The organism is Mucilaginibacter sp. OK098 (genome assembly GCF_900142915.1).
In the GTDB taxonomy this organism is placed as follows: domain Bacteria; phylum Bacteroidota; class Bacteroidia; order Sphingobacteriales; family Sphingobacteriaceae; genus Mucilaginibacter.
In genome coordinates, this window is sequence record NZ_FRCM01000002.1 from 692,057 (window position 1) to 749,727 (window position 57,671).

Here is a 57,671-nt window from a genome sequence, read left to right on the forward strand (position 1 = left end):
CAAAATGGAACTTATAAAAACCCCCGAAATTAAAACCCTGGCAACCGGCCTGGGATTTGGCGAATCGCCACGCTGGTACAATGGCCGTTTATGGTTTTCCAACTGGGTAGTGCAGGATGTTGTTGCCATGAACCCGGATGGCGAGATGAAAGTAATTACCAAAATGCCATCATTTCCATTCAGCATTGATTGGCTTCCCGATGGACGTTTCTTGATTATCTCGGGGCGTGAACGGCTGCTTATGCGCATGGAGCCTAATGGTTCGTTGGTTACTCATGCCGACTTAACTGCTCTTTCAGGCGGCTGCAATGAAATTGTAGTTGATGGCAGGGGAAATATCTATGTTAACGGAAGTGGCCTTAACCCGGCTCCCGGTGAACAATTCGCTCCCGGGATCATCGCCCTTATTACACCTGATGGCACAGTAAAGCAAGTGGCAGAAGGTATTGCCTTCCCCAATGGCATGGCTATAACGCCTGATAATTTAACACTGATAATTGCTGAATCGCATGGAAGAAAGCTTACCGCTTTTGATATTGAAGCTGATGGCTCGCTCTCAGAAAGGAGAGTATGGGCCAATTTGGGTGAAGGCACACCTGATGGTATTTGTATTGACGCTGAAGGCGCCGTGTGGTATGCAGACGTACCCAATAAACGTTGCGTGCGCGTACTTGAGGGTGGGGAAGTATTGCAAACTGTTAATGTTGACAGGGGTTGCTTTGCCTGTATGCTTGGTGGCAAACACAGGAAAACGCTTTACATATTAGCAGCAGAATGGCGTGGCTTTGAAAAAATGACCGATGACTCAAGAACAGGCCAGGTACTGAGTATTGAGGTAGCTGTACAGGGTGCTGGCTGGCCGTATTAAAAAGGCGCTTATAATAAATATGCGGAACAGTAAAATCAACCGGAATTAGTAATTTTAGTTGGTTAATTTCTTTACACGTATGAATAACAGGCATCAGTGGCGGTTTAATGTCAGCCAGAGGCTAATGGAACCGGGCACCAAAGCCTTTTTGGAATTTGTTCGTAAAATATTAATACCATTACCCGGTGTTACAGAAAAGATGTGCTACAATACACCGGCATTTTATGTAAATAAGAAAATATTTTGCAGGTTGCGGGAAGATTGCGAAACTTTTGTTGTACAAAGCATTGAGCGCGATAAATGGATGGAAGCCGCTCCGCTTATTTTTTACATTACCGACCATTATCTGAATACGGATTATATACTTGTTGATCTGAAAACTGTATCGCCGGATGATCTTAAAAGCCTGTTATTAACTGCATGGCGTAACCGTGCGCCAAAGAAGCTGTTAGAGGGATATGAACGGTTGACCCAATAGAATTGCAAGCAATCTGTTATGGTTGAAATTAACAAAACTGCATCTGTTTTGCTATTGTGCTAAGTCTTTAATTTGTCTTGAGTAATAATTCAAGATAAATTAAGATGGAAATTATACCGTTAAGCCCTCAGGAAGTACAACAATTAAGAGCCGAAACCAAAGGAACAACTCAAAAGATCCACTTTAATAATGCAGGCGCTTCCCTGCCGCCGGATGTGGTGGTTGAAACTGTTGTGAGTTATTTAAATGAAGAGGCAATTTGCGGCGGATATGAAACCGAATATAAGTATAAGGAGAAACTGGAAGATACATACACCCAAATTGCCCGCCTGATAAACGCTGATAAGAATGAAATAGCTATTGCAGAAAATGCAAGCATGGCCTGGCACCTGGCATTTAACGGGATCGACTTCAAAAAAGGCGATGTTGTTATTACTTCAGAAATGGAGTATGTAACCAACTTAATAGGGTTCTTAAATGCGCAAAAAACACATGGTATAGAATTAAGGGTGATTCCTAATGACGACCAGGGCAATTTCTCACTCCCAGCTTTGGAGGAAGCTATTTCACATCAAACCAAATTGATAGCAATTACACAAATTCCTTCAACTGCAGGTAACATGATCCCGGTTATTGAAATAGGTAAAATAGCCCGCAGGCATAATATTTTATACCTGGTAGATGCCTGCCAAAGCGCAGGGCAGATACCGATAGATGTAAAAGAAATTGACTGTGATATGCTATCAGTAACCGGACGTAAGTATTTACGTGCGCCAAGGGGAACAGGCTTTTTATATGTAAGAAAAGAAGTACAGGATAAATTGAAGCTTATTTTTATGGATGGCTTTTCCGCTCCTTCGGTTAGTCAAAGTGATTACAAAGTAAGGAACGATGCCCGGCGATTTGAGCTTTATGAAAAAAACCGTGCCCTTACACTAGGGCTGGGTAAAGCCGTTGAGTATGCTTTAAATATTGGGATTGAAAGGATCTGGCAGCGGGTTCAGTATTTAGCCGGTATGCTACGCCTCGAGCTTGAAGGCATTGACGGAATAACCGTTCATGATAATGGAGACCAAAAATGCGGCATTGTAACCTTTTCGGTGAATGGAATGGATAGCGTTTTGGTGAAAAACGAGCTTGCCGCAAATCAAATTAATGTATCTGTTGGCAAAGCTATCTCAACCCTTATCTATATGAATAAAAATCAGCTCAGCAGTATTGTGAGAGCCTCCGTTCATTATTACAATACCGAAGAAGAAATAAAGGAAATGTGTACTGTTCTAATAGCCATAACATTAAAAATTAAATAACTTTTCAGGAAACATGCAGCTCTTAAACTGAGCTAAAAACAAGTTTCATCAAGTAATTATCTCAACTCATGTAAAATATTATAGCAGGGAATTAATATTATCTTTTTTCGTGATGTACTTCAATAATCACTAAAAAAAGAAATATGAAAAACCACTTTAACCACGGGGAAGAACATACCCCTGATGCCAATGGCGATGGCATTGATCGCAGAGGGTTCTTAGAGTGCATGGCATGGGCCGGCACTGGCGTACTTTGGATGATGTCGGGCGGCATCTTAAAATCATACGGCATGAGCCAGATGATTGATAAAACAACAGGAGGCCTGAGAAAAGGGCTTGTAGTCCCAAAATCCGATTTCAGTTTTGTCCAGATCAGCGATAGTCATATTGGCTTTAATAAAGCTGCCAATCCTGATGTGGTTGGAACATTGCAGGCTACCATTGAAAAAATTAATGCGATGCCGGCTAAACCTTCATTTGTATTACATACCGGAGATTTATCCCACCTGGCGCAGGCTGATGAGTTTGATACGCTTGAACAATCATTAAAAAGTGTAAAGACTGAAAAAATATTTTATGTACCAGGAGAGCATGATGTGACCGATAACGGCAAACTTTACCTGGAGCGTTATGGAAAAGGTACTAAAGGAGATGGTTGGTACAGCTTTGATTCAAACGGAGTGCATTTTGTTGGGTTAGTAAATGTAACTAATCATGTTGACGGTGGCCTGGGCTACTTAGGCCCTGATCAGATCAAATGGCTGGAAGGGGATTTGAAAGGACTTACCTCAAGTACCCCTATTGTAGTATTTGCACATATCCCAATGTGGGCCATTTATCCGCAATGGGGATGGGGAACAGAGGATAGTGCCCAGGCTTTGGCTTTGCTGAAACGCTTTGGTTCGGTATCTGTACTTAATGGTCATATTCATCAAACCATTCAAAAGGTTGAAGGGAATATTACTTTCCATACAGCTAATTCAACCGCCTTCCCGCAACCCGCGCCGGGGGCAGCACCATCACCGGGCCCAATGAAGGTTCCGGCTGAGAAACTTCGCACACTATTGGGTTTAACCAGTGTGAATTACCAGGAACATAACCATACCCTGGCAATTACAGATACACCATTAATAAACGCCGGATAATACATCGGGATAAAATAAGTACACAATATAGGGTGATTGGTTGTGGGGTCGTGGAGCTGCGGTAATCCATAGTTCCACATTTTTCAATCACCTGTAAAAAAGATAAAAGCGTGAAAAAAACAATATTATTTATTCTGATCACCCTGTCAGGCCTAACTGTGATGGCGCAATATAAACCGGTTGATGAAAAATCAACCGTGCAATTTACCATCGGCAATTTTGGCTTTGATGTGAAGGGATCTTTTACCGGGATCCAGGGGATGATCAACTTTGATGCCCAGGCACCTGCCAGCAGCAGCATGGACATAACAATAGATGCCGGCACAATAAATACCGATAATAGCCTGAGGGATAAACACCTTAAAGACGATAGCTATTTTGATATTAAAAACTATCCGAATATTCATTTTACATCTGCCAGAATTACTGCTTCCGGCAAAACAGGCAATTACACTGTTAATGGAAAACTTACTATTAAAGGTAAATCAAAAGATATTTCCATTCCGTTCACTGCCGTACCGGCCAATAATGAATTTCAGTTTAAAGGATCATTTAAAATAAACAGGAAAGATTTTGGAATTGGCGGAACAAGCACCATATCAAACGAGCTGGAAGTGACCTTAAATATACACGCAGTTAAATCCTGAATAAACTATGCGAATAAACAAAAAGCTGGGTATTATTATTACCCTTGGGGCAATGGTAAGTATTTGTGCGGCTGCCGCTTCTTCAAAACAAGCTACTGTACAGTATGTTAATTTAAAAGTATTACCTAAAAACATCAGCACAAAAGATCTCCAGGGAATTATGGTAGATGACTTTCAGGATGGGCTTGGTGTTACGTGTAGTTTTTGCCATGCCAATGCAAAGGATGGCCACGGCTTGGATTTTGCCAGTGACGCCAAACCCGAGAAGGAAATTGCCAGGGTTATGATGCGTATGACCCTTAAGATCAATAAAAAATACTTTAAACAAAAACACCCGGTAATAGGTAGTGACGCGCTTACAGTTAGCTGTAATACCTGCCACAAAGGCGAGGCTTTCCCTGAAGGCGGCCCGGAACAGAAATAGTTGTATTTTTATCATATAATTTCAAATTGATCTTGAGACGAAACACCATCATATATCATCTCTTATTTTGGCTGCTGGCTTATATTTTCTGGGTCTTTGTTTTCAGAAACAACACCCTGGTACTTACCCGTGCCATAACAATTCAATTTTGTTATTTAATATTTATAGCAGCCAATTACTACTTTAATACGCTGTATAATATTCCCTACTTACTCAATAAAAAGCAATATGTAAAATTCGGGGTCTTGTTTATCCTGGCAATTACCTTAACTGCCATAATAAGAATACCTGTTTCAATGGCAGTAACTATTTACCTGTTTAAGGTATCGGGGACTCATTTTGATTATCTGAGCATATTTAATAATTCGTTTGTTAATATCCTGTTTTGGGTAGTTTTCATCCTGGCTGGCAAAATGATTGCAGATAAGATCAGTTCTGAAATTTATATTGAGAAAATTGAGAAAGAAAAAGCTACCAATGAACTTAATTTTTTAAGGGCGCAATTTAATCCGCACTTTTTATTTAATTCCATTAACTCTATTTACGGGCATATTGACAAAACGAATAAGCCGGCAAGGGAAATGCTTCTTAAATTTTCTGAAATGCTTCGTTACCAGCTATATGAGTGTAATGTTGAACAGATTGAACTGGACAGGGAGCTCAATTACATCAAAAATTATATCGACCTTCAAAAAAGCAGGATTGATGACCGGATCAGGGTGTCATTTTGTGATGATAAAATAAGTGGAAATTTAAAAATAGCTCCGTTATTATTGATCACTTTTATAGAAAATGCTTTCAAATATGTGGGGTTTAATGATGGCAGGGATAATTTTATTGATATTAAATTAAATCACCAGAATGGACACCTCGTTTTTAAAATACTTAATACAAAGGATGTTTATATCAACCAGGCCGAAAAGGCTTCTGGTTTAGGGATCACCAATGTGCAAAGGAGGCTGGAGCTTTTGTATCCGGATAAACACGAGTTAAAGATTGATGAACGTGATGAAAGTTATGAGATCACATTAACATTGTTTGATGTATGAAACTGAAATGCCTGATCATTGATGATGAGCCTATTGCCCGTAAACTATTACAGGAATATATAGAGGAAACTGACTTTTTGGAATTAGCCGGCACTGCTGTAAATCCGGTAAAAGCCGTAGGGCTGATCAATAGCCTAAAAGTTGACCTGATCTTCCTGGATATCAATATGCCCAAAATGAATGGCATTGAATTTTTACGGTCGGTACCTAATTTGCCAATGGTGATCATGACCACTGCTTATGGCCAGTACGCGCTTGACGGTTTTGAGCTGGCCGTAATTGATTACCTGGTTAAACCCTTTTCTTTAGAACGTTTTTTAAAAGCATCACAAAAAGCACTCGAACTAAAATCATTAAAAGAAAATAAATCAATAGCCGAAAAAGTTGATGCTGATCATTTTTATATAAAATGCGACAGAAAAATTGAAAGGGTAATATATGATGAATTGATTTATGTAGAAGCAATGGCTAATTATGTGATCATTTATACAATGGGCGCTAAGCTGATTGCTTACTTAACCATTAAAGGGATCTTGGAGAAACTACCTGCCGAAAAATTCATACAGGTTCACAAAAGTTATATTGTTAATGTACAGCGAATTAATGCTATTGAAGGTAATACGCTTCACCTGGGCGATATAAAAATAACGATGGGACTAAGCTTTGCTAACGCGGTTATGGAGCGCGTTTTAAAAGACAAGTTTATCAGGAGGTAAATGTTAAACTTATAATTTATATATCGCCTTTTGATTAACAGTTAAACAATATGGCAAGCCCCGATCACCCCCAATTTTATTTGCAGACTTTATTTAAATGGAACTAACAAATGCTTTTTCCAGCTGGGCAATATATCCCAGGAACCTGCTTTCTGATTGCAGGTACCTCTCAAGCAATATTAATTGATTTTGCGTCCTTACCAGGTTATGCTCTGCATATTGGGTATGATAATAAACATCTCCATTCAAATAGTCGGCTAAAAAGCGGATAGCCTGCATGTAAATCATGAACTTGCCCGAATAGATAAACAGGTCTTTTTCTGTAGCCGTTAAAGCGCTGCCCATTTCTTCCATATAACCTTTGTACACGGCTATAAAATAGTCGTCATTTATTTGCACCTTACTTAAATCCCGCTCTTCTTCATTAGCAGGCGAGAGATAGGTACGCATCATGTCGCCAACATCGCTAATAAAATAACCAGGCATTACGGTGTCAAGATCAATTACACACAGGCCGCAGTTGTTATCATCAAATAATATATTATTGATCTTGGTATCGTGGTGGATAACCCTCATAGGGATCTGCTTGCCCTTTACCAATTGTTCATAGATCAGTGCAATATCAATATTAGCTTCAACCTGCAAAATTTCGGTCGCGGCATCGTTTAACCTTCCTTTATCGGCATTAGCCAAAGCAGTTTTAAATTGCTCAACCCGGAGGGTTAGGTTATGAAAATCAGTCAGCGTGTACCTTAATTGTGTTAGGTCAAAATCCTTTAACAGCCGGGTGAATTTGCCAAATTGTTTAGCTGCTTCATAAGCCTGCTTATCCTGTTCAATAAAATCAACCGTATGCGAGTTTTTAATAAATGGCGATAACCTGTAATAATTCCCCTCATCTTCCACCAAATTCTCTCCGTTTACTGTTGGTAATGGTGCTGCAAAAAGATACTCAGGAGCGGTTTGCTTCAGATAATTTTCTAACTGAACCAGGTTATTGGCAATATCCTGCGGTGTTTTAAATACATTTTTATTAATTCGTTGTAATATGTATTGCTGGCTTGTGCCCGAAATTTTCCAGGTGTAATTAATTAAACCAGAACCAAAAGGTACTACATGGTAATTATTGGGCTTTAAACCAAAAGCGTTTAGGATATTATCCATCATAAGGAATTACAAAAGCTCAAATTTAATCAATAGCTAACTTATAATTATGCGCAAACGTTTGTCCGTTTTTATTTCCCTTTTATATCTGCCGCACCGCGGTTTTCAATCAGCTGCGATTCTATAATAATTTTGTAATAGGCGGTTTGCTCGGCAACCCCCTGGTGCTTTTGCGCAAGCAGGTCAAGTAATATATCAGCAGCTTTCTGGCCTTGCAGGTATGGGAATTGTTCAACCGAAGCTGAGGGGATACTTTCCATATAATTAATGAGGGGTAAATTGGCGTAGCTTACAAATTCAAGATCCTGGTTTATTCTTAATTTCAAATCGGTGGCATGTTTAATAGCAAAAAGCGCCACATAATCATTAAAAGTTACAACTGCCGTAGGCTTTCTTTTGCTGGCCAGCAGTTCATTTAATGCCTGTTGGGTTCCTGCCTCTGTTAAATCACACGTTACAATTAGTGAGGGATCAAACTTCAACCGGTTTTTTATCATTGCTTTAATATAGCCTTCCTTTCTTTCTCCGCTGGCAAACAAAGTGCCGGGGCCATTGATCATTCCAATAGAACGGTGACCTTTTTTTAACAGGTAGCTTACCGCTTCAATGGTACCTATTTCCATATTACAGGCTACGTAATGAATGTTTTGCATAGCCGGGATCCTGTCGAAAAAAACGATAGGGATATTGTATTGCTTAAGATTTTCAAAATGCTGATAGGAGGAGGTGTTTTTACTTACAGAAACCAAAAGCCCGTCAACCCGGTGATTTTTCATTTTTTCGACCAGCTGTTTTTCCTTTTGCTCGTCATCATGCGATTGAGCCAGCAAAACGGTGTAATTTCTTTTATATGCGCTATCCTCTATAGCGCTAATGGCTGATGAAAAAAAGGATTCGGAAAGCTCGGGTAATATTACGCCAATGGTAAGCGTACGGCCCTGCTGTAAAAAAATAGCGGTTTGATTAGGTTCGTAATTAAGTTCACCAGCCAGTTTCTTTACTTTTTGCCGGGTAGTGAGCCCAATGCTGGGATGATCATGCAATGCCCTGGAAACCGTTGATACAGATATATTTAATAACTGTGCAATTTCCTTTATAGTAGCCGGCTTTGATCGCATTTACAAATGTGTTTAATTGTGAATTTAAAGTTAATATAAATTTAAGTATTAAGTTTAATCAAACGTTTGTGTACAGTTTATATTGGCGAACCATTTGTCGTAAAACAGAAATCAATCAAACGTTTGCGTTGTCAAAAATAATATATCGTGCGTCATAATCTCTAAATTCAAAAAATATATAGCAGCATAAACCTGTTATCAACCCGTTGAGAATAAAAATATGAATAATACAAAACCTGCTTTAAAGCATTGGGGCACTATAGAAGGCCAGGATATTTACCTTTATCATTTGCAAAATGCAAACGGTATTGGGGTTGATATCACCAATTTTGGAGCAAGCGTAACGGCAATTACAACTCCTGATAAGGAAGGTAATTTCACCGATATTGCTTTTGGGTATGATAATTTACAAGGTTATATTAACGATAACCATTATATAGGTGCAATTGTTGGCCGTTATGCAAACCGCATAGCCGGTGGTTTGGTTGAGCTGGATGGTAAATTTCATCAGCTAACAGTTAAGCCAGGAGGGTACCATCATCATGGCGGAGCGATTGGCTTTAATAAAAAGGTATGGAAACCGACCTTTATTATGAATAATGGTTCCCCTTCAGTAAAAATGGAATATTTAAGCCCGGATGGCGAGGAAGGCTTCCCGGGGAATTTACTGGTAACTGTAACTTATACTTTGAATGATCAAGATCAACTGATTGTTGATCTTTCAGCAAAGACAGATAAAACCACCTTGCTCAACTTAACGCAGCATACTTATTTTAACCTGGCCGGGCACGCAAGCGGCAACATACTTGAACATGAGCTTATGATGCCCTTAAACAGCTATTTACCGGTAACTAAAAGCCAGGTTCCGCATGGCGAAATTGCACCCGTAAATGGAACTCCTTTTGATTTTAAAACGCCAAAAGCTATTGGTAAAGATATTGATGCAGGCGATGAGCAATTGATCTTAAGCGATGGGTATGACCATAGCTGGGTAATTAAAGGTGAAAACTCTGACGAATTAACCCTGGCAGCACAGGTAACGGAGGCAGGCAGTGGCCGGGTTTTAACAGTGTATACTACTGAGCCAGCCGTTCACTTGTATCCCGGTAATGCATTGGATGGAGCTGTTGGTAAAGATGGTGCCATATACACACGAAGAAGCGGCTTTTGCCTTGAAACACAGCAATATCCCGATTCGCCCAATCAGCCTCATTTTCCAAATACGGTTTTACGGGAAGGTGAGATATTTAAAAGCAAAACAATTTTTGAATTTGGTATAAGTAAATAAATGGCATTAGTTATCAAACGTTTGCATAGGCTTAATTACACAAGAATGGTATTTTTTAGGATAGTATTCATAAATTCATCATTATAAATTACTTAAATAAACTTTTAAACTTTTAAAAAGATGAATAAAACAGTACAAACCACATCAGGAAGTACCCAGCCGGCTAAAGGCATCAGCCCTATTTATATTATTGGCGCTTTGTTTTTTGTTTTTGGCTTTGTTACCTGGCTAAACTCAGTGTTAATACTTTATTTAAAAATTGCTTGCCAGCTTAATAATTTTGAATCGTACCTGGTGGTGTTTGCCTTTTACATTGCTTACCTGGTTATGGGTGTACCGGCATCGCGGGTATTAGCCAAAACGGGTTTTAAAAACGGCATGGCGGTCGGCTTGCTTATTATGGCCGTTGGCGCGCTGATCTTTATCCCCGCTGCCTTAACCCGGATGTACCCGCTTTTTTTAACCGGCCTATTTGTGCTGGGTACAGGGCTTACCATACTTCAAACAGCATCAAACCCCTATATAACTATTTTAGGGCCCATTGAAAGCGCAGCCAAGCGCATCAGTATAATGGGGATCTTTAATAAGATAGCAGGCGCTATTGCGCCAATTATACTGGGCGCACTTATATTAACAGATGCAGATGGAATAAAAGCACGACTGCTAACCATGACGCCCGCCCAAAAAGAAATTGAGCTTAACATGCTTAGCCACAGGGTTATTTTACCTTACATAGTTATATTAATTGTGCTGGTGTTGCTGGCAGTATTTGTTTATTACTCAACCCTGCCCGAAGTTGATGCGAAAAAGGATGACGATACTATTACACCGGCTGAAAGCCAGCAGACCAGCATCTTCCAGTTTCCGCATTTACTGGTTGGCGTACTGGCCTTGTTTGTATACGTAGGTGTTGAAGTTATGGCCGGAGATTCCGTTATCAGTTACGCATCAAGCCAGGGCATTCCTTTAACTATAGCAAAATATTTTACCACCTGCACGTTGTTTTGCATGATAGCCGGTTACATTGTAGGCATTATATGTATCCCCAAATACTTTACACAGGAGAAGGCATTGAAGGTATCGGCCTTTATTGGCATAGTATGTTCTTTTGGGGCAATTTTTACTTCAGGCTATGCCTCTGTATCATTTGTATCATTACTGGGTATTGCCAATGCATTAATGTGGCCAGCCTTATGGCCGCTTGCTATAAACGGGTTAGGCAAGTTTACAAAGATCGGCTCGTCATTGCTGATCATGGGAATCGCGGGTGGCGCGGTTATTCCTTTATTGTACGGATTTATTGTTGATAAGCTAACTACAGGCGGGCAGCTAAAGAACATAGCCGCTACCGAAGGCTACTGGATCCTGGTGCCGTGTTATATAATAATAGTATACTTCGCTATTGCGGGGCACAAACTGAAACCAAAAACTATCTAAAACTAATAACTAATATGGAAAGAAGAGAATTTATAAGAGCAGGCGCAATTGCCGCAGCAGGGTTTACAATTTTACCATCGGGCAGCCTTTTTGCTAAATCAGGTGGAAAAGTACGGTTAGGCTATATTGGCGTGGGCGCCCGCGGCATGAGCCATATAGCAGAAGGCTTATTACGCGATGATGTGGAAATTGTAGCTATTTGCGATATCCAGGAAAGATCATTAAAAAGATGCCGCGAGTATATCGCCAAAAAAGGCAAACCTGCAGCTGTTGAATATACTGGCGGCCTTGATGCATATAAAAAACTTCTCGACAGAAAAGATATTGATGCTGTAATTATTGCCACACCATGGCAGTTTCACCACCCACAGTCTATTGATGCCATGAAGGCAGGTAAATATGTAGGTTGTGAGGTTATAGCCGGTTTAACAGTTGACGAGCATTGGGATATTGTGCATACATCTGAAAAAACAGGCATCCCTTATATGACTTTGGAGAATGTTTGTTACCGCCGTGATGTAATGGCGGCATTAAACATGTCAAGACAGGGCTTATTTGGCGAATTATTACATGTTGAGGGTGGCTATCAGCATAACCTGCGCGGTGTTTTATTTAACGGACCGGATGGCGTTACATTCGGACCAGATGCAACAAGCGAGGCACAATGGCGCACCCAGTTTAATATTGACAGGGATGGCGACTTATATCCAACTCATGGCGCCGGCCCTTGCATGCACTATATTGATATTAACGCAGGAAACCGCTTTACCAGCTTATCATCATTCAGCTCAAAGGCAAAGGGCCTTGCTGCTTATGTAGAAGAAAAAGCACCCGGAAATAAAAATGCAAAGATCAATTACAAAGAGGGTGATATAGTACAAACCATGATAAACTGTGCCAATGGCGAAACCGTACTGTTAACCCATGACACTCATTTGCCCCGCCCCTATTCATTAGGGTTCAGGGTTCAGGGTACAAAAGGGCTTTGGATGGATGTTAATCAAAGCATTTATATTGACCATAAATCAAAAGAGGATGATAGCTGGGACCCGGCACAACAATGGTTTGAAAAGTACGACCACCCGCTTTGGAAAAAATATGAAAAGTTTGCCGAAGGTGCAGGTCACGGTGGTATGGACTGGTTTGTTTTTAACGCCTTTGTTGAATCGGTTAAACAAAAGAAACAAACACCTATTGATGTTTATGATTCCATGACAATGAGCGTGATAGCTCCCCTGTCTACAAAATCAATAAAAGAAGGTAATGCCGTACAGGAGTTTCCAGATTTTACAAAAGGCAAATGGAAAGAGCGTAAAAATACATTCGCGCTTGATGACAGCGGGTTTTAAATAAGAACTTTGGTTTAGTTGATTGAGTTACCCAGGTAACAACACCCGGAGGGGGAGCCCTCCGGGATTTTTTTTACTGTTATCTTTATAGTGATCTGTAAATTACAAATCACATATAATAGATTCCGCCATTACCCTAATGAGTTTCCGATGAAGAGAATAATTGCAATAGCTGCCCTTTTACTATTTAGCAACGGCTTATTTGCACAACCAACAAAGCACGATCTGCATTTTAAAAAACTGGCCAACCGCTGGGATGAAGCAATTCCGTTAGGCAATGGTATGCTGGGCGCCCTTGTTTGGCAAAGATCAGATCATTTACGCTTTTCGCTCGATAGAGCTGATTTGTGGGACATGCGCCCAATGAAAGGACTTCACCGGCCTGAATTTAACTACCAATGGGTAATTGACCAGGTAAATAAAAAAGATTATGCACCGGTTCAGAAATATTTTGATGAACCATATGATCACGAACCTGCGCCTTCAAAAATTCCGGGCGGGGCACTGGAGTTTGATACAAAAAGCTGGGGCAGCGTAACTTCAGTTAACTTGCATTTGCCTAACGCATTATGCGAAGTTAAATGGGCAAATGGCATAATACTAAAAACATTTGTAAGTGCAACCACTCCGGTTGGCTGGTTCAGGTTTGAAAATATGAAAACCGACCTCATTCCTCAATTAATAGCGCCCAAATACCAGGGCGAAGTAAAAATATCCGGAGATCCTGTTGGTGGGGATGATCTGTCGAGGCTAGGCTATTCGCAGGGAACAATTAAACAGCAAGGCAACAGCATTACTTATACGCAAAAAGGCTGGGGTGGTTTTACCTATCAAATTAATGTAAGCTGGCACAAAACAAATGCAACTACTATTGAGGGCACCTGGAGCATTTCGTCACAATATCCCGGTAAAAAAATTACTATTGCAGCAAGTGTTATTTCACAAAATGCCTTAAAACATAACTATGCAGATGCTTTCAATTCGCATAAAGCATGGTGGGAGAACTTCTGGAGCAAATCTGCCATTCATGTTCCGGATACATTGCTAGAGAAGCAATGGTATATGGAACAATACAAATTTGGCTCTGCATCAAGACCGGGTGCACCGCCTATCTCTCTGCAGGCTGTATGGACGGCCGATAACGGCCGCCTGCCGCCATGGAAAGGCGATTTTCATCATGACCTAAACACCCAGCTAAGCTATTGGCCCAGCTACAGCGGCAATCACCTTGACCTGGGGATGCCATACCTTGATCATCTGGATGCCAACAAAGCCAATTATGAGCGCTATACTAAAATGTATTTTGGCAAACCCGGCTTAGCTGTTCCCGGTGTTACCACTTTAGATGGCACTGAAATGGGCGGCTGGATCCAATACTCGCTATCCCCTACCGTATCATCGTGGCTGGCGCAGCATTATTATTTGCAATGGCGATACAGTATGAATAAAACCTTTTTACGCAACAGGGCTTATCCGTGGGTAAAAGCAACTGCAACATTTTTAGAAAGCATAACAGTGATAGATGAAAAAGGTCATCGCAAATTGCAGATTAGCTCAAGTCCTGAGATAAACGACAATGATCTTACCGCCTGGTTTCATCAGAATACCAACTATGATCTGTCGCTGATGAAATTCACTTTTAAAGCTGCAACCGAGTTGGCTGCTGAATTAGGGTTAAAGGATGAAGCGGCACATTGGCATAAGATCTCATCTGAGTTTGGTGATTTTGCAGTTAGCCCGGCCAATGAATTGATGTTCTCCCCCACCATGACCTATAATCAGTCGCACCGGCATTTCTCGCACATGATGAGCATCTATCCATTGGGGTTAATAAAATGGGAAGATGGCGCCCGATCTCAATCTATCATGAAAAACTCTATTCATTTACTGGATAGTATAGGACCTGCTTATTGGTGCGGTTATTCATACTCATGGCTGGCCAGCATGAAAGCACGGGCAAAAGATGGCGAAGGTGCGGCAAAAGCTCTTGATATTTTTGCAAAAGCGTTTTGCTCTGTAAACAGTTTCCATTTAAATGGCGATCAAACAAAATCAGGTTACTCAAAATTCACCTATCGTCCGTTTACGCTGGAAGGCAATTTTGCATTTGCATCCGGTCTGCAGGAAATGCTGTTGCAAAGCTATGCCGGGTTTATTGAAATAATGCCGGCTGTACCTGTTGAGTGGAAAGATATTGCATTTGAAAAGCTCCGGGCCGAAGGCGCTTTCCTGGTGAGCGTAAAGAAAACCGGGGGACAGGTTGAAGAAGTTAAAATTGTTTCGGAAAAAGGCGGGAGCACAAAATTAAAGCTGCCTTTTAAAACCTGGTTCGCAGCAACTAGAAAAGATGTGACTATAAGCAATGTTAATGAGGGTTTTATAAATTTAACCTTTAAACCCGGAGCTACGCTGGTTTTAAAAAACGGGTATGAATAGAGATAAAAGAGTCAGGAATTAAGAGCCAGGAATCAAGAGAAAAAAATTAAAAGCCTTCTTAAGCATGCAGACACCAAAAAAAATTAACCGCCGGAATTTTATAAGGAACACAGGTATGGTTACCGCCGGACTGCTGGTTTCACGCATCCCTGCCATTGCTGGCCCGTTCGCCTGGAATAAACCCGGTAACGGAAAAATATCTTCGGATAATACCTTGAATCCTGATTTGGTTAAGTCGCTGTATAACAGAGGAGCTGTTACAACGTACCTAAAAAGCAAAAACGAGTTGCAATATATTGGTATGCCGGTAGGCGGTATTAATTGCGGCACAGTGTATTTGGGGGGTGATGGACGTTTATGGCTTTGGGATATTTTTAACAAAAACCAGGAAGGAATTGAGCCCAAAGTTGTTGAATGGAATAAAACCGTTCAGGACATGGGTAAAAAAGTACGTTCGCGCGATGGGGCTTGTTATATCCAGCCATCAAAAGACATTCGCCCAATTGAACAAGGCTTTGCTATAAAAGTTAAATATCAGGGAGCTGCTATAGTTAAACGATTTCACTATGACGATTGGGAGGAGATCAAATTTGAAGCAACTTACCCTATAGCTATAGTTAGATATATTGATGCAAAATTGCCGTTGGAAATTAAGCTAACCGCATTCTCCCCGTTTATTCCTTTGGATGAAGACAATTCGAATATTCCCGCTACAATTCAGTCTTTTGAAATAAAAAACACAGGGAATGAGCCTGTTGAAATAGCAATAGTGGGCTGGCTTGAAAATGCCGTAAATAAATTCTCGGCGACTGCTAATGGCGATGGAAAAAGGATAAACACGGTCATCAACCAAAAAGATCAGGTGTCGGTGTTCGCTACATTTACACCGGAGGATAAAGCAAAATATGCGGATGCGGGTGATACCGGATCCATGTGTTTGTCATTCATCGGGGAAAATGCTAAAGGTATCTGCTCTTTTCAACTTCCTTTTTCCGACACATCTTTTATCTCAACAGATGGTGGTGAAACTGCTGTAAATGCAAGTGAAAAATTAATAGCGGGCGTAGTTTCATCACAAAAGTTATTATCCGGAGAAACAATAAAAAAAGACTTTGTAATCAGCTGGCACTTTCCCAATGTTGGCAAAAGGATTGATATACCCGATGCCAGAACAGGGCATTATTATTTGAATAAGTTTTCAGATGCCCGGGCTGTTGCTGATTATGTAGCTCAACATTTTTCACACTTAACATCCCAAACAAAATTATGGAATAGCACATGGTATGACTCGAGCTTGCCATGGTGGTTCCAGGAACGAACTTTTTTAAATATTTCGGCACTGGCTACTACTACTTCTCATCGTTTTAAAACCGGGCGTTCATGGGCATGGGAAGGCGTTGGGGCTTGTGAAGGAAATTGTACGCATGTATGGCAATATGCCCAGGCTATTGGCAGGATCTTCCCGGGCATTGAACGGGATAACCGCCAGCGGGTGGATCTGGGGATCTCGTTACAGGAAGACGGCGGGATCTGGTTCAGGGGAGAGTATGATAAACGGCCTGCTATTGACGGACAGGCAGGCAGAGTTTTAGGCTGCCTGCGCGAACACCAGATGAGCGCTGATAATACATTTTTGAAAAACAACTGGATAAATATAAAAAAGGCTACCCAATTCATCATCAATCAGGATAAGAATAGTGATGGCATGACGGATACCCCGATGGAAAACACATTGGATGCGGTGTGGGATGGGGAAATTGCCTGGATAGTGGGACTGTGTATTGCCGCTGTAAAAGCCGGAGGTGTGATGGCGGAAGAAATGAACGATACCATTTTTGCTGCCAGGTGTAAAGAATATGTAGCAAAGGGAATTAAAAATATGGATGAACTTTTATTCAATGGTGAATATTACATCCATCGCCCCGACGCCATAAAAGGCAGGAAAGGGATCGGCTCGTATAACACCTGCCATATAGACCAGGTATTGGGCCAAAGCTGGGCATGGCAGGTAGGAATCGGCCGGATTAATAACAAAGAAAAAACGCTGACAGCATTAAGATCGCTCTGGAAGCACAACTTTATGAAAGATGTAGGCCCTTTTGAAGAGCAGCATTCCGGCTGGCGCCCTTATGCTTTACCCGGTGAAAGTGGGATGGTAATGAATACCAATCCCAAAAACGAACCCCATCCTTTTGGTGAATCAGACACATGGCAGATTGGCTATTTTTATGAATGTATGACGGGTTTTGAACACCAGGTGGCAAGCCACCTGATGGCCGAGGGAATGACAGACGAATCTTTAATATTAACAAGAGCCGTTCATGACAGGTATAACGCATTTAAAAGAAACCCGTTTAATGAAATTGAATGCAGTGATCATTACGGGCGGGCAATGGCCAGCTATGGTACATTTATTACAGCCTGTGGCTTTGAATACCACGGACCAAAGGGGTTTATCCGCTTTGCACCAAAGTGGGGTAAAGAAAACTTTAAAGCACCGTTTACCACAGCATTGGGCTGGGGTACCTATTCGCAAAAGAAAACCAGGAGCAAACAGGTGCATCTTTTTGAATTAAAATATGGCTCGTTGCAATTACAGAAAATCAGCCTGGAAAAAATGGATCCAAAAGAAATAAAGAGCATTTCAGTAATAATGGATGGACAAAAAATCCCCGCTGATTTCACCCTGGAGGATGCGACTATTTTAATAACCTTGCTAAAACCGGTAAGTATCCAAGCCAATAAATCCCTGGTTGTTTCAATTTAATCGTTACAAATAAGCTTCTATATTCAATTACCAGGCTTACCTGGTAATTGAAACTCTTCTGTACTCCTGCGCCGCCTGCTAAGTATGCGGCATTTTTCTATGACATAAATTTCTGCAAACCCAACGCAGGGTCCTCTCCGAGAGACCCTGCGAGGACGAGAACTCATCTGTACTGTCAAAGTATCGGACTTTTGCTGTATAAAAAAACCACAAAAATACACTAACCCATTTTGCAGGCTCTATAAGCTCCCTTTTCAATGGCTTTTTAATTTATTAACAAACGTTTGCGTCATCTTTATTCACACATCAATCAAAATCCACTTTAATGACAATCTACATAATAGCAAAATACTCATTATTAGTAATTTAAGTTATAAAAAAATGATTTTTTTGTAATTATAAAGCAAACGTTTGCGTTAAGTTAAAGGCCTTAATAATTAGGCATTCCTTTAACACCTTCCTACCTTGAGATCGGATTAGCAGTTGCTGATTTATGTTATTCACCTCATTATTCAACCAAATTTATACACTATGAACAAATTTTACAAAAGACAAGTGTTGTTAACCAGCTTGTTGTTAATGTTCTCAATAATGGCTTTAGCCCAGGTAAGGGTTACAGGCGTTGTTAAGGATACAGACGGGCAACCAATGCCCGCGGTTACCGTTACAATAAAAGGCACCACCGATGCCGTAAGTACTTCGGTCGACGGTAAATTTAGCATTAACGCCCCCACCAATGGCGTTTTAGCATTTTCATTTATTGGCTACACCACAAAAGAGGTGGGCATTAATGGTAAAACCAGTTTTGATGTTGTGTTAGCATCGGCATTAAAAACCTTAAACGAAGTTGTGGTTGTAGGCTATACCTCTAAACAGGTATCGCAATTATCAAGTTCGGTATCGGTTATCAGCGGTGATAAGCTGCGCGATGTAACCTCTAATGATGTGGCAAGCTTACTGCAGGGTAAGGCCGCGGGCGTATTGGTCTCTACCGGATCAGGCGATCCCACGTCCGCTTCGAGTATCCTCATCCGCGGAGCTAGCAGTATCAATGCCAGCACCAGCCCGTTAATTGTTGTTGATGGTAACATAGGCGGCACGTATAATGCTTCGGATGTTGAGTCGGTAACTGTATTAAAAGATGCTGCTGCAACAGGCTTATATGGCTCAAGAGCTGCAAACGGAGTTATTATTATTACCACCAAGATGGGTAAAGCTGGTCAAACAAAAATTGAGATGAGCTCAGTTGTCGGATTCAACACCAAAACAACGGGCAATTTTCATTTGATGAATTCGCAGCAACTGTATGATTATCAAAAAACATTTGAAACCGTTCTTCCAACCGATTTAAATAACAATACAAATTGGTTCAACCTGGCGTTCAGAAGAGGCCTTACGCAAAATCATACCCTATCTGTATCAGGAGGATCTGATAAAACGCAATATTATATATCAGGGAATTATTATAACGAGCAGGGAACTTTAATTGACAACAATAACAAAAATTACAACTTCCGTACAAATGTTATCACCAAATTAAATGACAAGTTAAAGCTTAGTGTTTTGTTAAATACTATATATGCACAGCAAACTTATCCTACCGATAATTTACTGTACGACGCTTATTTGAACGTGCCTTATGATCCTGCTTTTAATGCAGATGGCACCCCAACAGATGGCCGTAGCTATCCGGGCTGGCAGGGCCGGGATTTTGAAAACCCATTGCAGGGTTTACAATATAATTTTTCGAACCAAAGGAGCCTTAACACAAGCGGCGACCTGAACCTGGATTATACCATAACCAAACATTTAAGCTTTGCAACCTATAACAGGATAACTTTATACAATGATAAGTATACATCATATAGTGATGCCCGTACTAAAGCAGGCGGCGCAAACTCTGGTGAACTATACATCCAGGATGATTATAGCAGCCGGATCCTTACTTCAAACAGGTTAAAGTATGATAACAGCTTTGGCCAGCATAACCTTACTTTACTTGCGGTAGGCGAAGCAGAAAAGAACCATTTTGATGATGCGCTGTCAAACGGAAAAGGACTACCTGCGGGGCATACTGCGATGTCAACTGCTACTGATATCATCAGCAACCCAAGCGGGGGAACGGATGATTTCAATTTTAGCAAATACCTGGGTCAGGCAGATTACAATTATGCCGGAAAATATTTTTTTGTGGGCTCATTTGTACGTGAGCACTCGTCACGTTTTGGAACTAATAACCCAAGCGGAAACTTTTTTCAGGCAGGTGCTTCATGGATCTTAACCAAAGAAGCTTTTATGGATAATATTAAGCCGATAAGCTTTTTAAAATTACGTGCAAGTTATGGTACAACCGGAAATGCTGAAATAGGTAATTATGCTGCTTCGGGCTTATATTCAATTGATCAGTCTGCAAGCTATGGCGGTGTAGCCGGTGCATACCCCTCACAAAAGGCCAATCCTAACCTTACCTGGGAAAAGATGAAAACAGCCAACATAGGCCTTGATTTCGGATTATTTAAAAGGATAGATGTAAGTGTGGATGTTTATCAGAAAACATCAAGCGCTTTATTATTCCATGTGCCACTACCGGCAACAGCTGGTTACTCCTTTATATTTGAGAACATTGGTTCGGTACGGAATCGCGGACTTGAAGTTAACGTAACCTCAAAAAACCTGATAGGTGATTTTAAATGGGAAACTAATTTTAACATTGCATTTAACCGCAATAAGGTACTATCGCTTAATGCCGGAGAAACTGTTGCCTCTCCGAGCGCATCACAACCAGTTGCGGTTGGCCATGATATAGGCGACTGGTATATGCCTATCTGGGCGGGGGTTAACCCGGCAAATGGCCAGCCCCAATGGGAAAGGTTGGTTACTGACGCCAATGGCAATACCACAAAGCAGCTAACAAGTATTTATTCTCAGGCATCGGCATCAAAACAATATACAGGAACCTCTGCTTCGCCAAAGTTTACAGGTGGCATAACCAATACATTCTCTTATAAAGGCTTTTCTTTAAGCACATTCTTCAATTTTGTTTACGGAAACCAGGTGTATAATGACAGCCGCGCTTATTTTGATAGCGATGGATTGTATGACAGTTATAATGCAATGATACCGGCCAGCGGATGGACACGCTGGGAAAAGCCAGGCGACATAGCTACTGAACCCCAGTCTGTTAAAGGTGGTAATCATAATTCAAACCAGCAATCAACACGTTATCTTGAAAACGGCAGCTATCTGCGCCTGCGTAATGCAACACTAGGCTATCAATTACCTCATCAATGGATCAGCAGCTTAAAAATAAGAAGTGCCCGGATCTTTATAAGCGGCGATAATTTGGTAACGTTTACCAAATTTACTGGAGTTGACCCTGAAGTTGATTTTAGCCCGCCTTTGGACAGCAGTGGAAACAGGGTAGCTGGAGGGGGATCAAGCTTCAAGTACCCTATCAGCAGGAAATTATTGTTAGGTATAAACGTTGGATTTTAAATAAAGAACGATGAAAAAGATAAGATATATAAAAATATTAATTACTATAGGCATTATAACAACACTGTTTAATGCATGTAAAAAAGTTGAGCCTTCAACTGCAATTGATGAAAAAGTGGCATTATCAAATGCGGCTGATATAGCAACAGCAACAATAGGAACCTATGCCGTATTAAGAAACCCTGCATATGTAAGAAGCGGGCATTTTTTGATGGAATACCCGGGCGATAACATTGCACAGGGGCAGCCATCATCTGATGATCTCTCCAGGTGTTACAGGTATACGCAAATACCAACCGGCGGCCACGCAACTAATTTCTGGGTTCAGGGCTATCACCTTATTGCAGGCGCCAATAAAGTAATTGCAGCCATACCTGATAATGCATCGGCTGATCTAAAACAACTAAAGGGCGAAAACATTTACCTGCGGGCAATGGTTGAGTTTAACCTGGTCAGAATTTTTGGCCGCCCGTATACCCAGGGTAACGGCAATAATCCCGGCGTTCCATTGTTAAGTGAAAATAGTACAGACTACTTTCCGGCGAGAAGTTCAGTAAAAGATGTATATGGCGCTGTTATTGCTGATCTTTTAAAAGCCGCCGACATGATGACTGTTGCAAAAAGCGATATTTTTGCATCAAAAGAGGTAGCATACGCCTTACTGTCACGTGTTTATTTGTACATGAATGATAATGCCAACGCTATTAAATATGCCGACCTGGTAATTAACTCGGGCCGCTATACTTTATTACAGGGTGGTGCATATTCAGGATACTTTAGCGGAGTACCGGAAGATAATACGGAAACCATTTTCTGTATCAGGTATACAAAAACGCAGGATGAGGGATTCAGCGCTATCGGGTCCATGTATTACAGCGGCCTTGGCCCCGATGGTACAAGCCCTATAACCACTCCGGGAGGACAGGGAAATACCGGCTGGGGTGAAATATATGCTTCAAAAACATATGTAGAGGATCTTGATAAAAACCCAGCCGATCTTCGGCATAGCTTTATAGCTCCATATACCATTGATGGTGTTTTGCAGATGAATAAAAAGCTTACACCAAATACGCCAATGTATTACATTACAAAATATAGTTTCCAGGAAGGGATCGTAACATTGAGCTCGCCTGTTTACCTGCGCTTGGCCGAAATGTATTTAAACAAGGCTGAGGCTAATGCAAAGCTTGGAAACAGTCAGCTGGCGCTTGATGATGTTAATACTATCCGCACTCGTGCCGGAATACCAACACTTACCCTTAGCGATGTTGGTGCAGGCAATGTGCTTGGTGCTGTGCTTGAAGAGCGAAGGTTAGAATTTGCATTTGAAGGGCAACGTTCATATGACCTGTTCAGGAATAATTTACCTTTGGTAAGAAATTACCCGGGTACACATTCACTTAACAATGTTCCAAACACAAACATTATGCAAACTGTTTTACCTACAGACCCAAGGGTTATATTTTATATTCCGCAATCAGAAATAGATATTAATCCAAAGCTTACCCAAAACCCATAAACAACTACATATGAATAAGCCGTCTCATAGTAACTATGAGGCGGCTTTTTTATTTATGATGATTAGGGATCCGGATTCGCTTTTTTTTAAAAACATCAAATACAATACACTAAGCCGTTTTTTAATAATTATAATCCCTTTCTTTAATAGTTTTTAGTTCACGAACAAACGTTTGCGTGACATTTATTCCACCGTCAACCAAAATCCATATTAACCCTATCTATACAAAGTATTAATATACTTATTTACAGCTATTTAAATTATAAAAATCGTTATTTTTAATAACTGTCAAACAAACGTTTGCGCTGAGTTAAGGGCACTAATAATTAGGCATTCATTTAACACCTTCCTACCTTGAGATCGAATTAGCAGCCAGCTAGTTTACGTTATTCACCAATTCACAAACCAAATTAATACACTATGAGCAGTTTTTACAAAAAACAGGCGTTGTTAACCAGCTTGTTGTTAATGTTCTCAATAATAGCCTTTGCCCAGGTAAGGGTTACAGGCGTTGTTAAGGACACGGAGGGTCAAGTAATACCCGCGGTTACTGTTGCTATAAAAGGCACAACAAATGCAGTAAGCACTGCAAACGATGGTAAATTTGCCATTAATGCCCCTGTAGATGGCGTTTTAACATTTTCATTTATTGGCTATGTTACAAAAAGCGTAAGCATTAATGGTAAAACCAATTTAGAGGTAACATTATCAGTATCATCCAAAACCTTAGAAGAGGTAGTGGTGGTTGCCTATGGCACCCAGAAAAAAGTAAACCTAACGGGTTCTGTAAACACAGTTAACACAAAAGAGTTAATAAACCGGCCGGTTACCTCATTAACCAATGCATTACAAGGTATAGTACCGGGGGTAACCATTATTTCGCGGCCGGGAGATGTCGGAAATGATGTTGGAGGTGTTAACATCCGGGGGCGCGGGAACCTGGGGAGTTCTGGCCCGCTGTACATAATTGACGGGGTACCGGAAGGAGCTTCCGATTTTGCACTTATCAATTCAAACGATGTAGAAAGCATATCATTTTTAAAAGATGCTTCCGCATCAGCAATGTATGGATCACGTGCTGCTTATGGCGTTATTCTCGTAACTACCAAAAAAGGTAAAGAAGGGAAAACGACCATTAATTATAACGCGTACTATGCTTCCCAAAAAGCAACAGTATTGCCAAGCTGGCTCAGATCTTATGATTATGCTACCTTACTTAATGAAGCCACAACCAACGCCGGGGGAACGCCGGTATTTGATTCTACAGCGCTCCAAAAAATAAAAGACCATTCAGATCCGGACCATTACCCGGACAATAATTGGTATAGCCTTACTTTAAGAAAATCGGCCCCGATGACCGAGCATGAACTGAATATCTCAGGGGGAAACACAACCAGGTATTTTTTGAGCGGGTCGTATTTTGATCAAAACTCATTGCTGCCCAATAAGGCATTACAACGCTATTCTTTCAGGTCAAATATCGAATCGCAGGTTAGCGATCATTTCAAAGTTGGCTCTAATATTTCTTTTGTCCGCAGCGACGTAAATAACCAGGATGGAACCATAAATTTTACTACCCTTAACAGGGAAACTCCATTATTGGTAAATAAACAAAGCAACGGAGAGTGGGGAAGCATTAACGGAGGTAAGATTGACCCCATAACCGCTGGTAATACTGTGCGTACGCTGCAGGAAGGCGGAAGAAGTTCAAGTTCAGCCGGTAGGTTTATAGGATCGGTTAATGGTGATTATACCCCAATTAAAGGGTTGAATATAAACGGCCTTGTATCTTATAATACTTATAACGGCCCTAATACTGACCCTAATGTTAATAATGGGATGAGCTCACATTTTACAAGTAGTATTGACCCGCTCCTTAATTTTAATACCGGCGCCCCGATAAGCGGCACGGGTGTTACGCCAAATCAGTTGGATGAAGCATGGGAAACCACCAACAATTTGCTGACCCAGTTTACCGCCAGTTATGAAAAAAAAATCGGCAAACACTATTTTAAGATATTTGCGGGTACGTCATACGAGGCGAATAAAGACAGAGTAATTGAAGTAATACGCAAAAACTTCCCTACTAATGACCTGGATGCCATAAATGCCGGTTCTGCTGTTCCGGAGAATACAACCAGCACAGGAAATATCCAGCAATATGCGCTTGAATCGGCATTTAGCAGGTTAAACTATTCCTATAACAACAAGTATTTATTGGAAGCCAATATGCGGGTGGATGGCGCTTCGCAGTTTGCTCCCGGCCATCGCACGGGATATTTTCCATCTGTTTCAGGTGGATGGCGTGTATCACAGGAAGACTTTATGAAAAGCATCACCTGGATCTCTGAATTAAAGTTAAGAGCCTCATGGGGTAAACTGGGAAACATCAAAAACGTAGGCGATTATGATTTTTATGATGGTTTAAATACAGGTACAGCAGCTATCCTGGACCAAAGTAAACAGGATGGCGTATGGCCCGGAAAGCTTGCAAATCCTTTACTTTCCTGGGAAAAAATTAATGCAACCAATATTGGTTTGGATGCCGGCTTGTTTAATAACAGCCTAAATTTACAGGTAGATGTTTTTAACAGGATGACGAATGGCATATTGGTAACCCAAACATCATTGCCTGATGAAGCCGGCCTGACCTCTTCAAACAGCCCTTCAGTTAATTTAGCCCGGGTACAAAATAAAGGGATTGAACTATCATTAAACTACAATAATCACATTGGCGACTTAAAGTTTTCTGTTGGTGGTAACCTTACCAGGATCTGGAATAAAATAGTAAGCATGGGTCTGGCAGGCGGCCTGGGCACTTCAACTACCGGAAATTACTATGTCAACATGGTTGGCCAGGCAATTGGTTCTTTTTATATGTATAAGTCTGATGGCTTGTTTACAAGCAATGCAGAAGTTGCCCAAAGTGCCAAACAATATACCGGTACCCAAGCCGGGGATATAAAATATGTAGATGAAAATCACGATGGTAAAATTGATGCCAATGACCGTGTAGTTGTTGGAAACGATGTGCCCAACTTTACGTATGGCCTCAATGTAAATGCGAGTTATAAAAATTTCGACTTTTCAGTAATAGGGCAAGGTATTAGCGGTGTGAAAGTTTACCTGGAAGACGAAGCATCACAGGCATTTTTTAACGGAGCTGGTGTAAAAGCATATGTTCTGGACCGCTGGACCCCGGCAAACCCTAATGCAAATGCGCCATACCCCCGCCTGTTGACATCTCAAAATAATTCGCAAAATTTAGTACAGTCAGACTATTGGCTGTTTAATGCAGATTATTTCAGGGTTAAATCTTTAACATTAGGTTACACCATCCCTAAAAGCTCATTAGAAAAAATCGGTGTCCGCGGCCTTAGAGTTTATTTGTCAAGCAATAACCCGTTCACTATAAGAGGCGATAAAAGATTAAAAGATTTTGATCCGGAGGCACCTTCGGCCCGCGCTTCCTATCCGCAATTAAAATCATACTCAATCGGCGTAAACCTTACCCTTTAATAACAGCTATTTAATAAAAGTCTTATGAAAAAAATATTTTATACATCGATCATTATTTTTGCAATTGCTGCATTCAGCAGTTGTAAAAAAGCGCTTGTTCTTACCCCCAATGATCAATTAGCAAGTGCGACCTTCTGGAAAACAGAACACGAAGCAAGTTTGGCCCTTACCGGCTGCTATACCTATTTTAGCACTAACGATAATACATACACAGGTTATTATTATGCCTATAATGACGGCGCATCTGATAATGCTATGGCTCAATATCCATGGGAAAGCAATGCTACTTTAATAAGCGCGGGTAATATCAGTCCCACTTTTGACCAGGGCTATAACGCCCGTTATCAATATATCAGAAGATATAATTACTTTTTAGATAATATAGCTAAAACCCCGATGGATGCTGCCTTAGAAAAGCGGTTTATTGCTGAAGCAAGGGCTTTAAGGGCGTTTACTTACTTTGAGCTTGCAGAAACATTTGGCCCTGTTGTTTTATTAACGAAGAGCTATACTGATCCTTTAACAACAGCTGTTGCACCCACCCCTGAGGCAGATGTAATTACTTTTGTTATATCAGAACTACAAAGTGCCGCAGCTGATCTGCCTGCAAGTTATGCAGGGGGTACTGATAATGAAACCGGCAGGATAACTTCCGGAGCGGCATTGTCAATACTGGCAAGAGTGCAACTGCAATATAGTAAATGGGCCGATGCTGCAGCAACTGCGCAAAAGGTTATGGGCATGGGTTATGCCTTATACAGAAAAACAACTTTAACCGCTGCTGATACCCAGGATGATTATTCAACCTTTGTTACTTTTGCGGACGATAATGACAAACAAAAATTTTATAAAGGAATGGCCAGTTATGAGCAGCAGTTTTGGCAGGCTAATGAGAGCAGTAGCAAAGAGGTGATCCTTGCATCGCAAAACATAAGCAATTCATCATACGCTTATGGCAATGGGCTAAGAACCCTATTTCCACCTGCTGACCTTGGTGGCTGGAGCTCTATAACACCAACGCAGGAATTGGTTGATGCTTATTGGGACAGGGGCGGTAATACCTTTACACCACCAACAGCAACAGCAAGAGCTGCAAATTACAATAACGGCAATCCCAATGCTGCCTATCTTACTGAATTTAAAAACAGGGACACCCGCTTATATGCCAGTATTTTATTCCCTAAAAGTCCTTGGGGAGCGTTTAACAGCGGCTACACTTTTTCATGGGGTAAGGGTGGAAGCAATAATAGCAAAACGGGCTATAATTTCAGGAAGTTGGTTGACCCGGTCTATACAACAGCTGATTGGGATGGAGCTCAGGATTTTCCTATTATCAGGTATGCGGAAATATTATTGACCTATGCCGAAGCTAAAAATGAACTGAGCGGGCCAGATCCAAGCATTTTTGCAGCGCTTAATGATATTCGTGACCGTGCCGGGATGCCTGCTGTTTCGCAGACAACCTATAGCACACAGCTTAGTTTACGCGGTTTAATACAAAATGAACGCCGTATTGAGTTGGCAGCCGAAGGGCAGCGCCTCTTTGATATAAGGCGATGGAACATTGCAAAAGATGTTATGAAAAGCACTTATGATCTTACTAACACTATTGTACAGGCACGCGTTTGGGATCCAAAATTTGTTTTGATGCCTTACCCACAAACCGCAGTTGACCATAATCCTAATTTGAAATCGGCACAAACAGCCAAAGGATATTAAGACAGCGTCAATCGCCCCAATTATCAGCCGTTTACTGCTAATAATTGATGTAGACTTTCCTGACAAGTATAGTAACGGAAAGTATTGCTGAGAAAACCATTTCAGGTATGAGATCTGAGATTTAGTTGATTACCTGCATCCCGGCCATGCCGGGATGCTAAATTTGTTACATCCTTTATCAATAACGTTAATTATCTTAACCACTTGCCGTTGGGCTAAATGGTTAAGATTTTTAAACATTATTGAAATAAATAATGATATGAAGAAACTTTTTGCAGTTATTGTTTATCTCACCTGTTGTTGTTCTGCACATGCCCAGCAATTGGCCCGCAGCAGCAATTTTAACAACAACTGGGAAATGTTCAGGATTGATTCTTTAGCTAAATTTAAGAGTACGCTTGTAATTAGGAACAGTACTTCCTTTTCATCTCAATTTAATCAGGAAACTATTAAAAAAAAGGATATACATGCAGACAGTATAATCCTTAATGAGCTAAAAGAAGCTACAAATGGCTTTGAAACTGAATATCCTAAAATTAGATCTTTAAAATGGGATAGGATCTCTTTGCCGCATCCTGTAAGATATGAGGAGGAATTAAACCCCGGAGTTAATCAATTTACAGGTATTTGTTATTACAGAAAAGCATTCATAATTCCTGCCCAATATAAAGGCAGACACTTGTCTCTGCGTTTTGAAGGGGCAATGCAAACCGCATCAGTTTGGATAAACGGGAGGTTTGTATCACAACACCAGGGTGGATATTTACCGTTTACAATCCCACTTAATGATTATGTAAATTATAATGATAAAAATGAAATTATTGTACGTTTGGATAACAGGGACAATATTAACTTACCTCCGGGAAAACCTCTGGCCAAATTAGGTTTTTTATATTGGAGTGGAATTTACCGGGATGTATATTTAATTGCAACTGACCCACTTTATATTACGGATCCAATTGATGCCCATACAATTGCAGGTGGTGGTGTTTTTGCCAGGTCTGAAAATATATCTTCAAAAAGCGCAGATGTGATAATTAAGACACAGGTTAAAAACTCAGCGTCTAATAAAACATCTTCCATAGTTATAAAACAAACTCTTTTCAATTCAAGAAGCAAGTCTCAATTATATTCAAACACCTCTGAATTTGAAATGACCGGTAATAGTGTTAAGGAACTGGAGCAGAAAATCACTGTGCCAACACCTGACCTTTGGTCTCCTGATCAGCCAAATCTTTACGTACTTAAAACAGAAATATGGAGCAATGGTAATTTGGTTGATAATTTTTCGCAGAAAATCGGTATCAGGAAGCTGTTTTACAGTAGGTCTGAAGGATTTAAACTGAACGATAAACCGCTTCGGATTGTTGGGACCAACAGGCACCAGGATTACCCGTTTATCGGTAATGCATTATCTGATGCGGCGCAATACCGCGATCTGAAAAGAATAAAAGAAGCCGGCATTAATTTCATAAGGCTGTCACATTATCCACAGGATCCGTCTGTGTATAATGTTTGCGATTCATTAGGAATAATGCTGGGTAATCCGATCCCAGGCTGGCAGTTTTTCAATAACAATGACATTTTTAAGGACAGGGTTTTCTCAGATATTAGGGAGATGATAAGAAGAGACAGGAACCACCCTTCTGTTATTATGTGGGAAGTAAGTTTAAACGAAACTTATCCATCAGATAGCTTTAGAATCAAGTCTTCAGAAATTGCCCATGAAGAATATCCCGGTGATAACTTTTTTACCTGCGGCGATACATATGCTGCAAAACATACCCAATGGGACGTACCTTTTAATAACTGGATTGACCCATTTGGAAGACCACAGGACGTACAGCCTGAAAGCCCCGGTTTTGTAAGGGAGTATGGTGATTATGAATTTGGCGGATCATCATCAACCACAAGAGTAAACAGGAGTAACGGGGAAAAGGCACTGCTGCAAAGTGCGTGGAATTTTCAATGGGAGCATAATCTTTTAAGAAGTTCCGCTTATTATCCCTGGACAATCGGGGATGCTACCTGGGCATTTTTTGATGGATTTGAGTCATTTAGTAAAACCACTTCAGATTGGGGAATGATGGATGTGTACCGCTTACCGAAATTCAGCTATTACTTTTTTAAAAGCCAGCTAGACCCCGGTGAAGCTGCATTTGGCGCAGAGAACAAACCAATGATTTACATTGCCAACTGGTGGACACCCGTTAGTAAACCCGAAAACGTAATTGTTTATGCTAATTGCGATGAGGTAGCATTATATGTAAATGGGAAACTCATAAAAAAACAACACCCGGATTCCGGACCGGATACAGATTACGGCGACTTTGAAAAAGGTGGAAGGCCTTTTGACGGCGGTAATTGCACCAATCTAACTCACCCTCCTTTTACTTTTAAAAACATAAATTGGGAAAGCGGGGATGTAAAGGCTATCGGCTTTATTAAGGGTAAAAAAGTAACTGAGCAGATAGTTAAAACTCCTTTGGTAAAAACCCAGCTCAAATTAATTGCAGACACACAAGGAGAGCAACTACACGCTGATGGTGCAGACGCAATTTTTGTGCATGCGCAAGTAACAGACAAAAATGGTACAATTATGTGTTTGGATAATGAAACAAAAGTTCATTTTGTAATTAGTGGCAACGGTAAAATCATAGGGCCAGATACAGTAACGGTAAGAGGCGGTATTGCTTCGATTTTAGTGCGGGGCACCAACAATGCCGGCCTAATTACCATAAATGCGACATCAGAAAAATTAAAAGAAGCAGCGTTGAAAATATTATCAAAGTGAAAGCATAAAACCAGCTATTTTTAACATACCAGTTAAAAAGCAGCAAGGTTGAATTCATGTAAGTTTTTATTAAAAAGTATGCTATTGAATTAAAAAACAAAAATTGTGAAAAAGGAGGCTTTGTTATTTTTGTTATTGTTTTACAACATTGGATTATTTGCTCAAACAAAAAATCAATCTATACAGGTATGGACTCCAGATAATGGTAATGGCACTTTTACCAATCCTATAATGTGGGGGGATTGGCCAGATCCTGATATTATCCGTGTAGATGACACATTTTATTTCATCTCCACCAGTATGCATTATGTACCGGCTTGCCCTATTGCCACATCTAAAGATCTTGTGAATTGGAAAATGACAGGATATGCCGTTTCCCGGTATGACGAGGATCCCCGTTATGATATGAAGGGTGGAAATATGTATTTAAGCGGCTCCTGGGCATCAACCCTACGCTATCAGAATGGCATTTTTTATGCAGGATTTTGCACACCCGACATGGATGATAAAAAAGGGCATTTTTCTATCTGCATTGCTAAAAACATTGAAGGCCCCTGGACAAGAACCATATTTAAAGAATATCTGTATGATCCCGGTTTGTTTTTTGATGATGATGGAAAGGTGTACGTAGCACATGGGCAGCAAAAACTTTATATTACTGAGCTTAATAGCGATGCAAAGTCGGTAAAAGTTCCTAAAAAAGAAATCTACAACAACCCTGCATATCCATATCTTGAGGGGTCGCACTTATACAAAATTAATGGAAAATATTACCTGCTGGGCTCTACAGGTGGCACAAAAGGCAGGCAAGTTTGCCTTCGGTCAGATAATATTTACGGGCCATACGAATCGAAGGTGGTTATTAATGATGATCATACCTATCCTGGCAATGGATTACACCAGGGTGGCATGGTGCAATTAAAAGATAACTCCTGGTGGTTTATTATTATGCAAGATCGTGGCCCCATTGGTCGCGTGCCTAACCTGGAACCTGTTACATGGGTAGATGGCTGGCCAATGATAGGAAAAAATGGCAAAGGAGTGGATACTGATAAAAAGCCAAATATTGGCGCCGTTTACCCAATCGCAGTTCCCGCTACATCTGATGAATTTAATTCTCCCAAATTAGGGTTACAGTGGCAATGGAACCATAATCCTGATCCGGAAAAATGGTCGCTTACAGAACACAAAGGGTACTTGCGGTTAAAATCCGGTAAAGCCCCGAAACTGGCCGATGCCCGAAATACACTTACCCAGCGAGTGCAAGGTCCTTATTCAAATGGTGCCGTTGAAATAAATGTCAGCGGTATGAAAGATGGTGATGTTGCCGGATTTGGCGTTTTTCAGTTTCCTTATGCTTTTGTAGCTGTTCAACAAAAAGGAAAGGAGAGAAAAATTGTAATGATGAACAATGACAGCACCGTTACTTCCTTAAATCTTACAGGTAACAGGGTTTGGTTTAAAGCCTCCGTTACCCATATAGGCTTTATCGCATCATTTGCTTATAGCACCGATGGAAAAAACTATCATCCCATAGGTAATGAACTAAAAATGGGGCTGGGATTAGATTGGACAGCAAATCGTTTCGCATTATTTAACTATAGCACCAACGAAACCGGGGTTGGTGGCTATGCCGATTTCAACTGGTTTCACTTTGCCACAATAAATAGTTCCGAAGAAAAAAACAATTAACAGTATTAATAACCAATACCTTTTATAGTAAACATCTTAAATACATTATAATGAGAAAAATATTCCTTTCTTTCCTGCTGATTGCTTTTTGTGCCCTGCAGGGCATTTGCCAGTCAAAACACACATTTGCCATAACTGATGGTGCTTTTCAGTATGATGGAAAGCCTGTTCAGATCCATTCGGGCGAGATGCATTTTGCCCGCATCCCCAAAGAATACTGGCGGCAGCGTTTACAAATGCTGCGGGCTATGGGGATGAACACCGTAGCCACCTATGTATTTTGGAATCATCATGAAACCAGCCCGGGTGTATGGGATTTTAAAACCGGCAACCGCGATATCCGCGAGTTTATAAAAATAGCACAGCAGGAAGGTTTGATGGTTATATTAAGACCCGGCCCCTACGCCTGTGCCGAATGGGAATTTGGCGGCTATCCCTGGTGGCTGCAAAAGGATAAGGACATGGTGATCCGCAGTAAGAATCAAAAATTCCTTGATTCATGCAAAACGTACATCACCCAATTGGTTAACCAGGTTAAGGATCTGCAAATTACCCATGGCGGCCCTATTATTATGGTACAGGCTGAAAATGAGTTTGGATCATACGTTGCCCAGCGCAAGGATGTACCGTTGGCTGATCATAAAATTTACAGCGCTGCAATAAAAGATATGCTCTTAAATGCAGGTGTTGATGTTCCCCTGTTTACATCTGATGGCGACTGGCTTTTTGAAGGTGGCACTATAAAAGGAGCAATGCCTACAGCGAATGGCGAAACAGATACCAAGAATTTGAAGAAACTGGTAAATCAGTACAATAACGGTAAAGGTCCTTACATGGCAGCAGAATATTATCCTGGCTGGCTTGATCATTGGGGCGAAAAATTTGAAAAAGTACCTGAAGCTTCAGTAGTTAAAGAACTGGAAACTTTTTTAAAGGATACCGTTTCATTCAATATTTACATGGCCCATGGTGGCACCAACTTTGGTTTTACAAGCGGCGCCAATTATGATAAGGAACATAAAATTCAGCCTGATATTACCAGCTATGACTATGATGCGCCAATAAGCGAAGCCGGTTGGGCAACATCAAAATTTATGGCGATCCGTAATTTAATGAAGAAATATGTTACATATTCTGTACCCGAGGTACCTGCACAAATTCCGGTGATCCAGCTCTCTCCCATCAAATTAACAAAAACAGCCGACCTGCTGGAGATAGCTAAAAAACAGGAGCCGGTAGTAAGCGATACCCCGCAAACTTTTGAAAGCCTTAACCAAGGCCATGGTTATGTTTTATACAGCCGTAAGTTTACGCAGCCTATAAGCGGCACATTGCATTTGGAAGGTTTAAGAGATTATGCAACCATTTATGTAAACGGCGAAAAGGTGGGGGAGCTTAACAGGCAGGGGAATAACTTTACCTGCGCAATTGAGATCCCGTTTAATGCCCGCCTGGATATTTTGGTTGAGAACCTTGGCCGCATTAATTATGGCGGTGAAATTATTCATAACCTTAAAGGCATTATCAGCCCGGTTAAAATTGATGACCACGAAATAACCGGTAACTGGCAAATGTATAAGCTACCAATGGATAAAGTTCCTGCTTTACAGGCAGGTACTAATACCGTTGGTCACCCTACACTTTACCAGGGAACTTTTAATGTGAACAATACCGGCGATACCTTTTTGGATATGAAAAATTGGGGCAAGGGTATTGTTTTTGTAAATGGAATTAACATTGGCCGTTATTGGAAAATAGGCCCGCAGCAAACGCTTTATTTACCCGGCTGCTGGTTAAAAAAGGGGATTAACAGCATTGTTGTTTTAGATCAGTTGAATGCGGTAAAGCAAACGGAGATTACTTCAGTAACTACTCCGGTTTTGGATGCTGCCGTAGGGAAGTAGTATTGATAATTGTTTAACAAAAAAGGTGATTGGATACCCCAATCACCTTTTTTTGTTGTAGACAACCATCATCGTCTGTTCAACATTGTCAGATTTACGAAGTTTTAAAAACTTCGTAAATCTTTATATACTTCAAAATGACAAGGTTTACCTGTTCATCAAATTCACAACCTGGCTTGCCACAGTGCTTAGGTAGTCTGTTTTAATGTGCACCACCCCTTCCCTATCATTCTTATCGAAATAATAACCGGTTTTAGCGCTATCAAACTGTTGCTTGCTGCTGCAAACTTTAAGCTTTTTACCATTCAGACTAATGGTTTTAGGGTTTTCATTTTGATGGATCACTAATAAATAAACCCTTGTTTTATTTTTTCCTTTAAAGTCGCCTTGTGCGGCATTAATTTTAACCGCTACGTTTTTAGTAGTTGCATCAACCTCAATTAATGTCTTTGCAAATGCACCGGTTTTATACTGACGGGTTAAACCATCATCTTCATATAAATTGAAGGCTGATTTTTTAAATGGATAAACAGCAATGGTTAGGCTATCCGTTTTCTTTTCGCCATCATAGTTCATTTGCGGGTACATAGGTATAATAGCCCCTGCTTTTACAAACAACGGAAGTTTATCTAACGATGCCGGATAATTATTTAACCAGGTATTACCTGCAAGTTCTTTACCATTCCAGTAATCATACCAATTGCCTTTTGGCAGGTAAATACTATCGCGTTTGCTTTCGCTTTTATAAACGGGGGCAACAAGCAACCACTCACCGTTCATAAACTGGTATTGCGTTTTTTTGTCCCAGGTTACCGGGTCTTTAGGATATTCAAGCACCATGGCGCGGCTGGCGGGAACACCTGTTTCGTGAGATTGCTCACAATAAGTGTACATATATGGTGTTAACCGCATTTTAAGCTGCAGGTATTTCCGGTTGATGGAAGTATAGGGTTCGCCGTATATGTAAGGCTGCTTATCCTTTTTTGCCCAGCCGCTCATTACCATTAATACTGGGGTAAAACATTTCCATTGCAGGTCCCTTGTATAAGTAGAGTCGCTGCCGCCAAAAATACCATCAACATCCCCGGTGGCAGCATTAAAGCCTGATAAACCTGAGCCAATAACCGTTGGAATATGAAAGCGGATATATTCCCAGTTCCCTTTCTGATCGCCAGACCAAACCGTTGAGTAACGCTGTGTACCTGCCCAACCCATTACGCTCCAGATAAAACCACGGGCATCGCTGTTGTTTTCAATCCCTTCATACGCCGCTTTACATCCATCCAAAGCATACTTATAACCGGGACCTACCCAGGCAACGTCCAGTTTAGCTACCCGCGATCCATACTGACCAACTTCTTTGGCTATCTTCTCAACCCCATTCTCTGTCCATAAACCAGTGTAAAAGCCGCGCTTGTGCAACTCTTTAATGGTAGAATCAAGCTTAGTATAACCGCAGCCATAACCGTCATTGGGCAGGATCCAGCCGCGGGGCATATTGTTTGCAACGTATTTATCTGCCACCAGCTTTATAACATCGGGGGTAGTTCCGTTAATACCGCTGCCTGCATAGTTTTTGGTAGCATCACCCTTAACACCGCGATTGTAACAATTGGCATCGCCCATGCTCAGTGCCCAGCGTGGCATCAGGAACGGACGGCCGGTTATTTGGGTATAGCCATTTAAAACCTGCTTTAGCGACGGGCCATAAAAGTAAAAACAATCAAAACGGTTTTCGTTATGTGAGAAGGCTAACTGCTGTTTAAACGAGTAAACACCCGCATCAAAAGTATTGCGGAAAGCGCCATAGCCGGCTGTCGACATATAAAATGGCGCAGGATTGGCCCTTCCCCCATCATCCCAGCCACCGCCTTTTTCAATCAGGATATTCTTATCGCGGTGCGAGAAATAGCCGTTTTGCATCCCGCAGCCATAAAAATATTCATTGGGCTGGCGTTTCATAGTTTGTTTGGTATGCGCACCAAATGATAAAGGTTCAGCCTCCTCCCAAATCTGGCGGGTATCCGTAACATCGTACATGGCAAAGCGTAAAGGCGCTTTATATACCCGCACCACACAGGTCTTGCTTTTTATTTGATAATAACTGCCTTTATCGGTTGAATTTACCACGGGATTTTTTACCGCATAGCTCACCACAATATCATTACCGGCAGGGTTTGTAAACTCCCCGTCAGGTGTCATCCAGATCCTGAAAATATCATCCTTATAAAAAATAAGTTTAAAGGCCGACAGTCCGGCTGAGATGTTAAACTCGTTCTTGTTAGCTTTAAAAGCCGTTAAGTTTCCAACCTTTGATTCCTTAGCATCTATTTTTATTGAAAGCTTATTGTTCGATTGATTTTCATCTGCGTCATAATCTAACCTGAATTTTAAATTATGTGCAGGCCGGGTAGTTAAATCAGTTGCAGGTAATTTAACAATGATCTCTTCACCGGGAGCGATTCCCTTTTCGTTTGCCGGTACATCAACATCAATATCCTTTTTGCCATCAATATTACAGGTTAATTTAAATGCCGATTTGATTGTTTCAATACCGCTGTTTTTAACGGTTACTGCCAACACATCCGCTTTCGTAAAAGTATTATCCTCTTCATTATGCGATTGTAGCCGACCTATTGCCAAATCCTTTTTATAACCTTCGGCCAATGCAATATCATCAATCATCCAATACCAGCTGTAATAGCCTTTCCAATAAAAACGGACATAAACTTTTGGCTGATTGGCTGCTATTTTGGTAATGTTAAGCTCCTGGTTAATAGGCGTAAACATATCTGTTGCTGCAGGGGCGTTGTTCATCACATTAAAATCAGTCCATTTTTCGCCATCGGTGCTTATGCCTACGAATAAACCGGCGCCCGGGGCCGCAGCTTCATTGTTATAACGGAAAGTTTGCTGAAAACGCAGGATGACAGATGATTTTCCGGAGCAATCAATACTACTTGTTTGCATCCAGGTGTCAGGGTGCCAGCCCTTTTTTATCCATGTTGGCTGATCTTCATCAACAAAATACCCTGCCTGGAACTGTAAGTGATACCCCCGGCTTTTTGATGCTATAGGCGGCGCCTGTTGCTGGTATTGATACGAGCCTGGATAAGGCTGATTGGTAACCAGCCACTCCAGGCTTTGCTTGCTGTTATCAACGTTTTTCCAGCCTTCGGGCAATTTACCGGCTTTAAAGTTTTCTGACCAGAATACTTTTGGATCGGGCACAGCCTTTTGGCCAAATGCCTGCAATAAACACAATACCGCAGTTGCAGATAAAAGTATTTTTTTGAATGATTTACTCATAATGTAATATTTTTTGCCCTGATTTATTATTGGCAATACAGGAAGCTTTCAACGGCTTAACCTGTGTTAAAATAATTGGCAGATGAAAATTACCACTTTAATAAGTAACCGGCTAAAAATAAGGAACTAAACACCGCGCAAACGTTTGCAATAGCTATTCACCCTCCGCACCACCTGCTGCTTTTGATTCCAGGTAAAATGCTCCTTTGGTGGCTATCTGCACATTAGCAGGTAAATCCGTTAAGGGTTTTATCTGCACATAACCCAGTTCTGTTGCCCCGGCTGTAACTTCTGCTTTCTTAAATGTTACTTTGTTATTGCTGTTAGCCACTACTTCAAAAATGTAATACTTGCCTTCCGACCTTATGATGGCATCGACAGGTACGGCAGGGGTCATTTTACTGCCGGTACTTATTAAAGCCGTTACATACATGCCGGGGATCAGGTTTTTTTGCTCTTTGTTGTTGATTACAGCATGAACAATTACCCCCTTGCTTTCATTTTCAAAAGATTTATTAACGCCGTTAATAGTGCCGCTAATAACCTGGTTATCCTGGTTGGTTAGCTGGAAGCTTACTTTCTGACCAACCTTAACCCGCATCAGGTCTTTTTCAAAAACAGTAAGGTCGCAATGGATCTTTGAGTTATCCACTACCTCCATTATAGAAGTGCCGGGCTGTACAAATGCACCGGTATTAGCTGAGATCTGACCAATCGTGCCATTAATAGGTGATAGCACCGGAAACTGACTAACTATATTTCCATTTGAAATTTTACCCGGCGAAATACCCAACTGTTTTAACTGGCTTTCATAAGCAGCAATCCGCGAACTTTCGGCGTTAAAGGTTGCCTGTGCCGATTGAAATGATTTCCCAGTTCCCGCACCTGCGGCTTTGAGTTGCGTTTGCCGCTCGTACTCGGCCTGCACATAGGTAAAATTACTTTTTGCGGCGAGGTAGTCCTGCTGCAATTTAATCAGGTCCTGGTTTTTGATAGTTGCCAGGATCTGTCCGCGTTTTACCTGCTGACCTTCGAGCACGCTGATGTTACCGATAATACCACCTGATAGAATACTCACATCCGCTTTATTCTGCGGCGGAACAGCTAATTGGCCATTCGCTTTCACTACGGCATCCAGGTTTTTTTGCTCTATTGGGCCAATAGTAATGCCTACCGTTTTCATTTGTTCGGCACTGAGTTCCAACCTTTGTGATTTTTCTTTTCCGGTGGTTTCTTTGGTGACAGCATTATCTCCTGTTTTTTCCGAACCACCTGAACACGAAGCAAACAGCGTTGCAGTAAGTGCTAGTATTGTTATTAATAATTTATAGGGTATGGTTTTCATGTTATTCTCCTCTTAAAAATTGCAATTGAATGGCTGATTGATTTAAGCGGCTTACCGCTTCTACATAAGCTAATTTGGTTTGCACGGCGGCAGATACATTCTGAATATATTCGATGTAGCCGATCTCGCCCAGGTTAAAAGATATCTGCGCTATCCTTAATTGCTCATCCGCTTGTTTTAAACCTCCGGCTGTATAATACTGAACCGATTGATTGAACTTTTGATACTGCTGCAATTCCTGTTCGTATTGCAGGCGCACCTGGCTTTGGGTATGCAGGTAATTGGTTTGGGCTATCCGGCTTGATAGCTTCTCCGCTTTTACCCTTGCCCGGTTGGCATTATTAAAAACAGGTAATGCAAGCCCAACCTGGATCCCTGCAATTCGAGTACCGGGCGAATATCCTCTATCAATACTTGCAGGATTGAAACCGGAGACGACCAATTGCTGATTATACCCTAATGTAAGGTCAGGCATCCCTTTTGATTTTTCTACTGCGATGCGGGCGTTGGCTACTTCTATGTTTTGCTGTTCCGCATTAACCTGTGGATTATTGCCTGTGTTTAGCGAATCTGTAGCGATGCTTAACGCCAGGGGCAATTTCTGTTCAGCAATAATTATCGGTTCACTGGTATTAAGCAATTGTTTTAATGCCAGTTCATTGCTTGTTAAATCAGCTTGTACACTGATCTTAAGCGCCTGCACTTCCTGGTATTTGTTCCGTGCACTGATCAATTCAAGGTTGGACGTTTCGCCTGTTTTGAACCTTACTTCGGCCTTTTTCACAAAGCCATTATAAATACTGCCCTGGTAATTAAGGATTCGTAAAGTTTCGCGGTTAAGCAGGTAAGCATAATAAGCGTTCCGAACATCTTTTACAATTACCGCGCGGGTTATATTTCCCGTTCTTTCAGCCAATATGGTTTGCTGGTTGAACAGCTTCAATTGATTTTTGTACAAGCCGGGCCAGGCTATGTTCTGGGTAATCCCGATGGCATTATCCATATTGCCGCCGCTGGTTGGGTCCTGCGTCAGCATCACCTCTGTTTTTGGAAGATCAAATGCCGATTTTTGTAAGGCTCTGGATTGTTCAATCGTAAGGCTTGCTGATCGCATCTGCAGGTTATTCCGTAATGCTTTTGCAATGGCGCTATCCAATGTTAATGATTCGCTTTTTTGGGCATTAGCGGGCGTTGTTTTAAAAAGCACACTGCCACCAATAACTATTAAAACCAATAAGGTTTTAGGCACCTTAATATTTATGGCTTCCTTCCGGTTAAACAATAGGTACAGGCAGGGCAATACAAACAGGGTTAGGAATGTGGCCGTAATTAAACCGCCTATTACCACGGTAGCCAGCGGCCTTTGCACTTCTGCTCCAGCGCTTGCCGACAAGGCCATTGGCAGAAAGCCAAGCGAGGCTACCGAAGCAGTCATCAATACCGGCCGGAGCCTGGTTTTTGTACCCTGCAATACGCGGTCGTAAATATTATCAATACCCTCATCCTTAAGCTGGTTAAAATAACCTATCAGCACAATGCCGTTGAGCACGGCAACGCCAAATAAGGCAATAAAACCCACCCCTGCCGAGATACTGAAAGGCATTCCCCGCAGCATCAGCGCTGCAATCCCACCCATTGATGCCAGCGGAACAGCGGTAAAGATCAGCAGGCTTTGCTTAACAGAGCGGAAAGTTACATACAGCAAAATGAGGATAAACAGCAACGCCGCCGGAACAGCGATAGATAGCCTTGCCTTTGCCGCCTGCAGGTTTTGGAACTGGCCGCCGTAAGTTAAATAATAGCCCGCCGGCATCTTTAGACCGGCATTTAGTTTGGCTTTGATCTCATTAACTGTTGTTTCCACATCGCGGTCTTTTACGTTGAAACCTACATAGATCCGCCGCTTGCCATCCTCACGGGATACTTGTGCAGGGGCATCTTTAAAGGCTATATCTGCTACCTGGCTAAGCGGTACTTTATTGCCTGATGGTAAAGGGATCAGTAAATTCTCAACCCCCGAAATATTTTCACGCAGGTTCCGGTTTAACCTTACCACCATATCAAATCTTTTTTCGCCTTCAAATACAACCCCGGCTACACTACCTGCAAAAGCAGTTTTCAGGATCATATTCACATCACTGATATTTAAACCATATTGCGCCGCTTTATCACGGTTATAGGCAACCTGTATTTGTGGTAATCCGCTTACTTTTTCAATATAGGGTTCGCTTACGCCTTTTACATGGGCAATTAGTTTGGCTATTTTACCAGCCTGGGTAGCCAAAACATCCAGGTCATCGCCATATATTTTAATGGCTACATCCTGCCTTATCCCTGTCATCAACTCGTTAAACCGCATTTGCATAGGCTGCGAAATTTCAACATTGATCCCCGGGATAACTTCCAGTGCTTCTTCTATCTTAGCCATCATTTCCTCACGGGTTTTTGCCGACTTCCATTCGGCTTTGGGTTTCATAGCCAGCATCATATCGCCCTTTTCCATCGGCATAGGATCGGTAGGAATTTCCGAGCTGCCGATCCGGGTAACAGCCTGTTTGATCTCGGGAAACTGATCTTTCAGGATCTTCTCGGCTTTGCTAAAGGTCTTTACCACTTCTGTAAGCGATGTACCCTGCATCATGGATATTTCAACGGTAAGGTCACCTTCTTCCAGTGTTGGGATGAATTCTCCCCCCATCCGGCTAAATGCCCAAATCGAAATTCCGAAAAGGACAAACACGATGATTACCGTAATAATTTTAGCTTTTAAAACTGCGATTAATGCCCGCTGGTAGATCCTTTGCAGAAATTCGATGATCCGGTCGGAGATATTCCGTTTATGCGAGGTTTGCTTACTTAAAAACAAAGCGCTTGCCATGGGTACATAAGTTAGCGACAGGATAAAAGCACCCAATATGGCGAAGGCTACGGTTTGCGCCATTGGCCTGAACATTTTACCCTCAATGCCTACCAGCGACAACAGCGGCAGATAAACAATCAGGATAATGATCTGTCCAAACGCGGCAGACTTCATAAGTTTACCTGCACTGTCTCTTACTTCCGTATCCATTTGTCCGGCTGTTAGTTTGGGAATGCCCTCCTGTTTATAGCGGCCCGTGGTAATATGGTGCACCACGCTTTCTACTATAATTACTGCGCCATCTACAATCAATCCAAAATCTATTGCACCCAAACTCATCAGGTTGCCCGAGACCCCGAACAGCCGCATCATAGAAAAAGCGAACAACATGGCCAAAGGGATTACCGATGCCACTACCAAACCGGCGCGAAGGTTCCCTAATAACAGAACCAATACAAAAATCACGATGAGCGCACCTTCCAGTAAATTGCGTTTTACCGTTCCTATCGCCCGGCCAACCAATTCTGTACGGTCAATAAATGGCTCTATCACCACTCCTTCGGGCAGCGATTTTTGTACCTGCACCATCCGGTCTTTTACATTTTGAATCACCTGGCTAAAGTTTTCACCTTTCAGCATCAGGGCCACCCCGGCAACAACCTCGCCTTCGCCATTGCGGGTTACCGCGCCATATCGTGTTGCGCTGCCAAACTGAACGGTTGCAATATCGCGCATCAATATGGGTGAGCCTTTGGTGTTTTTCACCACAATCTTCCGGATGTCATCCAGGTTTTGCACCTGTCCCAACCCCCTTATAAAATAAGCCTTACTTTGCTGCTCAATGTAGGAACCTCCTGTATTTTCATTGTTCTTTTGCAGGGCCTCATAAATTTCGGGGATAGTTAAACCCAATGAATTAAGCTTATCATTATCAAGCGCTATCTCATACTGTTTAACATAACCGCCCCAGCCGCTTACTTCGGCAACACCAACTGTTCCGGCTAATTGGGTTCGTACCAGCCAATCCTGGATGGTACGCAATTCGGTTGCGGTATATTTATTTTCATACCCTTTTTTGGCATGGATCACGTACTGGTAAATTTCTCCTAAGCCGGTTGTAATAGGCGCCAATACCGGTTCGCCCAAGCCTGCCGGGATACTGTTTTCAGCTTCCTTTAGCTGCGCGTTAACCTGCGCCCTTGCCCAGTAAATATCCACGTCATCTTTAAATACGATGGTAATAACGGAGATGCCCGAACGTGATATGGAGCGTTTTTCAATGATCCCGGCAATATTTGCCATGGATAGTTCTATAGGGGCGGTTATAAACTGCTCCACTTCCTGTGCCCCCAGGCTGGGGGCTTGTGTTATGATCTGTACCTGGTTATTGGTAATATCGGGCTGCGCGTCAACCGGCAGGTGATAAACAGAATAAACTCCTGCAAGCACCAGCACCAGCGTCATGATCCCGATAGTTACCTTGTTCCTGATAGAGAACGAGATGATCTTATCAAACATAAATGGTAAAAATTAATACGAATACAGATAAGCCATGCAATGTGATATTGCAGGCGATTGATTAATGAAATTTTGTCGTATTAACTTATTTGAGGGGGCTGCCAGATGGCGATGCTTTGTTCCCTGATAGCGGCAACGGCATGTTCAGCATATGAACGTGCAATGGTTTGCGTAAATATGGTAAGAGCAGGGTTTGAGGTCAATTGCCTGGCCGTAGAGCAGCAGGTACAGCTGCAAAAAGGCGGACAAGTTTCCTGTCCGCATAGGTCATTACCTGAATGACTTTGTTGAACAGCAGCATGGATTTTTACATGAGCGGCAATCTCATTCCTGTCCTGGCAAGGCAATAAAGCCAGGAGCACAAAATAGATACTGAAGATGAAAGCCAGGTATTTCATTCGAAGCAAAGGTAAATAATCTTTCCCGACCCGGGTAATTGAAAGAAAACCTAATTCAAATCTGCATTTGAATAATATTTCGCTTACATTCACCATACCAATACAAAAACTATCATTATGCAGCAAAAAGCGGCCTTTACCGAGAAGCGGTTTATACTAACCTTTATTTTTGTAACCTCCCTGTTTTTAATGTGGGGATTGCTGCACTCTATGAGCGATGTGCTGAATAAGCATTTTCAAAATGTGCTCAATCTCTCCAAATCCCAATCAGGCTTAATCCAGTTCTCCGTTTTCGGCGCTTATTTTATTATGAGTATCCCTGCGGGTTATTTCTTAAAGAAGTTTGGTTATAAACCAGGTGTAATTCTGGGGTTGATTTTATTTGCCTCTGGTTTATTCTTGTTTGTACCTGCTGCCAACGCGGCCTCATTCACTTTTTTCAGGATAGCCTTGTTTATTATGGGTTGCGGCATGGCTACATTAGAAACTGTGGCACATCCCTTTGCCGCAGCATTAGGTGACCAGCGCCGGAGTGACCAGCGGGTGAATTTCGCACAAACCTTTAATGCCTTAGGTACCATGATTGGCCCCGCTATTGGCTCCTATTTCCTGCTGAGTTCCGATACCGTGCGCTCAACCGACCTTACCTCTGTAAAAACGTTGTATGTAGCTATCGGCTGCGTAATTATCCTCATAGCGGTTGCCTTTATGTTTTTAAAAATTCCCGCTTTAACAGACCCGCATATAGAAGCCTCGGCAACAGATTTGGATGCTGTTAATGTAGATGTTGCACCATCAAAAAAATTATACCAGCATTCACATTTTGTATGGGCAGTAGCAGCGCAGTTTTTTAATGTAGCGGCACAGGGGGGCACCTGGGCGTATTTCATTAACTATGGTGTGGACATTATGCATTTCAGCAATGAAAAGGCTGGGTACTTTATGATTATTTTTATGGGGATGATGGCCTTAGGCCGTATTGTAGGCACTTCGTTAATGACGTTTATCGCGCCAAATAAATTGCTGGCGGCATTTGCCTGCGGCAGTATTTTAATGTGTTTAATAGTAGCACAAAGCTTAGGCTGGACATCGTACATCGCCCTGCTCATGATCAACTTCTTTTTCAGCATTATGTTTCCTACTATTTTCAGTTTGGGAATCAAAAACCTGGGCAGTCATACACAGCAAGCTTCGTCCTTTATAGCCATGGGGGTAGTGGGCGGCGCGGTATTCCCGCTGTTGATGGGGCAAATAGCTAATCACGACGTAGCTAAAGCCTATTACTTACCTATAATTTGTTACCTGGTTATTTTCTTTTTTGGCTACAAGTTCTATAAAGTAAAAAAAGCATAATCCGCGCCGGCAAAGCGTTCCATTTTTGCACACGGAACACCCGGAACGCTGTGAAACATTCTGACTATCAAATACTTAGCCATTTATCAAGAATCAAATAAGTGTAAGTAATTCATAATCAAGATGTTTCACCAATGTTTATATCGAACTCACGTTAAATTAGTATTGCACAAATAAAAAAGCGCTCCGGGTCTCAACCGAAGCGCCAGTTTACCAACAAGTAACTCACAACAAATACACTATCAAATGTTGCCATGTGATAAGGCAGATTCTTATTCAATGCGCAATAGATATGCTCCTGCTCTGTCCTTTATTATTTGTTATTTCAACAGATTTCACTGCTGCATTTACAGTTAAAAACCTTCCGGATTGCGACAGGAATGATGATCCATAATAAAATTCCTGCCTTTGTTTTTTCCCGTTGTTATAAGTAACAATCGCGCTTTCGTCACCAGGCTGCAGTTTTATATTATTTGTTTTCCCTTTCAGCTCAAATACTTTTAAAGCGCCACTGTTTTGGCTTGCAGCCAGCATATAGCCACCCTTGCTGTTTTGCAGTTTTACCAGCGCTTTACCGTCGCCGGGGATATAAATGCCGCTTTGAAGGATACTTTGAGGACTAAAGTTTCCTTTGCCATCGCCCTTAAGCATTAAGCCGTTTAAGGCATCATAACGCCCAACACCAACCTCGGTACCAAAATCGTTGCCATTTATCATTATATCAAGGTTGCCATCACCATCAAAATCATCAACCACCATTCCGTTTATTGCTGATACCTGTGCCTGTTTTGGCAATGGGATCATGGTGAACCTGCCATTTCCGTCATTCCTTAAAAAGCAGGAAGCTGAAGTATTTGATTTTAATCTCAATCCCCCTTTTCGCATTTCGGGAGTTATCACCTCATCCATTGTGGCAGTGGCGTATGATCTATAGTTGGTGTACCTCTTTTTTATGCTGATCATCTCCTTTAATATATCTTCCCGGCCTACCACAGGGAATTCTTTTTTCACCCCGTTTACATCGGGCAAAAAGATAGAGGTAAAGGCGTTGTAGCTCCCGTTCTTATCAAAATCTTTAGCGGTTATGTAAACAGGATATTGCTCACTGGCTTTGTATAAAGTGTTTAAACCAACGTTGCCCACAATATAATCCATCCTGCCCGTATGCCTGAAATCGCCGGCTACAATACTGTTCCACCAGCCCGTTTTATTAGCTATTCCAGTAGTTTGAGTTGCGTTTTTAAATATGCCGTGATCATTTTTCAGGAATGTTACAGGCATCCATTCGCCGGCCAGTACCATGTCGGGCCAGCCATCGTTATCATAATCTGTAAAAAGGGCATCGCACACCATACCTATGTTTTTTAAAGCCGGCGCTACTTCGTTGGTTACATCGGTAAATTTCACTACACCGTTTTTACTGTCGTTACGTAATATGCAGCTTGATACAGATCTTGGATAATTCCAGGGATCAACCCTGCCCGATACAAAAAGGTCAAGCTTCCCATCTTTATTATAATCAAAAGCCCTTACGCACAGTTTACTTGTACCATTTATTGGCAAAGCGTTTTCAGCTAACTTAAAATTACCTTTTCCATCGTTTATATACAGCTTATCCTGGTAAGTGGTATCGCCCGGCGCATTCTGGTAACCACCCCTTGTGATATAAAGGTCTAACTTACCATCGCCATTGGCATCAAATAAAAGCAAGCCTTCGTCTTTCGTATTCGAAAACATATTTTGGATCGGTGTAATGCCGTGCTGAATAAACGCTCCGTTTTGCTGCTGCAGAAATACTTGTGCCGGAAAAAATGAATTACCACCAATAACAATATCATCTAATCCATTACCATCCACATCGCCAACGGCCAGCGCTGGGCTATAGTCCGAAAGTTTGTGAGGCAATAATTTCTGAATATTAAAGTCGACAAAATCCTTCTCCTTATGGATGTAGTTAATGTTTTTTGCTTTGGTTACTTCAGTAAATAAAGCCTTATCCGCAGTTTTAGGAGCCCCCCATAAGTAAGGCTTTTTTGCATTGGCAATGTTAACTGTAATTACCTGGTTAGTTTTAACCTGTTGCAATACCTGCTTTTTACCGTTTGGCCACCTGATAACTACGGAATCAAGCAGGTGGATTTTACCCAGGCCAAAGTGGGCAATGTTTTGGTTTGTTGACAGATAGCCTCTGTAAGGGTTATTTTCAGCAACCTGGTGTTTATTGTGGTTATAATAAATATCTGCCCAGGCGCCCAACCCATTTAAATTATGGCTATCCCCTTTAAACTTTATTTGAATGTAATTGGTGTTTGTGGTGTCCTTCTCGCGAGAAGTGTTTTTATAGATCAGCGCCTCATCGTTAATATTATTGATGATCAGATCCATTGTTCCATCGTTATCCAAATCGGCATACACAGCCCCATTTGAAAACGTGGGGACATTTAAGCCCCAGTCTTTAGTTTCATCATTGAAGGTAAGATCACCCTTGTTACGGTAAGCATAGTTATGGATCTTTGCAGAAGGGATCTGGTCAAGTACCTGTTTTTTTGACCCCACAGCGTAAGCGTTCTGGCGATAAGTCATAAAATCACGATCCGTTATGTCTTTTGGAAAACCATTGGTAATAATAATATCCCTATACCCGTCATTATTAAAATCAGTTACTACTGGTGTCCAGCTCCAATCGGTTTGCGAAATGCCGCTCATAAATCCAATTTCGCTGAAAGCCGGGCTGCCGATGGTATCGTTTTGCAAAAGCCTGGGGCCCTGGTTAAGCTGCAATGTGTTCCGTACATATTGATACTGGTAACCAAACAGATCAAAACTTTGTATGGCCTGGTAGCTGTTGGGCCCCATTATCATTTTTTTTCTATAATTATCTTCCGGGTTCATATCAAGCTCAACAACGTCGGCAAGGCCGTCATTGTTAATATCAACAATATCCTCCCCCATTGCGTTAAGCGAAGTATGCTTAAAATACTCCTTCGACCGTTCGCTAAAAGTTCCGTCGTGATTATTTATATATAGTAAATTTGACCCTATAAAATCATTACTTACATAAATATCCTTCCAGCCATCTCTGTTAATGTCAACAATAGTTGCCGCATGCCCGAAACCCGGGAACTTAATGCCGGCTTTTACCGAAACGTCATGAAAAACAGGGTGTTTTAACCGCGGGTCCCATTCATTGTGATATAGCCTCCCCGTACTTGCAACAGTGCCTTTATCCTTTGATCCAAACACATTTGGGTAGTAATGTTCATTTGCTTCGTTAACGGTAAGGTACATGTCCAATTTCCCATCATTGTCATAATCAAAAAAAGCAGCCATGGTCGATTGTACATTTATATCAAGCCCATATTCTTTTGCCATTTCCTTAAAATGAGGAACACCCTCCTCATCAGCCCCCTGGTTTATATATAAAAGATTAACGCGGCGTGCCGAATCTTTGTAAATGGTGTTACAGACGTAAATATCCATTAGGCCATCATTATTTATATCGATAATGGAAACACCCCTGCCCCATCTGCCCATGCCGGCAACACCCGCTTTTTCGGTAACGTCTTCAAATTTAAAATCGCCTTTATTTATATACAGGCGGTTAGATACCCTGTTCCCGGTAAAATAGATGTCCTGCAATCCATCATTATTAAAATCGCCAATGCCAACACCTCCCCCGTTATAAATATTTACTACATCCAATGGGTTTATTGAGTCGCTTTCGGCTATGTTATTATTAAAAGTAATGCCTGAATGCGACGAAGGGATCTGTTGGAATAATGTTGGCTTTTTGCACGAAAGAAGGCAAACCACACAAAAAAAGAAAAGTATTTGGATCTGTTTATTCATTCTGATCTTACATTTTTATTTATTAATAAAAGCCAATACCTTTTTTACTTGCTGCGGATAGATGGCAATGTGATGCGTATGAACCAATATATCTGCCGATGTCCCTTTAGCTATAGTTGGCGCTATAATTACCCCAGAGGGTAAAGCAGGCATATGGCATTGGATACAGTTTGATTTGATGAACTGCGCATTTAATGTATTTGCCATTTTACAAAAGTTATGATTAGCCGCACTATGGCAGTCAAGGCATTTTTGGATATAAAAAGAGGTGTTGTCCCGTTGGTTTTGATGCGTGTTATGACAGGTAGCGCAATCCATTTTACTATTGATAAAACATTTGCTGCTTTGCAGTAACTGTACCTGGTTACCGTGTACGTCCAGGTGGCCGGTGTCAATAGCGCGCGCAAAATCCGGCAGTTTGAAATTAGCAAGGGTATCGCCGGGCTTAAAGCCGAAGGTTGGTTTCAGCATCGGGCTTTTGTTGCCCGAGTGGCATACTCCACACACATCAAGCCTGCGTGCACGTGGTAATGAACTAAAGCTGGTTATAAATTTTGCTGTTTTTACTCTAGGGTTATTGGTTTGAAACGCTGCATGTTGGGCACCCGGGCCATGACAGCGTTCACAATCAACACTCATTACCAATGAACTTTTATCAAATTGTTCGGCAGCGGTTAAGCGCTGTACTTCACCAGGCTGGCCTGCGATATAACCGGAATGACACTCCATGCAGCGGGAAGCTATCGGGCGGTTAAAGTAAACCTGGCCTGGCATATAGCCGGGGCTCATTAGCCATTGGTTTTGTTTTGCGTAATACGATACGGGTAGCTGGTAGAGTTCATTCCCTTTCCAGTACAGGTAGCTTTCGCCTTTTACGCCACCTAAAACAATATCAAAACGGCGGCTTTCTGCTACTTTTCCATTTAAATAATAGGTTTGGAACAAGCCGCTGTCCCGCTTTTCCATTATAATTTTTTGCGATGGGCTAAAGTTAAATACGTTGAAATTTTTAGCAAAACTGCCATGTATGGTATTAACCGTAGCCGCCACCGTTGCAACATAGTGGGCTGTATGCAGGTATGTGTTATAAATATTACTATGGCATTTTGAGCATGCTACCGCCCCTGCGTAAAGATCGCCGCGGGGATCAGCAGGTTTACTGCTTTTACATTGTAAATAAACAACAGAAAACATTATTGCACCTATTGCAGTAACAATGTTTATTTTTTTATACCGCATTATATTTAATTAAAAACATACCCGGAAGTCCTGCTTACGGCTGCTGTTTTATTGGCGCTCCTTAAACCTTGTCTCCTTTTAAAAATTAAAATCAATACCTTCTTTATGCGCCCAGCTTCCTTGTCCGTTTATCGCATAAAACTGTATAGTTCTTCCTTGCAAAACACCCATAGAACCCGTATTGAGGTAAAATAGATCATCTACATTGTTGTTGCTGGTAAAATCAATGCCAGGCCTCTTAGCCCAGGTTCCCTCCCCCGTTAAATAATAAAATTTTACCGTTCCACCCTTCCGGATGCCTATAAAGCTCCCGCTTAAATAAAATGCACCATCAATATCATAATCACCGCTAAAATCTTTAAGCCTGTTACCAGGAGCCCATGTTCCCTGTAAATTGGTTTCATAAAACTTTATAGTTCTGCCCTGCCTTACCCCTATTGCGTTACCGTTAAAAGAAAAAACACCATCAATACGATCAGGGCTAATAAAATCCCGACCGGCGCTATAGTTCCATTCTCCTTTTTTATTGGTTTGATAAAACTTTACCGTTTTGCCTTGCCGAACCCCTATATAGCTACCGGCAAAATAAAACACGTCGTCAATATCATCTTGTCCAACAAAGTCCTTCCCCTCACTATACTTCCAGGTTTTTTGATCTTTTGTTTCATAAAATTTAACGGTTCTCCCTTCCCGTACTCCTATAAAGTTGTCATTAAGATAAAATACGTGTGTGTGTGAAGTGTTTTTACATTTCGATAATACCATCAAAGCGATGAGCAATGAAAAAACAGTTATAACTTTCCTCATGTAATCAGGGTTTAACAGTCAATAAGTTAAGGAAACCCTAATAATTAAGCCCCCTCTAAATCTCCCCCGGTAGGGGAGACTTTAGCTTCACTCTTTTTTAAAGCCCTCCCTTCAGGGGAGGGTTGGGTGGGGCTAAAATGCTTGAGGGGGGCATTACTTTGTATTTTTCCTTAACTTAACAACATCAGGGTTTAACAATGGTTATTAAGCTAATCAATTTATAAAATTTTCTATACTTCGGTTAACACAAAAAAATGCTACTTCGAAAGAAGCAGCATTTTTTTATATCATTATAATATTAGTAATTAGTAACCAGGATTTTGTTTCAGGTTTGGATTTAACCCTATTTCCGGTTGTGGAATAGGGCATATATCATGTCCCACCGGCAAAGATGTAAACCACACCCCGTGAAGCTGACCATCAGCAGTCGGGCCATAAGGGTAAGGCGTAGGATTCAAACTATCGGTAGTGCCATAATTAGCATGTATAAAATCACGGGCAATTTGTCCCGGCGTTGTTCCTCCTGCCCTGCGCAGGTTATAAAACAGTGAATAGTCGCCGCTAAGCTCATGCCTGTATTCGCTCAATACCATTTGTAATGGGTCTGTTATAGGGGTAGTAGGTTTACCATCATAAGTAAGCCCGTCCTTCATAACAGCTGGTGCGTTTCCGCCAAATGCCCTGTCTCTAACTGTTTTAATATCAGCCAAAGCGCCCGCCACATCGCCGGTATGAACCTTGCATTCGGCCCTTGACAGCAGTACTTCTGCATAGCGAAGCAAGATCTGGTTTTGAGAACCAAAAATTGCCGAGGTACCGTTAGCGCCGGTAAGGTTTGGATCGCGCCATTTTTTTGAGCAATAGTAGCCTGATCGGGTAAGGTCATCACCATACCATGGCGCCCTAAGGGAACCACAAGTGTTGATAATCTTGCCATCATCACCCGCGTAAATAGGATATGGGTCAGTAGGTTTGTTTTTAAGGCCGTTTGCAAAACCTGATTGTACTACCGCATAACCTTTTATACCACCCCATTTGGCAATAATTCCGGGGCTTTGAATTTCATCACCGGGACCAATAATGGTTAATACTTTACGCAGATCGCCTGCCTGGTATGAATAAGAAAGACCGGGGTTACCATAATCATAACCAAATCCGCTTATTTCATGGGGCCAGCTAAAATCATCAATCCAGGCAATTTCACCGCCATTCTGCCAACCGCCGTCCCAGCTCTGTGATTCGCCTGTAGGGAGATCAAACTGAACCTCAAAAAGCGATTCGTCATTGTTCTGATGGTTAAATTCATGCACATCCACAAAATTTGGCATTAAGTGGTAGTTCGCTGTTAACTCTGTGCTATTAAAAGCAGCTAATGCAAGGTCGTATTTCTTTAACCACATTTGCGCCGCGCCCTCAAAACCATATGCAGCTCCTTTTGTAGCCCGACCCAGCTCAGCAACAGGCAGGGTTGATTTGGATAGTAACAAGTTTTCCGCCTGTTTCATATCAGACACTACCTGGGCAAATACCTCATCCTGGCTGCTTCTTGGGGTTAAGCCTGTGCCACCAGGTTTTAATTCTAACGGAACACCTCCAAAAGTACCCGCAAGGTAATAATAGGTCATACCCCTTAAAAAGTAAGCCTCACCTGTTAAACGGTCTGCTAAAGCTGAGGTAACTACGCCTTTGGTTTTTGCGGTAGCTATTATATCAAACGCTGCGTTTGCCCTGGCTATAGCGATATAAGCATTTCGCCAAAAAACATCAATTGCACCAAAAGTAGGGCTTATTGTATAGGAATTCCACGCTATATCACCCCCATCGTTATACCAGTCATGCGAAAAGAAATTGGCATAATACCAGATCGACTTTTTCATCAGGTCACTATTCTGATAGCTATCATAAATACTGTTTACCAATGCCACAACATCCTGTGATTTTGTAAAACTACCGCTAGCAGTAGAATTTTGTTGATTTGTTTGCGTTAAAAAATCCTTTTTACAACTCAGCGGGAACATCAACGCCACAAACAGGCAGAGGGCTATAAGGGTTATATTTTTCTTATTTAGTTTCATGTCTTTAATTTTTTAATCTTCCTTTATTAGAACGTTACGTTTAAACCAACGGTGTAAAATTTGGATGAAGGATAAGTACCGTTGTCAATACCATTCTGAGTTCCAAAGCCTCCTTGTGTCCCGATCTCCGGATCCAAACCCTTGTAACTTGTAATGGTGAACAGGTTCTGAGTAGAAACGTAGATCCTCAATTTTGAAACTGAGAGCCTCTTTAATAACTCTGAAGGCAATGTGTACCCTACAGTAAGCGTTTTTAATTTCAGGTAACTGCCATTTTCAATCCATTGGCTTGACGGAACTGCATTAAGGATAGAATTATCGCTATAGTAGATCCGGGCGAAGGTATTTGAATGATTAGTGGGCGTCCAGGCATTGTTATAATATTCCTGGCTCAGGTTTTCAATACCTGCAAAGCCGCGGTTTTGAAGGGTTTCCTGGTTACTTTCTGCGTAGTTTAAGATCTTGTTTCCGTAGCTGCCATAAAAGTACAGGTTAATATCCCATGCTTTATAAGCGCCATCAAGGTTAAAGCCTCCAAAAAATTTGGGTTGCGGGTTACCTAAACTTACCTGGTCGCTTGCGTTTACAACACCGTCACCATTTACATCGGCAAATAAGCGGTCGCCCGGTGATGTTGCAGCCTGGTAATAATATTTATTAAGGCCACCGGTTTTTGCTGAAGCATTTGCATTTAACGCATCAATTTGAGCCTGGGATTGAATAATTCCAGCTGATTTATAGCCAAAGAATTCTCCTACCGGCTGCCCAATGTGTGTTTCGCTGTAAACTGTCCAACCCTGTCCGTTTAAATTAACAGCGCCGGTTGGGTTATTAAGCGGGTTGGTTATAAAGGTCGATCCTGAGTTTAATGCAGTGAGCTTGTTTGTAATAAATGAAATTGTTAAACCCGCACCAAACCTGAAATCATTAAAATTATGATTATAATTTAATGCAAATTCCCAGCCTTTATTGCTCATGGTACCCACATTTAAGGTTTCAGTATTATAACCCGTTTGCGGCGGCACAGCAATATTCAATAAGAAATCTTTTGATTTTCTGTTAAACCAGTCAACAGTTAAGGTAAGGTCGCCATGTAAAAAAGCCATATCGGTACCTATATCCGTTTGGTAGTCGGTTTCCCATCTAAGGTTAGGGTTTGCAGGCGAAGTTGCTGCGATACCTACCTGGTATACTTTATTAAAGGGATAGCCCAGGTTACCACTGTTAGTTGATGCTAAACCTGTTGAAAACTGCTCCTCATATTGGAACAAGCCGATCGGCCCTTCGTTACCAACCTCGCCATAACTGCCCCTGAATTTTAAATTAGATAACCAGTCAACACCTTTTAAAAAAGACTCTTCCTTGGCTTTCCATGATATAGCGCCCGAAGGGAATGTACCGTACTTATGCCCTACATCAAATTTTGAAGAACCGTCTCTTCTTACTGTACCGGTTATAAAATATCTTCCCGCGTAATTATAACCCAACCTTACAAATTGAGATGCTAAAGATTGAATATTTTGAGCAGTTGTACCAAGCTTCAGGTTTGTAACCTGGGATAGATCCCTGATCTGCGCATTCGGAGGAACACCACTGCCGTTAAAAGGATTATTTGTTAATTCCTGTTCAGTAACACCGCCAACAAAATTTATAGTATGCTTGCCAAAAGTTCTGTCGTACGATATGGTATTTTCCCATAACCAGTCAAACGAGGTATTTAAACTCTGGCTAAAGAATGCATTTTGTGTGGCACCTGCCACAGAACCATATTGATTAACTAAACGGTCATCTTCAGGCTGAAAAAAGGAATTGTTTAAGTTGGTAATAGTTACACCACCGCTTGTTTTAATTTTAAGCCCTTCAATAAGGGTAGCTTCTAATGATGAATTAGCATTAAAAAACTGGTTTATATTTTTATATTGATTATCATTAATGCTATAAACAGGGTTGCTATATTTTGCTATGTAAGTATAAACCGGGTTATAATAACCATAGTTACCCTTGCCATCGTTTATCTGGCTGGTTACATTGCTGCCACCATCAAGCGTTGGGGGTAGCTGAGCCAGGTTCCCTAACAAATTCGACCCGGTACCAAAGGGGTTATTTGAATCCTGGTAGGCATATTTAGCACTTGTTGAAGACTTAAGCCATTTGGTGGGCTGGTAATCTAAATTAAGGCCCAGGGTAACCCGTTTAAAATATGATCCGATAACAATCCCTTTTTGATCGTAATAGCCAATTGAGGTTGCAGATTGAACTTTATCATTACCGCCGCGGATGGCAACGTTATAATTTTGCGTCAATCCATTGCGGTAAAGCGCATTTTGCCAGTCGGCATTGGTAAGTGACGATGGATTACTCCAGCCCGAAAATGTGGTAAATTGCTTTGCCGGATCATTTGCAGCTTGTGCATTAGCCATAGTTGCGAATTGCTGCGCATTCAATAATTTATATTCTTTTGGCTTGCTTTGGTAGGAATCATAGGTATTTAGCTCAACCTGCGTACCGTCCTTTTTACCTTTTTTGGTGTTAATTATAACAACGCCATTGGCAGCGCGGATCCCGTAAATAGCTGTGGCTGATGCATCTTTCAATATATCAATCGAAGCGATGTCATTTGGGTTGATGTTATTCATGCCACCTGTTTCAAGCGGATAACCATCAACAACATATAGCGGACTATTACCATATTGGGCCAAACTACCTGTACCCCTTATCAATATAGATACATTGCCACCCGGGCTGGCATCATTGTTGGTAACCTGCACACCGGCTGCACGCCCTTGTAGAGCCTGCTCTACCGAGGTAACAGGAAGTTTTGCAATTGTAGCGGCGCTAATTGAGCTGATAGCACCGGTAAGGTCAGTACGTTTTTGAGTACCGTAGCCCACCGATACCACTACCACTTCATTCAAATTGCTCACTGTTGCCGATAACTTAATGTTATAAACATTACCGCTGCCAATTGTAACTTCTTGTGATAAGTAACCTATAAAGCTAAAAACAAGCGTTGAGTTAGCAGGAGCCGATAATTTAAAGGAACCGTTAACATCAGTAACTACACCTGTTGTAGTTCCTTTAATCTTAATACTTGCGCCCGGTATAGCAATACCATCTGCAGTGCTTACATTACCTGTAATTTGCCTGGTTTGGGCAACTGCAGCATAGCAGGTAATTAAAGTAAACAAAAAAACGAGCAGCGTTTTTTTGCAACTGTTGAATTTGTAAAACAGTAAATCTTTCTTCATTTTGAGTCATTTAGGATTAAATTTCGATTTGTAATGTCGGGTTGTGGGTGTGTTAATAATATTGCAGGCTGTGATCTTACTTCATTGAAAACCGTAGTAATGGTAATTTCACTTATGTGTACTACTGATTTTCACTTACTTCAAATAGCAAGCTTGCGTTTATGTAATTGGTTATTTTTATAAAATTATACAGGATAGCGTAAAAGGGATAACACTATTGATAACGATTATAGCACAAATGTTAATTGGGATTATATATATTGACAATCAATTAGTTAAGTGCATTTTTATCAAAATATCATTACTAAATGCTATAATAATCATAAGTTGATTTATCATTATTAGCATAGTAAAATGGTTGTTTAAAGCTTTGGGGGATTATGATCTGTTATTCTGCCGCGTTAAAAATTAGCAGGTTAAACCGGGGAGGTTAAAATAACAGGGAATTAAATCTTGAGTCAAAAGTCTTGAGTTCTAAGTCAGAAAAAGACAAAATTTGACTTAATACTAGCATTAAAAGCTGCTTACGCCTGTTGGCTTAATCTTCAAAATATTGCCTTGCAGGTCGAAATTCAGGCTGTCCAAACAGAGCTCCCGCAATACATATTCTTTTTTTTGCGGATGAATGCGATGATATAGAATGTAGTATTGTCCGTTTTGTTTAAAAACAGTGTGGTGGCCGGGGCCCATAGTGGTACTATCGGCGCTGGTTGAAAGTATGGGATCATTTTTCCCTTCTGCCCACGGACCGAAAGGTGTTTTACTTGTTGAATACCTGATTTGATAAGTAGCGTCTATAGCCTTGCCGTACGAGTACATCAGGTAGTACAGG

General features: G+C 41.4%; 33 protein-coding genes (1 of these 33 cut by a window edge). 21 read left to right on the plus strand and 12 right to left on the minus strand.

The window, feature by feature from the left end:
- Positions 1-4 precede the first annotated feature (4 nt).
- From BUE31_RS10065 to BUE31_RS10100, 8 genes are all read left to right on the plus strand, one after another.
- Complete coding sequence (locus tag BUE31_RS10065) at positions 5-868, plus strand: SMP-30/gluconolactonase/LRE family protein (protein ID WP_073402929.1); 864 nt, start codon at positions 5-7, stop codon at positions 866-868.
- A gap of 79 nt (positions 869-947) precedes the next feature.
- Entirely contained in the window at positions 948-1,346 is a 399-nt protein-coding gene (locus tag BUE31_RS10070; protein WP_083619614.1) for an MmcQ/YjbR family DNA-binding protein, read from the plus strand.
- A gap of 104 nt (positions 1,347-1,450) precedes the next feature.
- Complete coding sequence (locus BUE31_RS10075) at positions 1,451-2,656, plus strand: aminotransferase class V-fold PLP-dependent enzyme (RefSeq protein WP_073402931.1); 1,206 nt, start codon at positions 1,451-1,453, stop codon at positions 2,654-2,656.
- A gap of 143 nt (positions 2,657-2,799) precedes the next feature.
- A complete protein-coding gene (locus BUE31_RS10080; RefSeq protein ID WP_073402933.1) occupies positions 2,800-3,801 on the plus strand; it encodes a metallophosphoesterase family protein in 1,002 nt (333 codons plus the stop codon).
- A gap of 110 nt (positions 3,802-3,911) precedes the next feature.
- Positions 3,912-4,448: a YceI family protein gene (locus tag BUE31_RS10085; protein ID WP_143167079.1), complete on the plus strand. Its 537-nt coding sequence runs from the start codon at positions 3,912-3,914 to the stop codon at positions 4,446-4,448.
- A 7-nt stretch (positions 4,449-4,455) separates the two neighbouring features.
- The gene (locus BUE31_RS10090; protein ID WP_073402936.1) at positions 4,456-4,872 is read left to right on the plus strand and encodes a c-type cytochrome; all 417 of its coding nucleotides are present in this window, start codon (positions 4,456-4,458) and stop codon (positions 4,870-4,872) included.
- Positions 4,873-4,904: 32 nt separating this feature from the next.
- The gene (locus BUE31_RS10095) at positions 4,905-5,921 is read left to right on the plus strand and encodes a sensor histidine kinase (protein ID WP_073402938.1); all 1,017 of its coding nucleotides are present in this window, start codon (positions 4,905-4,907) and stop codon (positions 5,919-5,921) included.
- The gene (locus BUE31_RS10100) at positions 5,918-6,637 is read left to right on the plus strand and encodes a LytR/AlgR family response regulator transcription factor (protein WP_073402940.1); all 720 of its coding nucleotides are present in this window, start codon (positions 5,918-5,920) and stop codon (positions 6,635-6,637) included. The genes BUE31_RS10095 and BUE31_RS10100 overlap by 4 nt, the downstream gene beginning before the upstream one ends.
- A 93-nt stretch (positions 6,638-6,730) precedes the next feature.
- On the opposite strand, the gene BUE31_RS10105 is transcribed toward BUE31_RS10100, so the two are convergent.
- Both BUE31_RS10105 and BUE31_RS10110 read right to left on the minus strand, forming a co-directional pair.
- Positions 6,731-7,804, minus strand: coding sequence for a phosphotransferase enzyme family protein (locus tag BUE31_RS10105; protein ID WP_073402942.1), 1,074 nt, complete (start codon positions 7,802-7,804; stop codon positions 6,731-6,733).
- A 68-nt stretch (positions 7,805-7,872) separates the two neighbouring features.
- Complete coding sequence (locus tag BUE31_RS10110) at positions 7,873-8,919, minus strand: LacI family DNA-binding transcriptional regulator (protein ID WP_073402944.1); 1,047 nt, start codon at positions 8,917-8,919, stop codon at positions 7,873-7,875.
- A 220-nt stretch (positions 8,920-9,139) separates the two neighbouring features.
- Between BUE31_RS10110 and BUE31_RS10115 the strand changes: the two genes are divergently transcribed.
- From BUE31_RS10115 to BUE31_RS10170, 12 genes are all read left to right on the plus strand, one after another.
- On the plus strand, positions 9,140-10,207 hold the full coding sequence (locus tag BUE31_RS10115; protein ID WP_073402947.1) for an aldose epimerase family protein: 1,068 nt from the start codon (positions 9,140-9,142) through the stop codon (positions 10,205-10,207).
- Between the two features lie 120 nt (positions 10,208-10,327).
- Positions 10,328-11,644: a sugar MFS transporter gene (locus BUE31_RS10120; RefSeq protein ID WP_073402949.1), complete on the plus strand. Its 1,317-nt coding sequence runs from the start codon at positions 10,328-10,330 to the stop codon at positions 11,642-11,644.
- 14 nt (positions 11,645-11,658) lie between these two features.
- Positions 11,659-12,993 carry a Gfo/Idh/MocA family protein gene (locus BUE31_RS10125; protein WP_073402951.1) on the plus strand — a complete coding sequence of 445 codons (1,335 nt, stop codon included), beginning with the start codon at positions 11,659-11,661 and terminating at the stop codon, positions 12,991-12,993.
- A 150-nt stretch (positions 12,994-13,143) separates the two neighbouring features.
- Positions 13,144-15,429 carry a glycosyl hydrolase family 95 catalytic domain-containing protein gene (locus tag BUE31_RS10130; protein WP_073402953.1) on the plus strand — a complete coding sequence of 762 codons (2,286 nt, stop codon included), beginning with the start codon at positions 13,144-13,146 and terminating at the stop codon, positions 15,427-15,429.
- A 64-nt stretch (positions 15,430-15,493) separates the two neighbouring features.
- A complete protein-coding gene (locus tag BUE31_RS10135; RefSeq protein ID WP_073402955.1) occupies positions 15,494-18,196 on the plus strand; it encodes a GH116 family glycosyl-hydrolase in 2,703 nt (900 codons plus the stop codon).
- A gap of 531 nt (positions 18,197-18,727) precedes the next feature.
- Positions 18,728-21,691: a SusC/RagA family TonB-linked outer membrane protein gene (locus tag BUE31_RS10140; protein ID WP_073402957.1), complete on the plus strand. Its 2,964-nt coding sequence runs from the start codon at positions 18,728-18,730 to the stop codon at positions 21,689-21,691.
- A 10-nt stretch (positions 21,692-21,701) separates the two neighbouring features.
- Positions 21,702-23,210, plus strand: coding sequence for a RagB/SusD family nutrient uptake outer membrane protein (locus BUE31_RS10145; protein WP_073402959.1), 1,509 nt, complete (start codon positions 21,702-21,704; stop codon positions 23,208-23,210).
- Positions 23,211-23,630: 420 nt separating this feature from the next.
- The gene (locus BUE31_RS10150) at positions 23,631-26,729 is read left to right on the plus strand and encodes a SusC/RagA family TonB-linked outer membrane protein (protein ID WP_083619617.1); all 3,099 of its coding nucleotides are present in this window, start codon (positions 23,631-23,633) and stop codon (positions 26,727-26,729) included.
- Positions 26,730-26,753: 24 nt separating this feature from the next.
- A complete protein-coding gene (locus BUE31_RS10155; protein ID WP_073402961.1) occupies positions 26,754-28,448 on the plus strand; it encodes a RagB/SusD family nutrient uptake outer membrane protein in 1,695 nt (564 codons plus the stop codon).
- A gap of 259 nt (positions 28,449-28,707) precedes the next feature.
- Positions 28,708-31,242: a glycoside hydrolase family 2 protein gene (locus tag BUE31_RS10160; protein ID WP_159440656.1), complete on the plus strand. Its 2,535-nt coding sequence runs from the start codon at positions 28,708-28,710 to the stop codon at positions 31,240-31,242.
- 105 nt (positions 31,243-31,347) lie between these two features.
- Positions 31,348-32,934 (plus strand): glycoside hydrolase family 43 protein, encoded by a 1,587-nt coding sequence (locus BUE31_RS10165; RefSeq protein WP_200801899.1) that lies wholly within the window; start codon positions 31,348-31,350, stop codon positions 32,932-32,934.
- A gap of 50 nt (positions 32,935-32,984) precedes the next feature.
- A complete protein-coding gene (locus tag BUE31_RS10170) occupies positions 32,985-34,838 on the plus strand; it encodes a glycoside hydrolase family 35 protein (protein ID WP_073402965.1) in 1,854 nt (617 codons plus the stop codon).
- 147 nt (positions 34,839-34,985) lie between these two features.
- Here BUE31_RS10170 and BUE31_RS10175 read toward each other — a convergent pair whose 3' ends face one another.
- From BUE31_RS10175 to BUE31_RS10190, 4 genes are all read right to left on the minus strand, one after another.
- The gene (locus BUE31_RS10175; RefSeq protein ID WP_083619663.1) at positions 34,986-38,147 is read right to left on the minus strand and encodes a glycoside hydrolase family 31 protein; all 3,162 of its coding nucleotides are present in this window, start codon (positions 38,145-38,147) and stop codon (positions 34,986-34,988) included.
- A gap of 154 nt (positions 38,148-38,301) precedes the next feature.
- A complete protein-coding gene (locus tag BUE31_RS10180; RefSeq protein WP_073402967.1) occupies positions 38,302-39,492 on the minus strand; it encodes an efflux RND transporter periplasmic adaptor subunit in 1,191 nt (396 codons plus the stop codon).
- Between the two features lies 1 nt (position 39,493).
- Entirely contained in the window at positions 39,494-43,870 is a 4,377-nt protein-coding gene (locus tag BUE31_RS10185; protein ID WP_073402969.1) for a CusA/CzcA family heavy metal efflux RND transporter, read from the minus strand.
- Positions 43,871-43,950: 80 nt separating this feature from the next.
- Positions 43,951-44,268: a DUF6660 family protein gene (locus BUE31_RS10190; RefSeq protein WP_143167080.1), complete on the minus strand. Its 318-nt coding sequence runs from the start codon at positions 44,266-44,268 to the stop codon at positions 43,951-43,953.
- A 117-nt stretch (positions 44,269-44,385) separates the two neighbouring features.
- On the opposite strand from BUE31_RS10190, the gene fucP reads away from it, so the two are divergent.
- The gene (gene fucP, locus BUE31_RS10195) at positions 44,386-45,621 is read left to right on the plus strand and encodes an L-fucose:H+ symporter permease (RefSeq protein ID WP_073402973.1); all 1,236 of its coding nucleotides are present in this window, start codon (positions 44,386-44,388) and stop codon (positions 45,619-45,621) included.
- 276 nt (positions 45,622-45,897) lie between these two features.
- Here the strand turns inward: fucP and BUE31_RS10200 are convergent, their stop codons facing one another.
- The 6 genes from BUE31_RS10200 to BUE31_RS10225 form a co-directional block, all read right to left on the minus strand.
- A complete protein-coding gene (locus tag BUE31_RS10200) occupies positions 45,898-49,470 on the minus strand; it encodes a VCBS repeat-containing protein (protein ID WP_073402975.1) in 3,573 nt (1,190 codons plus the stop codon).
- 15 nt (positions 49,471-49,485) lie between these two features.
- Positions 49,486-50,709 carry a multiheme c-type cytochrome gene (locus BUE31_RS10205; RefSeq protein WP_073402977.1) on the minus strand — a complete coding sequence of 408 codons (1,224 nt, stop codon included), beginning with the start codon at positions 50,707-50,709 and terminating at the stop codon, positions 49,486-49,488.
- A 78-nt stretch (positions 50,710-50,787) separates the two neighbouring features.
- Positions 50,788-51,516, minus strand: a complete 729-nt coding sequence (locus BUE31_RS10210) for a hypothetical protein (protein ID WP_073402980.1) — start codon at positions 51,514-51,516, stop codon at positions 50,788-50,790.
- Positions 51,517-51,821: 305 nt separating this feature from the next.
- Positions 51,822-53,591, minus strand: a complete 1,770-nt coding sequence (locus BUE31_RS10215; protein WP_073402982.1) for a RagB/SusD family nutrient uptake outer membrane protein — start codon at positions 53,589-53,591, stop codon at positions 51,822-51,824.
- Between the two features lie 26 nt (positions 53,592-53,617).
- Positions 53,618-56,839 carry a SusC/RagA family TonB-linked outer membrane protein gene (locus tag BUE31_RS10220; RefSeq protein ID WP_073402984.1) on the minus strand — a complete coding sequence of 1,074 codons (3,222 nt, stop codon included), beginning with the start codon at positions 56,837-56,839 and terminating at the stop codon, positions 53,618-53,620.
- Positions 56,840-57,352: 513 nt separating this feature from the next.
- Positions 57,353-57,671, minus strand: the 3' end of a protein-coding gene (locus BUE31_RS10225; protein WP_073402986.1) for a family 43 glycosylhydrolase. It continues 656 nt past the right edge of the window; the window shows 319 of its 975 coding nt (coding positions 657-975); its start codon lies beyond the right edge, outside the window; the stop codon is at positions 57,353-57,355.

Bases quoted from the DNA above. Each gene is read 5' to 3' on its own strand.
- BUE31_RS10160 (WP_159440656.1), top strand. From the start codon at position 28,708: ATGAAGAAACTTTTTGCAGTTATTGTTTATCTCACCTGTTGTTGTTCT.
- BUE31_RS10080 (WP_073402933.1), top strand. From the start codon at position 2,800: ATGAAAAACCACTTTAACCACGGGGAAGAACATACCCCTGATGCCAAT.
- BUE31_RS10110 (WP_073402944.1), bottom strand. From the start codon at position 8,919: ATGCGATCAAAGCCGGCTACTATAAAGGAAATTGCACAGTTATTAAAT.
- BUE31_RS10105 (WP_073402942.1), bottom strand. From the start codon at position 7,804: ATGATGGATAATATCCTAAACGCTTTTGGTTTAAAGCCCAATAATTAC.
- BUE31_RS10070 (WP_083619614.1), top strand. From the start codon at position 948: ATGAATAACAGGCATCAGTGGCGGTTTAATGTCAGCCAGAGGCTAATG.
- BUE31_RS10185 (WP_073402969.1), bottom strand. From the start codon at position 43,870: ATGTTTGATAAGATCATCTCGTTCTCTATCAGGAACAAGGTAACTATC.
- BUE31_RS10180 (WP_073402967.1), bottom strand. From the start codon at position 39,492: ATGAAAACCATACCCTATAAATTATTAATAACAATACTAGCACTTACT.
- BUE31_RS10150 (WP_083619617.1), top strand. From the start codon at position 23,631: ATGAGCAGTTTTTACAAAAAACAGGCGTTGTTAACCAGCTTGTTGTTA.
- BUE31_RS10065 (WP_073402929.1), top strand. From the start codon at position 5: ATGGAACTTATAAAAACCCCCGAAATTAAAACCCTGGCAACCGGCCTG.
- BUE31_RS10115 (WP_073402947.1), top strand. From the start codon at position 9,140: ATGAATAATACAAAACCTGCTTTAAAGCATTGGGGCACTATAGAAGGC.
- BUE31_RS10205 (WP_073402977.1), bottom strand. From the start codon at position 50,709: ATGCGGTATAAAAAAATAAACATTGTTACTGCAATAGGTGCAATAATG.
- BUE31_RS10140 (WP_073402957.1), top strand. From the start codon at position 18,728: ATGAACAAATTTTACAAAAGACAAGTGTTGTTAACCAGCTTGTTGTTA.
- BUE31_RS10190 (WP_143167080.1), bottom strand. From the start codon at position 44,268: ATGAAATACCTGGCTTTCATCTTCAGTATCTATTTTGTGCTCCTGGCT.
- BUE31_RS10145 (WP_073402959.1), top strand. From the start codon at position 21,702: ATGAAAAAGATAAGATATATAAAAATATTAATTACTATAGGCATTATA.
- BUE31_RS10125 (WP_073402951.1), top strand. From the start codon at position 11,659: ATGGAAAGAAGAGAATTTATAAGAGCAGGCGCAATTGCCGCAGCAGGG.
- BUE31_RS10175 (WP_083619663.1), bottom strand. From the start codon at position 38,147: ATGAGTAAATCATTCAAAAAAATACTTTTATCTGCAACTGCGGTATTG.
- BUE31_RS10220 (WP_073402984.1), bottom strand. From the start codon at position 56,839: ATGAAGAAAGATTTACTGTTTTACAAATTCAACAGTTGCAAAAAAACG.
- BUE31_RS10200 (WP_073402975.1), bottom strand. From the start codon at position 49,470: ATGAATAAACAGATCCAAATACTTTTCTTTTTTTGTGTGGTTTGCCTT.
- BUE31_RS10135 (WP_073402955.1), top strand. From the start codon at position 15,494: ATGCAGACACCAAAAAAAATTAACCGCCGGAATTTTATAAGGAACACA.
- BUE31_RS10210 (WP_073402980.1), bottom strand. From the start codon at position 51,516: ATGAGGAAAGTTATAACTGTTTTTTCATTGCTCATCGCTTTGATGGTA.
- BUE31_RS10090 (WP_073402936.1), top strand. From the start codon at position 4,456: ATGCGAATAAACAAAAAGCTGGGTATTATTATTACCCTTGGGGCAATG.
- fucP (WP_073402973.1), top strand. From the start codon at position 44,386: ATGCAGCAAAAAGCGGCCTTTACCGAGAAGCGGTTTATACTAACCTTT.
- BUE31_RS10155 (WP_073402961.1), top strand. From the start codon at position 26,754: ATGAAAAAAATATTTTATACATCGATCATTATTTTTGCAATTGCTGCA.
- BUE31_RS10075 (WP_073402931.1), top strand. From the start codon at position 1,451: ATGGAAATTATACCGTTAAGCCCTCAGGAAGTACAACAATTAAGAGCC.
- BUE31_RS10215 (WP_073402982.1), bottom strand. From the start codon at position 53,591: ATGAAACTAAATAAGAAAAATATAACCCTTATAGCCCTCTGCCTGTTT.
- BUE31_RS10120 (WP_073402949.1), top strand. From the start codon at position 10,328: ATGAATAAAACAGTACAAACCACATCAGGAAGTACCCAGCCGGCTAAA.
- BUE31_RS10170 (WP_073402965.1), top strand. From the start codon at position 32,985: ATGAGAAAAATATTCCTTTCTTTCCTGCTGATTGCTTTTTGTGCCCTG.
- BUE31_RS10100 (WP_073402940.1), top strand. From the start codon at position 5,918: ATGAAACTGAAATGCCTGATCATTGATGATGAGCCTATTGCCCGTAAA.
- BUE31_RS10130 (WP_073402953.1), top strand. From the start codon at position 13,144: ATGAAGAGAATAATTGCAATAGCTGCCCTTTTACTATTTAGCAACGGC.